Origin of the sequence: Enterobacter cloacae complex sp. 342H5, from assembly GCF_050030905.1 — a bacterium.
Classification (GTDB): Bacteria; Pseudomonadota; Gammaproteobacteria; order Enterobacterales; family Enterobacteriaceae; genus Enterobacter; species Enterobacter intestinihominis.
This window is the reverse complement of sequence record NZ_JBLGVB010000002.1, coordinates 1-57,281: the sequence shown is the minus strand read 5'-3', so window position 1 is coordinate 57,281 and position 57,281 is coordinate 1. Positions and strand designations below refer to the sequence as shown.

Sequence of the window (57,281 nt, the reverse complement as noted above, 5' to 3'; positions counted from 1 at the left end):
CGCGTGAAGTTCCGCCGCAAGGCTCGCTGGACCCAGATCCTTTACAGGAAGGCCAACGGTGGCGCCCAAGAAGGATTTCCGCGACACCGAGACCAATAGCGGAAGCCCCAACGCCGACTTCAGCTTTTGAAGGTTCGACAGCACGTGCAGCGATGTTTCCGGTGCGGGGCTCAAGAAAAATCCCATCCCCGGATCGAGGATGAGCCGGTCGGCAGCGACCCCGCTCCGTCGCAAGGCGGAAACCCGCGCCTCGAAGAACCGCACAATCTCGTCGAGCGCGTCTTCGGGTCGAAGGTGACCGGTGCGGGTGGCGATGCCATCCCGCTGCGCTGAGTGCATAACCACCAGCCTGCAGTCCGCCTCAGCAATATCGGGATAGAGCGCAGGGTCAGGAAATCCTTGGATATCGTTCAGGTAGCCCACGCCGCGCTTGAGCGCATAGCGCTGGGTTTCCGGTTGGAAGCTGTCGATTGAAACACGGTGCATCTGATCGGACAGGGCGTCTAAGAGCGGCGCAATACGTCTGATCTCATCGGCCGGCGATACAGGCCTCGCGTCCGGATGGCTGGCGGCCGGTCCGACATCCACGACGTCTGATCCGACTCGCAGCATTTCGATCGCCGCGGTGACAGCGCCGGCGGGGTCTAGCCGCCGGCTCTCATCGAAGAAGGAGTCCTCGGTGAGATTCAGAATGCCGAACACCGTCACCATGGCGTCGGCCTCCGCAGCGACTTCCACGATGGGGATCGGGCGAGCAAAAAGGCAGCAATTATGAGCCCCATACCTACAAAGCCCCACGCATCAAGCTTTTGCCCATGAAGCAACCAGGCAATGGCTGTAATTATGACGACGCCGAGTCCCGACCAGACTGCATAAGCAACACCGACAGGGATGGATTTCAGAACCAGAGAAAGAAAATAAAATGCGATGCCATAACCGATTATGACAACGGCGGAAGGGGCAAGCTTAGTAAAGCCCTCGCTAGATTTTAATGCGGATGTTGCGATTACTTCGCCAACTATTGCGATAACAAGAAAAAGCCAGCCTTTCATGATATATCTCCCAATTTGTGTAGGGCTTATTATGCACGCTTAAAAATAATAAAAGCAGACTTGACCTGATAGTTTGGCTGTGAGCAATTATGTGCTTAGTGCATCTAACGCCGGAGTTAAGCCGCCGCGCGTAGCGCGGTCGGCTTGAACGAATTGTTAGACATCATTTACCAACTGACTTGATGATCTCGCCTTTCACAAAGCGAATAAATTCTTCCAAGTGATCTGCGCGTGAGGCCAAGTGATCTTCTTTTTGTCCCAGATAAGCTTGCTTAGCTTCAAGTAAGACGGGCTGATACTGGGCAGGTAGGCGTTTTATTGCCCAGTCGGCAGCGACATCCTTCGGCGCGATTTTGCCGGTTATTGCGCTGTACCAAATGCGGGACAACGTAAGCACTACATTTCGCTCATCGCCGGCCCAGTCGGGCTGCGAGTTCCATAGCTTCAAGGTTTCCCTCAGCGCCTCGAATAGATCCTGTTCAGGAACCGGGTCAAAGAATTCCTCCGCTGCCGGACCTACCAAGGCAACGCTATGTTCTCTTGCTTTTGTAAGCAGGATAGCTAGATCAATGTCGATCATGGCTGGCTCGAAGATACCCGCAAGAATGTCATTGCGCTGCCATTCTCCAAATTGCAGCTCGCGCTTAGCCGGATAACGCCACGGGATGATGTCGTCATGCACGACAAGGGTGACTTCTATAGCGCGGAGCGTCTCGCTCTCGCCAGGGAAAGCCGAAGCCTCCATAAGGTCATTGAGCAATGCTCGCCGCGTCGTTTCATCAAGCTTTACGGCCACAGTAACCAACAAATCAATATCGCTGTATGGCTTCAGGCCGCCATCCACTGCGGAGCCGTACAAATGCACGGCCAGCAACGTTGATTCCAGATGGCGCTCAATGACGCTTAGCACCTCTGATAGTTGGTTCGAAATTTCGATGGTCACCGCTACCCTCATGATGTCTAACGCCCGCCTCAACTGCCGGAGGTTAATGGCGCCTTTTTTGCAGCTCCACCGCAAAAAAAGGTGACAGTAACCGGAGGTCAGATTGCAGGCGCTTGTTAACTCTTTTGCCAGATTTGATAACAATAGTTAATGTTAGACTCGAAATCTTGCTCAAATACCAACTTGAATGTATCTGGGATTTCAGGAAAAACTATGTCTCCATCTCGCTCGATGTCGACTGTTGAAATATGCAAAGTATCTACTTTGGAAATCAAGCTTTTGTATATTTCACCACCACCAGAAACGATAACATGATCCGTGATTTCCTCTAAATTTATTAAGGCATCCTGAATTGAGGAGAAAACCATTACACCCTCATCATTCGTAGAAAAATTAGAGCGAGTTACAACTGCATACTTTCGATTTGGGAGAGCGCCCATTGACTCAAAAGTTTTGCGTCCAACTAAAAGCCATTGATTATATGTAATTGCCTTAAATAGAAGTTGCTCGCCTTTGGCGCTCCATGGAATATCTGGTCCATTACCGATAATACCGTTCTTCGACTTGGCAGCCATTAGTGATAACTTCACGATTTCTCCCTCGAGTTAACTTTGTTTTAGGGCGACTGCCCTGCTGCGTAACATCGTTGCTGCTCCATAACATCAAACATCGACCCACGGCGTAACGCGCTTGCTGCTTGGATGCCCGAGGCATAGACTGTACAAAAAAACAGTCATAACAAGCCATGAAAACCGCCACTGCGCCGTTACCACCGCTGCGTTCGGTCAAGGTTCTGGACCAGTTGCGTGAGCGCATACGCTACTTGCATTACAGTTTACGAACCGAACAGGCTTATGTCCACTGGGTTCGTGCCTTCATCCGTTTCCACGGTGTGCGTCACCCGGCAACCTTGGGCAGCAGCGAAGTCGAGGCATTTCTGTCCTGGCTGGCGAACGAGCGCAAGGTTTCGGTCTCCACGCATCGTCAGGCATTGGCGGCCTTGCTGTTCTTCTACGGCAAGGTGCTGTGCACGGATCTGCCCTGGCTTCAGGAGATCGGAAGACCTCGGCCGTCGCGGCGCTTGCCGGTGGTGCTGACCCCGGATGAAGTGGTTCGCATCCTCGGTTTTCTGGAAGGCGAGCATCGTTTGTTCGCCCAGCTTCTGTATGGAACGGGCATGCGGATCAGTGAGGGTTTGCAACTGCGGGTCAAGGATCTGGATTTCGATCACGGCACGATCATCGTGCGGGAGGGCAAGGGCTCCAAGGATCGGGCCTTGATGTTACCCGAGAGCTTGGCACCCAGCCTGCGCGAGCAGCTGTCGCGTGCACGGGCATGGTGGCTGAAGGACCAGGCCGAGGGCCGCAGCGGCGTTGCGCTTCCCGACGCCCTTGAGCGGAAGTATCCGCGCGCCGGGCATTCCTGGCCGTGGTTCTGGGTTTTTGCGCAGCACACGCATTCGACCGATCCACGGAGCGGTGTCGTGCGTCGCCATCACATGTATGACCAGACCTTTCAGCGCGCCTTCAAACGTGCCGTAGAAGGCACTGTTGCAAAGTTAGCGATGAGGCAGCCTTTTGTCTTATTCAAAGGCCTTACATTTCAAAAACTCTGCTTACCAGGCGCATTTCGCCCAGGGGATCACCATAATAAAATGCTGAGGCCTGGCCTTTGCGTAGTGCACGCATCACCTCAATACCTTTGATGGTGGCGTAAGCCGTCTTCATGGATTTAAATCCCAGCGTGGCGCCGATTATCCGTTTCAGTTTGCCATGATCGCATTCAATCACGTTGTTCCGGTACTTAATCTGTCGGTGTTCAACGTCAGACGGGCACCGGCCTTCGCGTTTGAGCAGAGCAAGCGCGCGACCATAGGCGGGCGCTTTATCCGTGTTGATGAATCGCGGGATCTGCCACTTCTTCACGTTGTTGAGGATTTTACCCAGAAACCGGTATGCAGCTTTGCTGTTACGACGGGAGGAGAGATAAAAATCGACAGTGCGGCCCCGGCTGTCGACGGCCCGGTACAGATACGCCCAGCGGCCATTGACCTTCACGTAGGTTTCATCCATGTGCCACGGGCAAAGATCGGAAGGGTTACGCCAGTACCAGCGCAGCCGTTTTTCCATTTCAGGCGCATAACGCTGAACCCAGCGGTAAATCGTGGAGTGATCGACATTCACTCCGCGTTCAGCCAGCATCTCCTGCAGCTCACGGTAACTGATGCCGTATTTGCAGTACCAGCGTACGGCCCACAGAATGATGTCACGCTGAAAATGCCGGCCTTTGAATGGGTTCATGTGCAGCTCCATCAGCAAAAGGGGATGATAAGTTTATCACCACCGACTATTTGCAACAGTGCCACCGACGACCGGGTCGAATTTGCTTTCGAATTTCTGCCATTCATCCGCTTATCATCACTTATTCAGGCGTAGCAACCAGGCGTTTAAGGGCACCAATAACTGCCTTAAAAAAATTACGCCCCGCCCTGCCACTCATTGCAGTACTGTTGTAATTCATTAAGCATTCTGCCGACATGGAAGCCATCACAAACGGCATGATGAACCTGAATCGCCAGCGGCATCAGCACCTTGTCGCCTTGCGTATAATATTTGCCCATGGTGAAAACGGGGGCGAAGAAGTTGTCCATATTGGCCACGTTTAAATCAAAACTGGTGAAACTCACCCAGGGATTGGCTGAGACGAAAAACATATTCTCAATAAACCCTTTAGGGAAATAGGCCAGGTTTTCACCGTAACACGCCACATCTTGCGAATATATGTGTAGAAACTGCCGGAAATCGTCGTGGGTGATGCTGCCAACTTACTGATTTAGTGTATGATGGTGTTTTTGAGGTGCTCCAGTGGCTTCTGTTTCTATCAGCTGTCCCTCCTGTTCAGCTACTGACGGGGTGGTGCGTAACGGCAAAAGCACTGCCGGACATCAGCGCTATCTCTGCTCTCACTGCCGTAAAACATGGCAACTGCAGTTCACTTACACCGCTTCTCAACCCGGTACGCACCAGAAAATCATTGATATGGCCATGAATGGCGTTGGATGCCGGGCAACCGCCCGCATTATGGGCGTTGGCCTCAACACGATTTTCCGCCATTTAAAAAACTCAGGCCGCAGTCGGTAACCTCGCGCATACAGCCGGGCAGTGACGTCATCGTCTGCGCGGAAATGGACGAACAGTGGGGATACGTCGGGGCTAAATCGCGCCAGCGCTGGCTGTTTTACGCGTATGACAGGCTCCGGAAGACGGTTGTTGCGCACGTATTCGGTGAACGCACTATGGCGACGCTGGGGCGTCTTATGAGCCTGCTGTCACCCTTTGACGTGGTGATATGGATGACGGATGGCTGGCCGCTGTATGAATCCCGCCTGAAGGGAAAGCTGCACGTAATCAGCAAGCGATATACGCAGCGAATTGAGCGGCATAACCTGAATCTGAGGCAGCACCTGGCACGGCTGGGACGGAAGTCGCTGTCGTTCTCAAAATCGGTGGAGCTGCATGACAAAGTCATCGGGCATTATCTGAACATAAAACACTATCAATAAGTTGGAGTCATTACCATGAGGGCTTTATTGTAGGTGGGCCAGTTGGTGATTTTGAACTTTTGCTTTGCCACGGAACGGTCTGCGTTGTCGGGAAGATGCGTGATCTGATCCTTCAACTCAGCAAAAGTTCGATTTATTCAACAAAGCCGCGGTGATGCTTACGGTATGGTGGTTATCAAGTTTTATCCTGATTAGCACCCTTAATGGCTATTTCGATAATCAGGACCGCGATTTTCTGACAGGTAAACTTCAGCTCACCGAAGAGTTTCTTAAAACAGAGACGTTCCGGAACAAAACGGATATTAAGTCATTATCAGAAAAAATAAACGATGCGATGGTAGGGCACAATGGTTTATTCATTTCTATAAAAAACATGGAAAATGAAAAAATTGTTGAACTCTATGCCAAAAATTCTGTTGTTCCAGCGGTCCTGCTTAATAAGTCGGGTGATATTCTCGACTATATGATCCAGACGGAAGAAAATAACACCGTGTACCGCAGTATCTCGCGGCGGGTTGCCGTGACGCCGGAACAGGGTAAAAGCAAACATGTCATCATTACGGTTGCCACGGATACTGGGTATCACACCCTGTTTATGGATAAGCTCAGTACCTGGCTGTTCTGGTTCAATATCGGTCTGGTCTTTATTTCTGTTTTTCTGGGCTGGCTGACCACACGTATTGGTCTGAAACCGCTACGGGAAATGACCAGTCTGGCTTCCTCCATGACCGTACACAGCCTGGATCAGCGTCTTAATCCCGATTTGGCTCCGCCGGAAATTTCTGAGACCATGCAGGAGTTCAATAACATGTTCGATCGCCTGGAGGGGTCATTCCGGAAACTGTCAGATTTCTCGTCTGACATCGCGCATGAGCTGCGCACAGCGGTCAGTAATCTGATGATGCAGACGCAGTTTGCACTGGCTAAGGAAAGGGATGTTTCGCATTACCGCGAAATCTTATTCGCTTACCTGGAAGAACTGAAAAGGTTGTCACGAATGACCAGTGATATGCTTTTTCTGGCACGTTCAGAGCATGGTCTGCTGCAGCTGGATAAACATGATGTGGATCTGGCCGCCGAACTGAATGAATTACGTGAGCTGTTCGAGCCTCTGGCAGACGAAACAGGAAAGACAATCACCGTTGAAGGAGAGGGCGTTGTTGCCGGAGACAGCGATATGCTGCGACGTGCTTTCAGTAACCTGCTTTCCAATGCAATCAAGTATTCTCCCGATAACACCTGTACAGCGATACACCTTGAGCGTGACAGTGACTGTGTGAACGTGATGATTACGAATACGATGTCCGGCCAGGTTCCCGCTAATCTGGAACGTTTGTTTGATCGGTTCTATCGAGCTGATTCATCAAGGGTCCACAACACGGAAGGCGCGGGGCTGGGATTATCAATTACAAGGTCGATCATTCATGCTCATGGCGGCGAGCTGTCAGCAGAACAGCAGGGGCGGGAAATTGTGTTCAGTGTGCGCCTGTTAATGGATTAATCCCGTTCTTCAGGAGAAACCTGGAAGGTGACAAAATTGTCATCATTCAGTCACGCGATAAACAGAGGCGGTTTTTTATAATCATACATAAATCAGGAGCAGAGTGATAACGCAATCGCCTGGTTCCTGGAGTGATGAATAACCCGCCCTGAGATCAAATGCTTTCTCTGTTATAAGCCGTTGATTGTTTGGGTATGAAAACACCGGAGACCCAACCATGAAAAAGATCCTTGTATCATTTGTTGCCATTATGGCTGTCGCTTCATCCGCCATGGCTGCAGAGACAATGAACATGCATGACCAGGTAAATAATGCCCAGGCACCCGCCCATCAGATGCAGTCAACCTCTGAAAAAAGCGCTGTTCAGGGAGACAGTATGACAATGATGGATATGAGCGGACACGATCAGGCTGCAATGTCCCATGAAATGATGCAAAACGGCAACGCTTCTGCCCACCAGGACATGGCGGAGATGCATAAAAAAATGATGAAAGGCAAACCAGGGGCCACCAACGAATCAGCAACGTCATTTTCAGAAATGAACGAGCATGAAAAAGCCGCTGTTGTGCACGAGAAGGCGAATAATGGTCAGTCTTCCGTTATTCATCAGCAGCAGGCTGAAAAGCATCGCAGCCAGATCACCCAGAATTAACCCGCAGCTCCACTTGTTAGACCCTCATTTGACGCCGAAGTCACTGGCTTACGCTCCCGTCCGGGAGCGTTTTTTTTATTCTTTCATTTATCATTGAGTCTTATGGGAATGGATTTAATCAGTTACTTAATCCCTGCCTCAGCAACAAGTCCCGGAAAGAGCAGCTTTATATTCCGGGTTTTTCTGCTCATAACCTCAACGGTGGCGCTTAGGATGTACTTTGTAAGTACCCAGAGTGTGTGTCATCAGTACCGGTGTTAATGCACCAGCCCATTCCAGCCATGTATACCCATGTAAATCCCAACAGCAGCAATCAGGGCGCTTGAAATATAGGGGGCTCTTCTGGCGATGGTATTGAAGCCACTCCAGCGTTTGGCGACCTGACGAACGCTGATCGCCGCACCCACTCCAACCGTTACGAGGGTCAATGCCAGGCCGATACTGAAACAAACAACCAGTGTGGCACCCAGCGTAAGCGCTTTAAGCTGAAGGCAGATCAACAATACAGTTATAGCTGCCGGGCAAGGGATAAGCCCTCCTGTCAGTCCAAATATCAGGATTTGCCCGTTGGTTACTTCTTTCCCGTCGAAGCGGCGTTTTATGTCATTGGCATGAGCCAGTTCGTGAGCGTCCTGATACTCTTTCGAATTCACATCCAGCCCATCAAGCTCAGAGTGGTCATGGTCATGGTCGTGTTCAGCGAACGCCACATCATAGTCATGGACATGACCACGATGTCCCAGAGACAGACGTACGTTGAAACTGTGAGGCTCAGGGATGGGAGATGTTGACTCCAGATAATCACCATGATCAACAAATTCAAAAGTCTGAGAGATCGTACTGTTTTCCCGAAGTGTGGTTAATGAGATATCTTCAGAAGCCCATCTTTGGCCACTAAGAGTGCGTAGCCGCCAGTGGGGAAGTTGTCCTTCTTCAAAAATGGACAGTTCAACTTTTCCATGGCCAGTATCGATCAACCTTGTTTCGTCATGGTGATGATGTTCATTCTCCTGCATTCCCTCCAGCCAGTTTTTCTCACCGCTCCAGGTTCGCCAGAACATCCAAAAAGCCGTACCAAGGATGATCACTGAAGAGACCATCTGTAGCCAGGGTTCGGCTGATTCTGCGGTAAATTTATTACTGATATACATCCCTCCAAAAGCAATCAGCCATACGACTGCAGTGTGCGACAATGTTGCCGCGACACCCAGCATCACGGCCTGACGTACGGTGCCTTTTATAGCAATGATGAATGCTGCCATCATTGTTTTGGAGTGCCCGGGCTCCAGTCCATGAAGCGCGCCAAGCAGAATGGCGCTGGGGATGAAAAACCATGCGTTGCCTTGCTGAAGAAGTGTCGTAAATTCGTTCATGAGAATCATTCTTGGTTATTAAGTGTAGGCCGGATTCTACTCCCCCCCAGTAAAATATACTACCCCCCAGTAGAATAACGCTGGTATAGTTACATAAAATATCCAGGAGAGTGAGAGCCCACATGTCACATACCATCCGCGATAAACAAAAACTGAAAGCACGTACAAGCAAGATCCAGGGGCAGGTTGCTGCGCTGAAAAAAATGCTTGATGAACCTCACGAATGTGCCGCTGTACTGCAACAAATAGCCGCCATACGTGGTGCCGTGAATGGTTTATTGCGTGAAGTGATTAAAGGACATTTGACTGAACATATTGTTCATGAAAGTGAAGAACAGAAACGAGAAGAAGACCTGGACGTTGTGCTGAAGGTTCTGGATTCTTACATCAAGTGACAGTTTGGCTAAAAGCCCTGAGCATTAATTTATCTAAATAACACGTTATCAAGTGACGGTTTTGGGCTGTTTGTAGCGGCATAGTGAGTTTGTTTAATCAATGAGCTTTAAGATGCCCCCCTTCATGCAAGGCAACGCGTACATTTCTGGTACATCTACTTCCCTTACTTTGCTCAGGGCAACCCACATTGTTAAAGCCTCTACTCGCTGACCATCAAAATCACCCAACGTCAGATAATGGAAAAAAATTTTGGATGACATTTTGAAACGTGTCCTCTGCTGTGAACGTCGAGAGATGCTACGCGAGAAAGGAGATGACCTACTTAGTATCCTGTTAAGTAGGTCTATCTGAAGAAGTAGACAACTTTAAAGTCTTTTTCATGTTAAAGGAGACAACTTTAATGTCTGTGTACACCTACCTTTGCTCAAATCAAAATGTTCTGACATACCAAAATGGAGTGTAAAATGACTCAAAACCAGGGTTCTGAGCCAGTACCGGCGAGCCGGACAGGGCAGCTCATCAGCGCCCGGGATATGGCCATGCAGAAATTCGAAGAAGGGATGCGGTTAATCTCGGAAGCGTCGGAACTGTGCGGTCTCTCTCTCTTCACCAGCAGAATTATGCAGCCCAACGCATTTGGTCTTCCGTCGTCACTGGATCGCACCATCGAGGAGGGGCGTAAGGAAATTGACCGTAAAACGTGGAAAAGGCTCTTTGAAGAAACAGGTATGGACCGGTACTGGAACCATAAGCAAAAAGAAGCCTTTAACGAATCCCTTCGTACGGATCCGCCCGTCGCTTCCCTGGAGATTGTTAAGGGAACATTACAGCATGCACTGGCTAACAGACGAGACACCCTTGCAGAAGGTTTCGTTGATGTTCTCAACAAGCTTGACCGAAGTTTCAAAAGCAATGCCAGGCAATATACAATGCCAAAAAAGCTTGTTCTTCGGGGGATTTTTCCTGGTGTGAACGTGCTGAGGTACAACGGTTTCTCGCAGGACAATCACTTTTGTTTACGCGACTTTGAGAATATTGTATGCATCTGTTCTGATACTCCAACACCTGCAACCGGCGGTGGGCTGAGTATGGTCGACAGGCTGACGGCCATGAGAAATACAGAATTCACAGGCGAGTTCAGTGATGAGAATGGCTGGCGGTGTCGCCTGTTTGAGAATGGAAACGTTCATATTTGCATCGACAGTATCTCGCTTCTGAATGCTCTGAACGATCTTATCAGCATATATTTTGCAAACCAGCTTCCGGCCGCAGGAAAAAAATGATGATTGAAAATGATAAAGAAAAAAGCCTGAACGATGCTACCCCGCCAGAGGTGCAGAATGACATCCGCAGCGAATCCACTGAAAAATCAAAGGAAATGGGTCGTTCAAGGTACTCATCTATCGCGATGATCGATTACTTCAATGCAATCGAACGTCTGTGCAAAGAGAAAGAAATTAACCCGGAAAATATCGATCTGAGCTTCAAAGTTCACTGGCTCAGAAACGCTGTTGGCGGCTCGTTTGCAAGGTCACAGGAGATGTTCGCGGAGTACCAGAAGTATGTTAAAGAGGTTCCTGAAGAGGCCCGTTACCTGGATATACCCGATGAGGTAAAGGTTGCACTCGGCGATATTATCTCGTACATCACCTGGCACTACCGTAGAAGCTATACCGCAATACAGAATGATAGTGTTAAAAAAGCTGAAGCACGTAGCATGCAGCTGGAGGAGGAGGTAACGCAGCTGTTACAGCGGCTTGAGCAAAGCGCTACCGATATGGATGAGCTGAAACTTGAGAATCAGGCACTACAGGGTCGATTAGAGATCCGGGACAGTACCGTCAAGGAGTTAGAAACAAGGCTGAATGTTGCCGAAGCAGAACTCGAAACCTGCCATCACCAGTTAGATAGCACACGGCATGAATTGAGCCTCGCACAGCAGTCAAATGACTCACTCTCCCAGCAACTGGCTGAACGTAAAACAGAGATCGCTGGTCACCTTGAATATCAAAAAAAGCTGAACGAAGAGATCAACACGCAGCGTTCTGATAACGCCGGTCTTTCCAGACAATGCGACCAGTTAAGTCAGACTGTGTCAGATACAAAGGCAGAGAGGGACAGGTTTGAACAGGAATTGATTGCTGCACAGAACCTTTGTACTGAGCTGAAAAGTGCACTGTCCGGGAAAGAGGGTGACCTGGTGGCGGTGAATGCCGAGCTTACTGAACTCCATAAACTAAACGAGTCGCTGAGCGCCGACCTGAATAAAGTAACTTTGGTCAGCCAGGGCTATGAAGCGGAAGTGGCTGAACAAAGCAATGAACTCAAAACGCTCCAGGCCAAAGTAATGAAGCTGGAAGCTACCCTGGAGGCGGAGAAAACAATCTCAGAATCCCTGAAAGGCACCATTGATACATTAACTGGTGCAATGGCAGGGGGAGGTACTGGAAAGTCAAAACAGCCGCGTAGCAGAAAAACATCATGATAAATGAAGCCAGGTTGATACACTTCTCTGCATCCCCTGGCACATAAGAACTTCTGCGGACATTCAGCCCGTCCGCAGGAGTTTTCGTCCTTCAGTCAACAAATGCACTACCTTTTTTGAGTCTCCACTTTCCAGAGCAGAAAACACGTTACCGATTCTACCAACAGCTTGTATCTGAGTGATAACCCCAGTCTTGTAATCATCTAGGATCCCTGACAGGAAAGCGTTCAGTTTTGTCTGTTCGCTTAGCGAAAGCATGTAGGACATTTTTTCTCCATTTTAAGCAGGTGTGTCAGTTGAAAGAGGTTTGCGTGATTCTGGAAAATGAGGCAGCACCATAGTTTCAGATGCTGTGGTCGCATCCCAGTGCCACCATCCATAAGGCCCATATTCACGGTTGTAATAATCTTTTTTGAGTTGCTTTCGGGCCAGATAAGCAGGAGTGGCCATACCAAATACTTCCATCGGGAACGGCTTATCGCTTTTTGTGTCGAGCAGGTAGAAGTCAGGGAACACCTCACTAATACTCGCATCATAACGCATGGGCTTAACGTACTGCCGGTGCTCTGCATCCAGCTTTTCTGCAACAACCGCCTCATAGGAGGAGTCCAGAGGTATCCAGTTCTCGCTAACGTGCATCAGCACAATTTGATGAGCTCTTACAGAAGGGCCTCTGCCGGTTACCGCAGCTGGTGACGTCAACGCAAAGACAACTATTTTCGCCCCGGATTTCCATGCTGCGTACTCCGATGAAAATCGTTTCTTTACGCTATCCCAATGGACTTCTGAATTGAAAAAAATCAGCGGTAGCCCCCCAAAATTCCGCAGGGGTAAAAATTTAAGTGGCTTCTCATGCTTTTCAGCATCGTAGCGAGGTAAAACTGACAGGAGCATGAGACGTTTATCACTCATCGCCTGTGATGAAAGACGCTGAATTTGCGACTGAGCGACAGGTTGTTTCGGGTCAGGTACACCAATGAATAAATGGTCACCTATGCAGGCTCTGCCGGTACGAATTTGTTTAGCGGTTTCAAGCAGACGATACCGTACCAGTGAATCGTTACGTTTCCCTGCCATTTTCGGGTACCAGACATTCAGACCAGACTCTGTCCACAAAAGACTAAGCAAGCCCAGGAGGGTCATTGAGGCCTGACCTCCTTCTGGTCGCTGAACATGGGGCAGGGGAGGCACTTCTGATTTTTCAGGAGGATCTTTCTCTGTCATACCGATACCGAGCCTTACAGCCATATCACCTTCGGTTGTAATCCGGACCACACCACTCGCATATCCTTTCAGGCCGGTATGCCGGGCATCAAGGGAGAAGAATACACAGGAAGGATCATGCTCAATGCCCGTGTTAGCGGCTTTGACGAGAATAAAGGCATCACCGTTCGGTAAAGCACGAACATAAAGTCGCTTTTCTCCTTTTCCACGACATCCGCAGGTGATGACTGATTTTTGACCTGAGGTGTGGTGTGCCTTTTTAAGAGCCGACTGCCACCCTTTAGCAAACTCATCCTGCGTTTGAAAGTCAGGTGAATACCTTTTGACGTTTGGATCGTCGTCGTAAGCAATCATCACTGCGAATTTTTGGCTCATAGTAGTCTCCTAAACAGGAAGTTTAATATCCCAACCAGAGCAACACTTCCTGAGCGTCATACTGTTCCTTTACGCCCATGTCGCTAAAGAATTCTTCGAAATCTGTTTCGGGAACGCAATGCCTGGACAGTTCTTGTAATGCTCGTTCTTTAGATACCGTCTCACCTTCAGCTGATTCGAAATACGTCATGGTTGACCTCTGACATTATTACAACAATCTTAAGCATTTAAATTGATGAAGGAGCTCAGGTCAGCTGACTTCGTCGTAAAACTGCCGCAAGCGCTGGGAGGCTGCAAATTCAATTCGTGACTTCAGCAGTTTGGCGACGGCCGCAAAGACATCAACGACCACGGAGTTCCCAAACTGTCTGTAAGCCTGTGTATTGGACACAGGGATACGGAAAACACTTTCCCCGGGTTTATCGAAGCCCATTAGCCTGCTGCATTCACGTGGCGTTAGCATGCGTGGCCGACGGTCCATGTTGTATGTGTTATGGAAATCAGTTTCTCCCAGTTCATGAGACCAGCCCCGATCAATAAGAATTTCAGATCCGTCTTTCATATAGCGGCTTGAGAGGGTTCTGGTGACACTATTAACATTGGAAGGATCTACTAGTCCAAAACCAAAACCATTGCCTTTTGCCGCATGTTTCTTTGCATAGTTGTATAAGTACTCCCAGAGTTTAGGGGAGAGGATGTATTTACTATCTACGCTCGGATCCAGTAAATCTGAGAGAGAAGGGCGCTTGTCCGGATAAAAGTCTTTAATGTCTCTCAGAGTAAAACCGTCTTTCAGACGTAGGTCGCGGCGAAAACCAATAAGGACGATACGTTCACGGTGCTGGGGTCGGAAATGACGGCCATCGATGACTTTAGGATCATCCGCGCCCGTGCTTTCGCTGTTTGCGACGTCGTAGCCAAGCTCATCGAGCGTTTTCATGATGATGTTAAAGGTATTACCCTTATCGTGACTCTTCAGATTTTTTACGTTTTCCAGAACAAAAATTGCAGGTTGTTTTGCCCGGATGATCCTGGCCACATCAAAGAAGAGCGTACCCTGAGTGTCGCACTCGAAACCGTGTTTGCGACCCATAGAGTTCTTTTTACTGACACCGGCGATGCTGAATGGCTGGCATGGAAATCCCGCAAGAAGAACATCATGATCCGGGATAGAGGCATCGATAAATTTGTATGCCTCGTCATCAGTAACCTCGGGCCGGTTGCTAAGAGTGATGTCACGGATGTCTGAATTGAAGCGGTGCTCGTTCTCATCGCAATACCAGTTCGCCCGGTAAGTACGGCTGGAATAAGTATTCCATTCGCTCGTGAAAAGACATTTACCACCGATGGCATCAAATCCGCTTCGCAGTCCACCTATCCCTGCAAACAGATCGATAAAGCTAAAGTGCCTGTCCTCATAATCAGCAGGTCGTGAAGGTATTAAAGTCTGTAGATAGCGTCCATCTGCGATACTCAGCTCACAATGCTCAGGTATGCATGTAACCTGACGTTTAAGGGATGCACGGGACCAATTACTGCCATTTTCATCATTTAATACCTGAGCCAGATATTTCAGGTCATAAATGGTCGAAGCTGTTAACAAAGTTTTGTGGATCAGAGATGGTGTTTTATCCACATCATTCAGGTCTGTCTCAAGATCATGAGTGTAACGTTTCATCCAAACTCTCTCAGGAATAATATCTTTGAGATAGATTAACACGCTTAATTTGGATTATTTTTTGGTTCAGGTTCTAAATTTATTGTGATTATTCTGCCTTTAAGTTGCAAAAAGATTGGTTTTAAGCCCGCCCATGAAATAATGACTTGTTAAAATACTGCCTGTAAATAGGCTTGTGGATACATGTCTGTACTCAACAAATCAAGGTGAAATGATGTTTTTTTTAACAAAGTTACTTTTGCCCATCATGATTGTTGTATTCCCAGTGGCGTCCTGGGGGAACTCAACAACTTTTGAGGCAAAGGTGGTTAAGATTGTTGACGGTGACACCATAACTGCGTTGGATGCTCAAAACACAACCATCAAAATACGGATGTATGGTATAGACGCTCCTGAATCTAAACAGGCTTTTGGCCAAAAAGCAAAACAGGCCTTAACCACAGCTATAGCAACTAAAATCGTTACCGTGATAGACCATGGTACGGATATCTATGGCCGTATGTTAGGTACCATCTGGTTAGATGGATATGATATCAATGCCTCTATGGTGGACAGTGGATATGCGTGGGTTTATCGGTTCGAAGATAACGCCATTGTCCCTGGCTATATCAAATATGAATCCGCAGCACAAAAGGAGGCAAAAGGGTTATGGGCAGACACCAACCCTGTCCCACCATGGCAGTGGAGACAGGCAAACGAAAAGCCCAGAAAGGTGAAAGGGAAGAAATAACCATGATGAAAGAGCCTCATCCGTTACTTCAGTTGGTACTAAACGATTCCGGTCGTCTAACCATGCCTGTTTATTATAGAGATCAACAGTATTGCCCGACTTGCCTTACAAAGGTGTTGAAGAGTGAGGATGGAAGTTTGGCGCACCTCGGGGAAATAAATCAAAATACATGTAGACCTTCTATTTCAGTAGTTGTGACAAAAGCAATTATTGAAATGTTATGTGACGGGGAAAAAATATTTGTAAATCCAATACGATACCGAGGCCGGGTGCTGGCACCCTCAGTAATTTTTTCTCCCGACACTCACACTTTCAAACCGTTTATAAATACAGACTATCAGCCTGTGGGAGCAAACTGGAAAAGTGAAAAGGGATATAAACTCGGTCTGTTTTATCTCAAAGATCGAGCCAACTCTATCAATAAAGAGGAATTTGATTTCATTGCCGTTATAGACCCTAAGGCAATGCAGAAAGAATTTATTTCGGCCTGGTCTGAGGTTGATGAAAAAAATCCATTGGAAACGCTGAAGCAGATCTTACGATCTAAAAACAACTCTTCTTTATGGGTAAAATGGCCTGGCAAAATTGAGCATGCGCAAAAAGGAAATTGCAACGAAAATTACTGGTTCGATTATCAATCTGATAATCAGGAAGTGAACTGTACGGTCTCTGTTGTAGGTATCGAAGGTAACAGTTCCGGTGAGACAATTTATAGATTGCAAACTTTGCTAAAGCGTAAGCTCAATGAATATCAACTGGTTCGGTCTTTAGGGACTATTATGCTTCTTGATAATACCGGGAATATGATTCCATCAAACCATCCTTATTTTGAAGTCATCTCAAAAGCATGTATAAATGGAGTGCGTGACTTTGTTCGTCAAAACCCGTGGGTAGTCTGACGGTCAACTATAAAGCATAATATAATTAGTAATAACAAGGAACAGACATGAATGAAAACTCAGTAATCTTAATAAGTTTATTTTGGTTTTTTTTTGGATCGAGTGTTGTAGCTGGTTTTATGGATGCATCATTATATTGCTGGATTTTTGCAGCCATAAGCGCATTGTTTCTTCTTTCGGTGATACAAACACCAAAGGAGTTAACGGTATCTATTCTTCTTGCGGTACTTATGGCAAGCTCCGCAGGTGTTTTCATTCTGGCTTATAAAGTCAAAACGAATGTCGTTTCACCAATCTATCTCTTAAAAAAGCCTACTGCATACATGGCTGAAATAGATAACCGAAGGATTCATGGTTACTAAATATTTTGCAATTGCATCATTTGACGGTCCGGGTTTATTTACCCACAGCATCGACTAATTCAAGAGGTTACATATGATAGTTTCAGAAGCAATTTTTTATTCTTCTATTATTTCCTGGGTTCTTTATTGGTGGTTTATTGGAAATATTACTAAAAAGGTAGGGATGCTTGTTGTTCCACTCACGCTTACCTTCGGATGTTACATTTATGCAATTCATTTGGATGATTCCGAACAGCAAACCAATTTACGTTGGGAGCAGATCGGTTTTATTACCTTTATAATTGTGATAATGTGGGCAGGAAAGTTTGTGATGAAAAGACTATCTGAATGATGATCTAATCCACACTTTTCGATATCTTAGAAAAGTAACTTTGTGAGCAAACAGTCATATGACATGCAAAACGCTGATCTCAAAGACAGATGATGGATACACATTTAGCATTTCACCTTACGAAGACGGGTACCGCTTATCAGTCTCGCCTGAAAATCGTCACAATGGTACCCAAAGCTTTGACGGCTGGCTCCCACGTTTTTTTTCCGAACCACAGTATGCCAAATCATCTTTAACTAAGTTTCTCGGTGAGTCCTTAGTATGGGAAGAAGATTCAAGTAATGCTCTATGAGATTACTTATTATAAATTTTTCTATTAATCTCCATGGAGTGATATATGAATTTGGCCTATTTTTTATTTTTGTCTATAACTGTTATGCTTACGAGCTTTATTATTAAATCACTTGTCGTATTGGTAAAGTTCAAATTACTTCGTGATGAACGTCTCGAATATACCAGCAATAAAAATATTGATGAGATGTACGATTTAATGAATGCGAAGGAAGAAATCCTCATAAGGCATCATAAGCAGATGTTGGCATTGCATCTTTCACTATTAATATTCGTTCTATTTATTGCTTACATTTACTAAAAATAATTTTATTCAACATTTCAACAAAGGGTTTTCAATGGAAAGCTTCGAAACTGAACAAATGATTCAATATGCTTTCTACATAAATATCGTAATAACGACTGGTTTGGCATGGTTTTGCTTGCGGTCAGGATTGCATTACAATTTTTTCAGAAAAGCAGAGAGTGCCAGAACAAAAGGGCTGAGTAGTACCTCTACTGAACACGGTCCAGCAATTGTGAGAATAAAGAAGCTACAAGCATTAGTAGATTTTATTAGTAACTGTGCTTTTCTAATCCTTTCAATTGGCACAGCTTATATTTTGTATTTTTGGATCCACAGTTAACTCATACAAGGTAACTTCGGCAAATAACAACTTCTAATGCAGGACTTTAATAACTATAACGGATGCTACATGAAAAACGACAGTTTAATTACGCGGTATAAAATACTTAAAGGCGAACGCGATGAGTCTATCTTCACCATAATAATCGCGCTAGTAGTAAAGCTGGGGCTGGTAGCCCTGGCATTCTATCTGTTGCTTGGTTCCACGATTGATTGGTCAAGCTGGAAAACCTATGCCGCCATGTTGATCTTTGGAGCATTTCTCTAAAAGGATGACCACGGCAATACCAGGTCAGACAACAAGGTCGTTAGCATGATCGTTGGAAGCAACGGAAGCACCTTGAAAAAGGTCGGCAGCACTATAAAATCCATCAGCAATGCACACAAATAAACTACTGGTATCTTAAAATGAAAGTGAAAGAGTTGATCGCCATGCTGAACGAAAGAGACCCTGAGGCAATTGTTCTGATTTCCGGCTATGAAACGATCGGCGGCACGGAAGTCGCAGAAGCTGATTTGCTCATTGATATGCAGTCAATATGCTTAGAACAGGCTGATAATCTCACAGGAAACCGTAAAGTTGTTTCTTCCGGTGGTGAAGATTCAGTTTGGTTAGGCTGGAAAGATGATTACCGTACAAAGGTGTTTTTAGAAGATGCCCAAATTCCTGATCAAGATGAATGACGGTCAGCGTTGGCTTCAAAGGCAATCTATCAGTACGTGAAACGTAAATGTTAAAAAATAACCACATATGAATCAATAACTTATGTCAAAGCTAAGTAGAGATGTCCGGGGTGGGGCAAAGTTCAAATGTCCTTTGATAATATTGAATTCCTGGATAAAAATCGCATCTTAACCTCTTCGTTTGAGTACCTTGTTGGGTTGACCCCGTATTCGCTTTATTTGTAGTATTGGGCTGCTTTGAAGTGTTTCATGTTCAAACGCGACGTGTTCTGTAAGTTCTTCCTGACAACAGAGCCGACAATATATACACATCCGCTATGGAGAATCTGACAACCGCTATGCGTATTACGCCACCCTGAGTTTTTCCTTCCTCTGTCGTACTGAGCAAGCCTCAGCACGCACTCAATAACATCCCGTCTGCGGATGTGCTTTACCGTACGTAAAAATGTAGCCCTCCAGGGCTGACTGTATCTAAAAACTGAGAAATTACTATGTTGCTGTCCTCGACGCGTAAGGACTGGCTGGGTAACGTCCGTGGTGACGTTCTGGCCGGTATTGTTGTCGCGCTCGCACTCATTCCAGAAGCGATCGCCTTTTCCATTATCGCCGGTGTTGATCCCCAGGTGGGCCTCTACTCGGCGTTCTGTATTCCTCTCGTTATGGCCTTCTTTGGCGGACGTCCGGCGATGATTTCGTCCTCCACCGGTGCAATGGCTCTCCTGATGGTGACGCTGGTGAAAGATCATGGCTTACAGTATTTACTGGCTGCCTCCATACTGACCGGGGTATTCCAGCTGATAGCCGGATATCTGAAGCTTGGCGGGCTGATGCGTTTTGTTTCACGCTCAGTGGTCACGGGGTTTGTTAATGCACTGGCAATACTGATTTTTATGGCCCAGTTGCCTGAGCTGACCAATGTGACATGGCATGTTTATGCCATGACTGCGGCAGGGCTGGGGATCATCTATCTCTTCCCTTATATCAACAAAACCATTCCTTCACCGCTTGTGTGCATCGTGGTGCTGACTGGGATTGCCATGTGGCTGCATCTGGATGTGCGAACCGTCGGGGATATGGGGAAACTTCCCGACAGTCTGCCGGTCTTCCTGCTCCCGGACGTGCCTTTAAATCTTCAGACGCTGCTCATCATCCTGCCATATTCTGCGGGGCTTGCGGTGGTTGGCCTGCTTGAGTCGATGATGACCGCCACTATCGTGGATGACATGACCGACACGCCAAGCGACAAAAACAGGGAGTGCAAAGCTCAGGGCATCGCGAACATCTGCACATCCTTTATCGGAGGAATGGCAGGCTGCGCGATGATTGGGCAATCTGTTATCAACGTAAAATCCGGTGGACGCGGACGACTTTCAACCCTCACGGCGGGCGTGGTGCTGCTTTGCCTGATTGTGTTCCTGCGCAACTGGGTCTCCCAAATTCCGATGGCAGCGCTGGTCGCGGTGATGATTATGGTTTCCATCGGGACATTCTCCTGGCGCTCCATTGCCAACCTGCGGACACACCCCCTTTCAACCAGCGTGGTCATGCTTGCCACCGTCGCGGTTGTGGTGGCAACACATAATCTGGCCTTCGGTGTGCTGACCGGTGTACTGATTGCTTCGCTCAATTTTGCCACTAAAGTATCCCGGTTCATGCGTGTAACCTCAGTTCTGGAGGGGACGAGCCGGACGTATACCGTCACCGGCCAGGTATTCTTTGCATCAGCAGACCGCTTTACGAGCCACTTTGATTTCCGTGAAGCGATTGAGAATGTGGTGATAGACGTTTCACATGCCCATTTCTGGGACATCACGTCCGTCAGCGCCCTGGATAAGGTGGTCATTAAGTTCCGTAGAGAGGGCGCCGGGGTTGAAATACGTGGGATGAATGAAGCCACCCGCACCATCGTTGACCGGTTTGGTGTTCACGATAAACCTGAAGAAGTCGAAAAACTGATGGGCGGTCATTAACAGACTGGAGGGAAAACTATGAATAATACTGTTACAGCCTGTGTGGACGGTTCACTTTCAACGCGGTCAGTGTGTGAATATGCGGCGTGGGCAGCCCGCACTTTGCAATCACAGCTAGCACTGTTGCACGTTATCGAAAAAGACAGCACCCCGGTAGTGTCAGACCTGACCGGCACTCTCGGCATAGACAGTCAGCAATTGCTGACCGATGAGCTGGTAGAAATTGAAGGGCAACGTAATCGCCTGCTGATGGCCCAGGGGAAAGCAATACTGGAAAGTTGTGCTGAACTGCTTCAAAAACAGGGAAGCCCGGATGTGCTTTTGATGCAAAAACACGGTACACCGGATGAAGTTCTGGCAGAGCTGAGCGACCTTCGTCTCATGGTGCTGGGGCGTCGGGGTAGCCAGCATCCGGTAGGCTCTCATCTGGAAAGCGTTATTCGTCTGCAAAAGAAACCCCTACTGGTTGTTCCGGAGAACTACTCAGTGCCTTCCAGAGTCATGCTGGCTTATGATGGCAGTGAAGAAAGCAGGAGTAACCTGGAACGTCTGACGATGAGTCCCTTACTCAGGGGGCTGGAGTGCCACCTTGTCATGGTAAACGGTAAGAAGGAAGAGCTGCTGACCGCACAGCAAATTTTACGTGACGCGGATATAGAAAACAGCACAACACATCTTACCGGGCAATCAGTCGGGGACGCGCTTATTCGTTACGCCGAGGAAAATGCTGTCGATCTGATAGTGATGGGGGCCTACGGTCATTCCAGGTTGCGGCAGTTCTTTATCGGTAGTCATACCTCCGAAATGCTGCAAAAGACGCAACAACCGCTTCTTATCCTCCGTTAGCACTGATTATCTTAAATAAAAAAGGGCGAGTTCTCTCGCCCTTCGTCACAAGAACACGTTTAGTTCAGCCGGTTACCTTTTTCATCAACTACCTTCTCACCGTCCTCTTTCGTGAACGCGCTTTTCTGCGCATCGGGAAGAATATCCAGCACGACTTCAGAAGGGCGGCATAGCCGGGTACCCAGCGGCGTTACCACGATAGGGCGATTGATCAGAACAGGGTGCTGCAACATAAAATCGATTAACTGCTCGTCAGTAAAGCGGTCTTCCGCCAGCCCTAACGCTTCAAAAGGTTCGACATTCTTACGCAGCAGCGCTCGTACCGTGATCCCCATATCCGCAATGAGTTTTACCAGCTCAGCTCGTGATGGTGGGGTTTCAAGATAATGAATAACGGTCGGCTCTGTACCGCTGTTGCGGATCATTTCAAGGGTATTGCGTGACGTGCCGCAGGCCGGGTTGTGATAAATGGTAATGTTGCTCATATCAGTATCTCATTACAAAGTGAAAGACAGACGAAGCGCCAGTGCTGCAAGCGTGACAAACAGCACGGGGATTGTCATGACAATGCCCACCCGGAAGTAATATCCCCAGGTAATTTTGATATTTTTCTGCGACAGAACGTGCAGCCACAGTAACGTTGCCAGACTGCCGATAGGGGTAATTTTTGGCCCCAGGTCGCTGCCGATGACGTTGGCGTAAATCATCGCTTCTTTGATAACACCGGTCGCTGTGCTGCCATCAATCGACAGCGCCCCGACCAGCACGGTCGGCATATTGTTCATCACTGATGACAGGAAGGCCGTCAGGAAGCCCGTACCCAGCGTTGCCGCCCACAATCCCTGCTCTGCCAGCTGATTCAGCAAGGAAGAGAGATAGTGGGTCAGACCGGCATTTCGTAAGCCGTAGACCACCAGGTACATCCCCAGCGAGAAGATAACGATTTGCCAGGGCGCACCACGCAGCACCTTACCGGTGTTAATGGCATGCCCTTTTTTCGCAACAGCAAACAGAAGCAATGCACCAGCGGCTGCGACCAAACTGACCGGTACGCCCAGCGGCTCCAGTCCGAAGAATCCCACCAGAAGCAACACCAGAACCAGCCAGCCGGTTTTAAAGGTATTCACATCACGTATAGCGTCTTTCGGTTCTTTCAACAGAGAAACGTCGTAAACGGCGGGAATGTCCTTACGGAAAAACAGATGCAGCATCACCAGCGTAGCCGCAATCGCGGCCAGGTTAACCGGGACCATCACGGCGGCATATTCTGAGAAACCAAGCTTAAAGAAATCCGCCGAGACGATATTCACCAGGTTTGAGACAATCAGTGGCAGGCTTGCCGTGTCAGCGATAAACCCTGCGGCCATGATAAACGCTAAGGTTGCTCCCCGGCTGAATCCCAGCGCCAGCAGCATCGCGATAACGATAGGTGTCAGGATCAGTGCCGCACCGTCGTTGGCAAACAGTGCCGCAACCATCGCACCAAGCAGGACGATCCAGGTGAAGAGCAGCCGCCCCCGGCCATTCCCCCAACGGGCAACGTGCAGCGCGGCCCATTCAAAGAAGCCGGATTCGTCGAGCAGAAGACTGATGATGATCACGGCGATAAAGGTGGCGGTCGCATTCCACACTATCTGCCAGACCACCGGAATATCCCCCAGATGAACGACGCCAGTCAGCAATGCCAGAATTGCGCCCAGTGAGGCACTCCAGCCAATCCCCAGCCCTCTGGGTTGCCAGATAACCAGGACGAGCGTGAATAAAAAGATAGCACCAGCCAGTAACATCAGAAACTCCATTCACATTTGTTTATTCGGATATATATATCGCCATCAGCAGGAGACAGATGCCACGCTACTGAGCTTGTTGCGTATGTTTTCTCGTTCACAGTTCCAGGCTGTATCAATAATACCCGCAGCCCATGCTGGCATGTGTGGCGACAGTCGGTAATGCACCCATTTTCCTTCGCGACGGTCGATGACCAGCTCGGCTTCACGTAAAAGGGCCATATGGCGAGAAATTTTTGGCTGAGACTCTGCGGTTGCCGCACAGATGTCACAGACGCACATTTCACCGGACTCCCTGAGAAGCATCACGATAGTTGAACGGGTCTCGTCGGCGAGCAGTTTAAAAAGCTGAACAGGCTGTAGCATGCTTAACCTCGTAAAAAAATAACAATACATATGGTATTTCATATGTGATAACTTTTAAAGCATAGCTTATGAAATGGAGATTTTTTATGACCGACTTACCAGCAATCGAACCGGCTTATTTTGATGATGCGCTTGCCAGCAAACTTACGGGCAACAACGAAACCATGCCGCGAATTCTCATCCTGTACGGTTCAGTACGAGAGCGGTCCTACAGTCGTTTTGCAGCGGAAGAGGCCGGGCGGTTGCTGGCAAAGATGGGGGCTGAGGTGAAAATATTTAACCCATCCGGTCTGCCGTTACCCGATGATGCGCCCGAAAGTCACCCCAAAGTGCTTGAACTCCGCGAGCTGGTCAGGTGGTGTGACGGAATGGTCTGGAGTTCTCCGGAAAGACATGGCGCCATGAGCTCGGTGATGAAGGCCCAGATTGACTGGATACCCCTGAGTGAAGGTGCTGTTCGTCCTTCCCAGGGTAAAACGCTGGCCGTCATGCAGGTTTGTGGTGGTTCACAGTCGTTTAACACGGTCAATCAGATGCGGATACTTGGCCGCTGGATGCGGATGTTCACCATCCCCAATCAGTCGTCAGTGCCAAAGGCATGGCAGGAATTTGATGATGAAGGGCGCATGAAACCCTCACCCTGGTATGACAGGATTGTCGACGTTACCGAAGAGTTGTTCAAAATGACGTTACTCCTGAAAGGGCACACAGCCTACCTGTCCGACCGCTACAGCGAAAGGAAAGAGAGTCATCAGGAGCTCGCGGCACGGGTCAATCAGGCCAAAATCTGACAGCCAGGCATGCCCGGATGGATTACCGGGCTTTAAATCGGTTTCTTCCCAAATATCTCTTCAGAGCGTGACTGAAGTTTCACCAGGGCATTGAACATATCGTCCTGATCCAGGGAACGCTGGGATTTCTTCGTCGTGGGAGCTTTACGCCTGCGAGAAGGGCCGTCTCCGGATGGTACGGATTGCGACCGGTTATTATCCCGCTCGGCCTGGACCAGCTGCGCCATTTCCAGGGCCCGCCCCAGACGTTTGTTATCCACAATGGCCCCCTGATCGATTTCAGAAAGCTTGTCATAGGTGGAGTAGGGAAGTGATACGCCATTAAGCCGGAGCTCTTTATGTCCATCCGGGTAATGCCAGACATCGATGTATTTACCAATCGCCCGACGACTGAATTCGCTGTCTTCAATCAGATAAAGGACTTTGTCGTATTGCACTGTGAGTGATTTCGACACTTTACGAGCTTCATGCCAGTTAAATACCATATCAAGATCGTCATCGACATCCAGTTCCCGATGAACATCAAACGCCTGGCGAGGCGCTTTTGCGAAACGACGGTTGTAATCGTTCATGAACTCTTCGGCAAATGCGTTCGCAGCTTCCATGGAACTGATGCCCTGGAGCCTGAGCTCCTTGACCAGTCGGTCCTGAAGCGTCAGGTGCGCCCGTTCAACGCGGCCTTTGGCAGCACTGGTTTCTGCACAAATGGTCTGAATGTTCAGTTCATGCATCGCACGGCCAAACTGGGTATCGCCGTCGCCGCCGGTTGCATTTTTATTGTTGATCCTGAATACGCTGGCTTTGTCGCTGTACAGCGCAAGCGGTTTGCCATGTTTTTCAATATAGCCCCGGGTCGCTTCAAAATAGGTGAAAGTAGACTCAGATTTCACGAAAAGAAGCTGCATTAAACGACTGGTTGCGTCATCAACGTAAACCAGTGCCGTACACTTAGGTCCCCGATTTTCAAACCAGTGGTGGTCGCAGCCGTCGATTTGTATGAGTTCACCGGCACAGGCACGGCGGTAACGAGGTTGCTGAATTTTTGGCGCACGTTGCTTACGTGGGACCCACAGACTGGCCTGAGTCATCAGCTTACGGACGGTTTCTTTGGAAAGATGAACACCGTGCACCTCAGACAGTTTTTCACAGGCCAGCGTCGGACCGAAATCGTTATAGCGTTCGCGAATAATGTTCAGCGCGTATGCGGCCAGTCCCTGAGGCAACTGGTTGTTACTGGATTTACCACGACGGCGGCTGGTCATGCCAATCGGACCATCTTCACGATAACGCGCAAGCAGACGACGGCACTGACGGTCGGAGATACCAAGCCGCTGAGCTGCCATTTGTGTTGTCAGACGCCGGTCGATGACATCCTGAATGATTTTGAGTCGGTTAACTTCATCCAATGTGAAAAACTCCGCTGCGAGAGCCGTCATGGTAATCCTTACTTGATTATACACGCCGGACATCTTAACTTAGCCATTATCGGACATTACAACTTTGCTACTACAACTTATGTCAAAGCAAGTTTAAAATGTCACCTCTTTGTGCAAGATAGAAAGGGCACTTTCAGCCTATGTAATCATATTAATGTGACTGCTGCGTTATCCCACTCAACCAATTAATAAAGCAAAAGTTAAATATGAAAGACTGGAATAAAAATATAACGAAAACATCTTAATATGGAAATATCTGTGTCAACGGGATCTTTAGTTATTGAATATCTGGTTCTAAATAGGTTCTACATTCAACGGGAAGGGAAACCAAATATCTATATGTTTTTTATAAATACCATTACGTGGCAAACAACAATCTGCATATTTTTTTAAAGAATCTCCACATGGACAAATATTTTCTGGCGATAATACTCCATCATGTTCTTTCGCCTTAAATCTCCAGGTCGTAATATTGAAAATTTGATGTGGGGATTGTATGTATTTGACAACACTAATTAAAGTTGAATAGTTATAATGATCACCATCATTGGAGAAAAAAACACTACATTTGTTAACGGGATTACTAACTATGTCATAAGTAATTAATTCAAAATCGATCACTTCATCAAAGCAAAGAACTCCATTATAAAGTTTATTTTTAACATGACCACAATCATTAATAAAACTACGGGTTGTATTACATACTGAACATTTCACTTCTTTTATTATTTCACGAGAACTACCGAAGATTTTATATGGGAATAACGCCTGCCAATTACATACCATTCTCGCTAAGAAGTTAACACCATAGAAATTAACCTCAGGCAGAAACTCATTATTTTCTTTAATATGTATTAAATCTATTTCTATCCTTTCAAGTTCTACCCATGCTTCATAAAAATCACCTCTTGTAAGTAAATTAATGACTTGAATATATTTTAAATGGGCTAGTAAAATTGTTTTGTATAAAAACAATCTGTTTGATTCATTATTCAAGCTCAAGGATTGAGCTTTTTTTAACTCAGCATTAAGATAATCAAGAATAGCACTATCTTCTTGAGTAATACACATCCAACGCTTTAACTTTTCGTGAATATTCATAATATCTATATAGATTTTTATTTGATTTTGTTAATTACTTTTAAAACATCGTCTACTTTTCCAGAAACAGTGTATTTCACATGTTTTCCTGATTTATTTTTTTTAATTATAGAGACTTTAACGTCTATATCTCTAGTTCCAAAGTTATCAATTTTTTTCTGAATATAATTTGAAACAAGATTTACTAAAAAAGGTATCATTACTGATGTGGCAAAGAAAGTGCCTAACGCTAACGTTATACTGTTTAATTGCAGGTACGAAACACCATTAGAATCTCCGTACACTTTAACATTAGAATGTGATTGCTTGGTGAACTGGAAAAAATCCAGTGCATTACCTCCAGTAATTTTTGAACTATCAAAAACGATCGCAATCTCATCATCTTGAGGTTCATATGAAGAAATGATTTTTACCTCTTCATCTTCATCACTCATTTCACTCAAAGTAATGGGGTTCATTCTCAACTCCTTGTTTTATATTTTTACATTCAAATTTTACTATACGACTGGTTAATTGCTCCTGTCCAACACACACCAGAGTTCATATGCTTAGCATACAAGGGACCAATGCCAGTAGCGACAGGCTAGTGTGTCAAAAAACCACATGAAGATCAATCTCCTGCGGAAAATTTGGCCGCAATTAGTTTCATTGTCCTTTCCATGCCTTGATAAACTGTCGCATCTGTAATGTTTAACCTTGCGAGTTCCTTAAGTATTCTAGCTTTGTTTCTGATCACTATTTTTTCTACTTTAAACTCTTGCATAGCATCATCAGGGTTTGAAACTAAATCGGGATAAACAGCATTATTCCCAAATAATAAGAATGCACCTGACTGTGATGACATCCTTTCATTATTATTTCTTCCTTTAACGAAAATTAACCTTTCCAAATCTGATGGTATAATTACATCTTTAAAATAAGGTTTTTCATCTTTAATGTAATGTATGAGTTTTTGACAAGCTTCAGTTTTATTGAAAGCCTCCTTGTCCATTTTACAATCCAGCTGATCTTTCAGTGTTTGACTTAGCATTGATATATTTGATATGCAACTTACTGTATCAGAGTCAAAGAATTTTATACGATCCCTTTTTGTTTTGAAAATAATAACATGTCCATCAACCTCATTTGTATTTTCATTATTACTAATGTCGCAACAAGCGAAATACAGAGCGATTAGTGGATTTGATGTTATATCCAACAAACGAGTTGGTAGTCCGTAGTGTTGCATCCTTACTAACTTGTCTAGCATTGTTTTATCATCAACAAACTCAGTTGGCCTTGCTGTTAGGGCTTCACGGACTAAATTTGATTCACTGTGCAAATGCTTGAAGTTACCTTTTTTGTTTTTCCTGAAAACTGATGGAGCCAACTCGTAAGATACATCAGAATGTCCACGATAAAATATTTCTGCATCTTCTTCATGATCTTGTTCTAAAACACGCGCCATGAAACTTTGAACATTATCTATTATTGGGTAGTTATCAACTTCATCAGGAAGTGCTTCAGTAGGAGGAAGTGGTGTACTTCTTGTCGTTATATTTAGAAGTGCTAATGTTTGATTTAAATCACGTGCTTTTATTCCCCAGTGAGTCCGTTTCAGCCCATATGCACCTAATTCTAAAGCTGTTTGATATAACTCTTTGTTTATCACTACGACATCATCTTGTGAGTGAGTGATTCTGAAATCAAACTCAACATTTTTGTTAACTGTTCGTAGATTTGAAATTACACCAAGTCGCAAAGTAATGTATTCAACATTGTCTCGGGAATAAAGTTCTGACATAAAAAGCGTAGGTAATTTCTCAATATAAGATAATGCTTTATCATTCAAAGGCGTTAACTTCAACCGGATGTCATCAGAGGTGCCTTCTAACATACGTGATATAGGAAAATCACAACTCCCACTAACCCGTTCATACATGGGCCAATGTTCAAAATAGTCAGGTTCTCCGCCCATAATTAGATTAAACATTAAAACTAAATCCTTATATTTTACTTAATGAATTATTTACAATCCAATCAATTGCGCCAGAGGTGCGAATCCAAGGCTTTATATTATGATTCACATAATAAATGGCTTCATCCATTCCACCTAACGTGATATATCCACTGTTAGACTTGATCTGTAATCTGCACTTCGATAACAAGCCGGGGATGTGTCTATTAGAATCAATCGCAGCTTTAGCGATATCATCGGCATCCGGGGATGACTGTCGGTAGGCGAGTAGGGCGCGTGTATACTGAAAAAACGAACGCATATCCCCAGGATAATCGTCCAGTAGCAAGGCCAGATCATCCACCATTTCAAGCTCAAGGTAATAGTTCGCTAATAAATGACGAATCCCCTGGTTATCGTTCGGGTTGAGCTTCAGCATTTCGCGGCTATGAGCCATAGCCGGATAAAAATTACCAGACTCCCATAAGGCCTCAGCCAAAGCTGCTTTTGCTCTCATATATGGACGTGTTTCGACAAATCCCCAGAAACGTCCTGCGAACTCCTGAAAATCCTCGCCAAGTGCAATGCTGGCTGCGTACAAAGCAGTCTCCAGCTTCCCGATTTTTGACTCAGGAGGTTCTTGAGATATCTCGCAGTAGAATGAGTATGCGTCAGCACAGAGCGGGGATTTCTTGATAGCTTTTCTGATGAGTTTCAGCACAACTTCCAGGTCATCATTTTCCCAGGCATCGAACATGAACTCCTGAGCCGCAACCAGATCTAGATGTAATTGCTCAGAGCTGACAGCAGTTTTATACAAATCAACGCGCTTTGTAGTCGGGAATTTAATCATCTCAAGTATCCTTTTGGGGACTCACTGTTCCGGTACTTTGCAGCACTGATGGTCGATTCTATCGCTTTGAACTTGCCACAAACAAGCTCGGGTCTGCCAGAACGGGATTGATAGCCCGGAGCTGTTCCTGGATGCGCACCTGAGCCTTACGGCTGGGCGATTTTTTGCTTCGTTCCCGTTTGCCTTCGCTTTCCCGCTCATCCTGTTTTACCTGAGCCAGTCGGAGTACAGTCCCGAGACGTTTGTTATCAACAATCTGCCCCTGGTCGACACAGGCCAGCTTATCAAATGCCTGGCACTTAAGGCTCCGGTGCCCATAGAGGAAGGCGAGGGTGCCATCGGGATAATCCAGTACTTTAATTTTTTCACCGGCAAGACGGCTATTTTCTTCTGTGGTGTCCATGAGATAAAGGATCTTATCGTACTGGAAGGTCAGTGATTTCGACACGGTACGAACATCATGCCAGGCAAAGATGTCTCTTAATTCATCGGGGCTTTCCTGCACCGGACGATGCAAATCTTTGGGGAACTTAGCCGGTCGTGAAAACCGGCTGTTAAAGTCAGCGATGAAAGTGGCAAGCCAGGCATTTGCGGCCTCAATGCCGGTTATACCTTCCAGACGCATTTCTTTGATCAGCCGATCCTGAAGTGTCTGATTCGCACGTTCCACGCGGCCTTTAGCTTCAGAGCTGTTGGCACAAATAAGCTCGATTGCCAGGTCATAAAGCACACGTCCGAACTGGGTAACGGTGGTATTGCGTTTCTCCGGACCACTGACGCGAAATATTGCGTGTTTGTCACTGTACAGCGATACCGGCTTCCCATGCTGCTCGATGTATTCCCGGGTTGCCAGCATGTAGTCAAAGGCTGTTTCTGACTCGCTGAACCGCAAATGCATCAGACGCCCGGTGGCATCATCGATAAAGACCAGCAGGCAGCATTTTGGCGCACGGCCTTCAAACCAGTCATGGTGGGAGCCGTCGATCTGGATAAGTTCACCCAGACAATCACGCCGATGTCGGGGTTGATAAACCCGTGACTTACGGCGAGCATGCGGGACCCAGAGTCCGTCAGACGTCATCCAGTTGCGGACGGTCTCGATTGAAAGCCGGATATTATGGCGCTCTCTGAGTTTTTCTGCGGCCAGTGTGGGCCCAAAGTCACTGTAGTTTTCACGTATCAGCGTGAGTACTCGTAGTTTGAGAGATTCGGTCAACCGGCGGTTGCTGGGCTGGCCGCGTTTGCGGCTGACAAGTCCTTCAGCACCAGAAACTCGGTAACGATTGATAAGTCGTTGCGCCTGACGTTCTGAAATGCCAAGCTGTGATGCTGCATCACGACGGCGTAGACGCTTTTCACAAACTGCCTGTATCACCGGTAGGCGGTGGATCTCTTTATCTGACATGGTCACCAACATGCGTTGAGCCCCTTAGAATTGCATTCAGTTTAGCTTACTCTAAGGTGACGTTTCTATCTGGATAAAAAGTGACATTACTAAATGGTTCTAACAACTTAAGTGCGCATAATCAGGATTATGTAAGATCAGCGTTAAGTAGTCGATTTATTTGAAAGTGACGTCGTCTTTAAGTTAAAATCACCTATAATCAATACCTACTGGAGCAGCTCATGGCTGACACCTACCTCCCCCCGGGCTTTAAAAAATGCAAATCATGTCAGCAAGTTAAACCCTTTGAACAGTTTGGAAAAGAGCTCAAGGGCAAGTTTGGCCTCAAGAGTAAATGCCGAGCGTGTATTAGCGAGAAAAACAAAACGTACGCAGCAGGCCCAGGGGCCGAAGTAAAGACGCAAAATAATAGGACCTACCAGGCAGAAAACAAGACTGAGCTCGCGGAGAAAATGCGCGTTAAGCGTGCGAAAGAAAAATTTGGTGATCGCTATAATTCCTACCTCGCTTCTTTAGAGTCCATGAAAAAACTCAAATAATGTAATCGCCAACGGAGGAATAATGAATGTACATCTGAAATATGATACGATAAAGCACTATCACTTTGATTGGCTAACGCCTGCTGGCGACTATCCTAATTCAGCGGTTATGCTCGTAGGTTTCCGTGATGGGCGCTGGATTATTGTTCAAGAGTTCGGAAATGATTATAGCTGCTTCGAGGGCGTTCTGAAGAATGGTGATGATCTTAATACGGAGCCTAAATTCTATTCCGACTTAGAAAGCGTAGCGGTTGCTGCTTTTGGCATGATGAAGCAGATATATCCCCAGTACCAAGATAGCACGTTAGAAGAATTCCTCGCTGGATAAAATATTCTAGAAACCAAACTCGCCTTATTCGAAGGAAACTGACTATGTATAGAAAGGTTTTAGCTCTTTCAGCCTTACTGATTTCTGCTTGTTCCACCGATAATCCTCATAAACAAAGTATGCACCACAATGATTTTGAGCTTTCGGACTCAGCTGTAAAAATTCAAATCAAGTCTGGAAATAAGACAATCTCCGGCTCAGGTACTTGGATCGATGAACAACATATTCTTACAGCTTCACATTTATGGCTTGATGCAAGCAAGGATTATAGTCTAAGTATAATAACAAGGAATGGGAGCCAACCAGCAACAGTTATCAATATTGATGATCCTAAGAACCGGGACCTCGCTCTTTTAAAAGTAGAAAAAAATACTATTGTCAAAGCCCCACCTAATTGGAAGCTTCCAGTATGTGATAATGTTCTAGCTCCAGGTGAGTCTGTTTGGGTTCTATCGGGAATGTATAATACGCTTTCAAATACGTATGCTTCCCCCGACTCAACCTACTATTATAAAGGAATAGTTGGTTCTGATGGTTTGACTGCTTTTTATCAAAATGGAGTTAGTGGAAGCGCTGTGTTAAACCAATCTAAGAGTTGCTTATATGGTGTTGTGAGTCAACAAGACATTAAAAAGATCAATGTCTATCAGATATATATTACGAAGATTACTACAAATGAAATTATACGCGGATTCATAGGTTATAAAAATAATTAAATGAGCGTAATCTTACAACAGGCAATTCCGACGTTATCTGCGTTGGTCTACCTATCTGAACCTTTAAAAGGAACGTCTATCATGTATAAACTTTTACCCGCAATACTAGTCTTTCTTTCGGTGTTCCTTGGACTAATCGCTCTACTCAGTGCTATCAAAAATGGTTCTGATGAATTGGCGGTATTCCTCATTACACTTTCGGCGTGGTTCGCTGCTTTAAGTAAGTTTTATTCACTTAAACTGTATAAAAATAGTTAGCCTGTGAATCCAAATACAGTTGACAAGTATCCAGCACTGCCCCCGTGATTTATTCAGGTTAGAAGCATTCCCGGAGTGCAGGCTGGGATTAGAAAAGTTACTTTTCTTACGATGTACCAACCAATAGGGCACGACTTATCGTAATGCCTAATTACATATTACCTGTTTAAGTCGATCTAATAATTTCATTGGAGCAGACATGTCCCCGGAATTGGTATCAGGCATTGCACGAGTGGCGCATGAAAAGCTACTTTCAGTTTTGACGGAGTGCGGCACAAAGAAGACGAAAGGCACATGCCTTTTTGCAAGCTATCTTGTATGTTATTTAGCAAAAACTAAAGGTCTAGATGCTGTTGTTCGTGGGGGTAACGGTGCAGATGATGGCGGTATATTTACAGAGAGTGGTGGCTTTGGCCATTATTGGTGTGAATTGAACTTCGAAGAAGTGCAATATTATATTGACATCACTTCCGAGCAGTTTGGGTTTCATCCATACATAGTGAAACGCGTCAACGATATAACAGGATGGCCACGATATATTCCTGGTGATCAGGAAACGGTCGATAGTCATTTAGAACAATTATTACGCGACGGCTATACAGAATAGGCTGCGTATACACTATCGCAGCCTTTCAGGCTCTTAACCCTTGTGACCAGTTAACGGAACCACTCAGGATGACGCTGCCGATCAACGTTGATAACCTGCGAATTAAATTCAACGACATCCGCTGGAGTAAGCATTAATTCATCAGGATTTACAATAAATGGTCTTAAAACCACTTCGCCACCGTCTTCTTTTGCACCGTAGATATTAATAAGAAAGTGCAGTCGTTGATTTCCGTCAGCATTGCGTTGCCATTCTCTAAAAGTCAAAGTCTGTTTAATATAGTTTGTTAAAAGAAATGCGAATTCAGATTCTTCCGTTTGTGAGATACCGTTTTTGTTAGACATTTTTTTTAGTATCTTTCCGAGCATGGATACACAGGCATCTAGGGAAGGTGCGAATAAGCAGGTCATTTCTTCCCAAGCTGACTCGCTGATTAAAATTTCGCGGATCTGGGCCGATTTTTTTCCCGCAAACACATCGAATCAGCCTATTTAGGCTATTTTTTCCACCATTTCTGGCGTTATTTCCGGTTTTTACTGAGATCTCTCCCACTGACGTATCATTTGGTCCACCCGAAACAGGTTGGCCAGGGTGAATAACATCGCCAGTTGGTTATCGTTTTTCAGCAGCCCCTTGTATCTGGCTTTCACGAAGCCGAACTGCCGCTTGATGATGCGAAACGGGTGCTCCACCTTGGCACGGATGCTGGCTTTCATGTATTCGATGTTGATGGCCGTTTTGTTCTTGCGCGGATGCTGCTTCAAGGTTTTTACCTTGCCGGGACGCTCGGCGATCAGCCAGTCCACATCCACCTCGGCCAGCTCCTCGCGCTGTGGCGCTCCTTGGTAGCCGGCATCGGCTGAGACAAATTGCTCCTCTCCATGAAGCAGATTACCCAGCTGATTGAGGTCATGCTCGTTGGCCGCGGTGGTGACTAGGCTGTGGGTCAGGCCACTCTTGGCATCGACACCAATGTGGGCCTTCATGCCAAAGTGCCACTGATTGCCTTTCTTGGTCTGATGCATCTCCGGATCGCGTTGCTGCTCTTTGTTCTTGCTAGAGCTGGGTGCCTCAATGATGGTGGCATCCACCAAAGTGCCTTGGGTCATCATGACGCCTGCTTCGGCCAGCCAGCGATTGATGGTCTTGAACAATTGACGGGCCAGTTGATGCTGCTCGAGCAGGTGGCGGAAATTCATGATGGTGGTGCGATCCGGCAGGGCGCTATCCAGGGATAATCGGGCAAACAGGCGCATGGAGGCGATTTCGTACAGGGCATCTTCCATGGCACCGTCGCTCAGGTTGTACCAATGCTGCATGCAGTGAATACGCAGCATGGTCTCCAGCGGATAGGGCCGTCGGCCATTGCCCGCCACGGCTCGATGACAGCGGTCATATTCTGCCATGGCAGAATCTGCTCCATGCGGGAGAGGAAAATCTCTTTTCGGGTCTGACGGCGCTTAGTGCTGAATTCACTATCGGCGAAGGTGAGTTAATGGCTCATGATGTCCCTCTGGGATGCGCTCCGGATGAATATGATGATCTCATATCAGGAACTTGTTCGCACCTTCCCTAGACTTAACGATGTTAAAATTTTGGTTGTATTAAAATCCTCCTGCGAAAGTGAAATCATCCATGTATTATCTTTATGATAGTCGGTGATATAAATAAAATGAGATGTAAAAGGCGTTGAGTGATTGAACTCTCCTAAGTTCCATCCATACTGTCTCACTGTATTTGAGCTAAGTTCTTTGTCGGTAATGTTCATAATTCATACCTTTCGATAAAGTCTGTAATGATAATTAGCTATCTCAAAGGCCCAGAACAACTCTTGAAATAACCTCACTCGAAGAATTTATCATATTGAACACCCCTACCTAATAACCTTGCCGACTTAATAAATCACAATAGCCCTCCCCTGTCATTTTAAAACGCTACTTGAATTTTTGATAGCTTATAGTTGTTTTACGTTCTTTGTGATACTCATATGTCATCTTCTCTTTCCAGTACCAATCTTGTAAATCCTGCAAGTCTAGCCCATTTTTCTCACGTATGCTTTCGTGTAATTCGCTAAGCGCGAGTTTATCATTAGGTTTATAAATGGCTAATTTTTCTTCAAATAAATCCAGCCAACGTTTCCCCATCTTTCGACGCAAAACAAACACCATCGTGATAATTGTACTGAAATGCACAGCAATTAGTTCCAACTTATGCGATTGCTGACCAGATAAAATTACTATTGTAACAACAGGGATGGCCGTATATAAAGCAATCAAAGCGACCATAAGTTGATATGGTTTTTCCCGTATTACCATGTCCATGGGTAAACCAGAGGACGCTACTGCTTGCCAAAATCTTAAATACCTTCCGATGGACTTAAACCTTTTCCCGTTTTTATGCATAAACCTGTTTTTATTTACTATCATGTTAGACCTCTATTTTTCTGTAATTCTAGAAGAATGTTACCTTAACCCTTAACAGGGATAACACCGCATGTATTATCTCCATAATCAAAGCGCAGGGCCGGTAATAAAAAGTACCATACCATCGATGTGTAGTTCGTTCAGTGCATCCCTGTCCGTGGATAGCTTTCTAATGTTGTCAGGAGTTGCATCAATCGGGTATAAATCTTGCGTCAGTTTGACGAGATTCTTCTCAGTGCAGGTAAGACCGCCTTCAGCGAGAGTGCGCAGGTAATCACTAAACACGACTTCTTTTTCATCAGAGGTAAGTCGCTCGAAGTACCCCATATGTTCGGACGTGAAATTCTCATCTGCAATACTTCTCACTACTGAGATGATATCCGACCTTATGACCAACTCCCGCACCGCAGCATAAAAAATCCTGCCGTAATGTCCTGACACGTTTTCCTTTGCGAGCCACCAGCGCTCATCCGTGGTAACGGGTACTGTGGTCGGGGATGCCAGTAGCAGAACGGGGCTTAAACCGGATCGCGATAACCCTTCAGCAAAAGCTTCTTCAGGAAGACTGCTAACAGGCTTGCCTTGATAACGTGCTTCTACCATCTATGCTTCTCCTTTCTGATGTAGGCATGACTGCCTTCTATTTAAGCAATCAGTAAACCGGATTGAGCTGAGCAACGTTATCCTTCTCCCATCATTGCTTGCCACTTTTACCATAAGCGCCAAACAATTAGCCCCATTATTCCGGTTGTAAACTGAACCTTAACACTAACCAGTATGAATCGGTCATCTGGGGCAAAGTGTCCACCGGGTTGAAGTAGCCAGGTTGTTAGCGGCGGATGGAAAGCCAGTACGAATCCGTAAACTATAAAAGCCAAGCTCAGTAAAAGAAGGAGCATGCGCCCAATACGTTTGAGTTGATAAGATAAACTCGCGCTAGTTTTTCGTGGGGGTACGATATGGTCTTTCAACACTGTCTCCTTGCCAGCAAATGCCGAAGCGCTGGCATAAAGATTAAACAATTTTTATGCCAGTTACTCCGGCGAGATGGGTGATAATCCTCGTTGCCATCATAAAGCCTTATCTCTTTCAAATTTGAGCGATAAGGGGTCTTTGAGCCTGTAATGGCTTTTTGTTTGATGTTTTGATGGCACCTGCCCCCGCGTTTTACCATGACCGAAGTACATAGCGGCTCACACCTTCTGCTGGCTGTTGCCACTCGCTATTCTCCGTTGACGGTCTGAGGCGCGTCGAGCCCCGGGAGATGTTTTTCATCGCCTGCTCAAGAGTGTCCATCCTGTAGGTTTTGATGTTCACCCCTTCTTCAGAAATAGGCCCCAGCAGTTCCGTAACCTCACGCTCACCCTGATAAATATCGACCCACTGTGTAATATTCACCTTATCACCATTCGCATCAATGCCACGTCGGTTAAAGTGGTCAATTTCAAACTCACACACGGTTACCGGTACCAGCCCCTCCGGGCGCGGATACCCGAGTATTTCATCAAAACCAGGTTCCCCTTCATCAGTGACCAGATCAGGCGTCAAATAGAGTTTTCCGTTACGGGAAAAATGCGCAACATGGCAGGACCACTGGTCATTTAACATCGTTGGCATGCTTGTGAACATTCCTGAATACCACCGTCTGGCATTATCAACTGATTTGGTGACGAGGATTTCATCTGGTACTTCCCCGTTGTCCATGGTGTAAAAACTGAGAGACAGAGCGGTATTTCTGCGTGAAAGTAGCTTTTCTTTATTGACCTCTTTATTTTCAAATTTGGACAGGTATTCCTCAAGGAACAGCGCCTGCAACTCGGGTGTCGGCGCTTTCTGATAAAACCAGTCGGCCAGGTCTTTAGTGCCAATATAGATGAGGCTGGCTTTACCTTTTTCGCTCTTGACCGCAACAGGAGCCATTAGGCTTACTTGCTGTACGTACTCACTGGTTTCATTGATACTTTCATAGGCCTCAATCCACTGGCCAAGCAGATTGGTGTAAATCACCGGATCGTTCAGCTTTAAAAACTGCTTAAGAGCCTGAGCGCCACGGGAGCATGTATCAAAATAACGCTGCTTCTCTTCGAAGCTTTTGAAAGCAGTCTTTTTGCCCGACCATGTGGCCACCAGCTGTTCATCTTCGAACAGGGTGTTTTCAGCTGGTAAGAAGTGTTTCATTTTCGCAAAACGTTGATGAGTGACGTTTAAGACATTTCGGGATGTAGCAAGTACCATTCGATGAACCCAGGCATGCCCTTCCATCCGGTTGTCGCATTCAAAATTTGCTGGTGCGGCATATGCAACAAGTTTCCCTGAAGCATTTACCGATAACCTGACCAGCTCATAGCCTTTGCTGCTAATAAAATTACGAACCCCGGGAAGATGTTTGAGCCCCACATCAGCGAGCATATAGAGCTGGTTCAGGAGCTCTTTGGAGCCCTTCTCTGTACTCATGGCAGCTTCCAGCGTCGCCCCCCTGTTATCAGCTCGCCAGGCTACAATGCATCGATCTATCAACTCTGATCTCAGATTAGGCTGGCCAATATTTCCATCGGCCAGAGCCTGGCTCAGCATCTGCCGGTAAGGTTCTTCTGCCTCACGCTCGGCACGAATATAATTTAAAGCCATCTTGAAGAAGCGAATGTAAAACAGGTGATTAGACCTGAATTTACGTCTGTGAATGTACCATTCGAGCTCCTCCGCTTTAATGGTATCCATGCACAGGAAACCCAGTTCAGCATCATTCCTGCTGGACTCCTTAAATAAAGACAAATTCACCTTACAATTGAAATCTCGATCCGTTGAGTATCTGTTTACTGTTGCGTTGACACAGATATCGTCTCCCTGACGGAATGCAATAACCGGCTCATAGTTTTTATGGGTTCTCCCAAGCCATTTATAGCCAGAGTAGCTGTTGTCTTCCTGAACTGCTCCTGGTGCTGTCACTGGGTTCATCAACGAATCCCAGTTGCACATTACCCGGGATCCGGACTGAAGGCATGAGTTTGCCTGTTCAAGATAACTTTGCAGAGACGGCCGTGTCTCAGCCATACCCAAAAGGCCAGAACCGTCTTTGTCGTGCAGAAATTGGAAGTACCGTTCCTGGAACTCAAGGCTCAGAAAACTGTAAGGGGTATTGGTATCATAGAAATCACCAAATAGTTTGAGCCGGTGATCGAGGCCGCAGATAAGGATCAGGAAACGACGGTAGTGAAGTGCCATAAGATCATGCTGCTTCAGTCGGTCGGTATAACTGACGTCCTCAAACTTTATGGTGCTGCCATCAATCCCCTGGAAATGTGCTTCCTGTTCGCTGGCGGAAGGGAATAGCTGCGAAGCCCCAAGATGGCTTTCTACCGAAGAGTAAACCTGATGAATATTTTGACCGTCCCGGACCAGAAGGAATACAACCCGGTTCCTGTCATTGCGGACATGATTTTCCCAGGGATCGCGGTAATCGATATAACGTCGTGTTGTGGCCATACATACGATGGAACGTTCGGACGGAAAAATCTGCTCCACCAGCCCGGGGCTGGTTCGTAAAGTTTCATGAAATTTTTCCATATCAGAGAAGTCGAACCAGCTATCGAGATCGCACCATACGGCCAGCTCTTCATCCACCATCAGCTTTGCCTGAACGACCTGGAGCGGGAGGTGTGATGGAGCGGATTCACCCTTCACGATATTCACTACCTCAACGTCTTTGCCGGTATACAGTTCCAGACTGCCAACGCCATCGTGGATTTTCTTCACATATTCCATGGCTTCTTCTGTAGTGGCCAGACTTGCCGCTGCAACTTCCTCGAAATAGGGCAGCATTCTTTTGCTGGCATTAGCGATTGCCTGCGTTCGTTGTGTGATGATTTTGCTGATGGCTGTGCTGATCTGCCCTTCTTTTAAGGCCGCTTCTCTGATTTGTTCAATGCGGGTATCTGAAATACCAGAGGACAGAGCATTTTGAACTGATCCAATCGCCAGTGAGGTTACCGCCTGCTGCTCTTGTGGGGGCACTAACGCAACGCTAAGGCCCGTCACAGGGTTTTCACGGTCATCTGTACCTAATTGCTCAATCGCAAGGTCACGGAGCCCCTGAGCATCGCTCACGAGGGCTGTAAGCGATGCCTGTAGGCTATTCACTTCTTCCTGAGCTTGTCTGAGTTCAGCATCCCGGATTACCTTATGGTCGGGTTCAAATACAAAACTGGACAGAAAATCCTTAACCAGGAAGCGATGCTCTCGCATTTCTTTGCCACGTTCCCTACGGTTGCCGCTGCTGTCTTCAGTGACAATAGCTACAGTCTGACCGTAAACGCGGGGATGGGCGCGTAGAATCACTGTGTGCAGCTTATCTTCAACGTAACGCAAAGACGTAATGAGCAGCGTATCCCCTGCCACAATACCCTCTTCAGGGATGCTGTCAGTGGACGTCCAGTACTGACCCGCCAGCAAAGAATGAAATCGCTCTAAACGGTCAATGTTATTTTTGCTGACCAGGTCACCCATATACCTTTCCTTCCAGATTCGTATGTTAGGTGAATCATACCAGATTGCACTTACCGTCTAATAACTCAAAAAACACCAACTTCGGCATTCACTAGAAATGAATCCGTCCACTATTATTCATTAATTAAATAGATTCTTAGATATGAATAGCGCATTGCTTTTAAAGCAGGTTTCGCAAAGGGTTAAAAAAGGCTTCTTAAGTGAAGCCTTTAATAATAAATGCTACTTATCTTCAGAGGGATACATTTCCCAGTATTTATTACGTACATTAACAAGGCAATGGTCTGCTGTTTCTGAAGCGCCTTTGTCGCGGTTTACAAAGGCTTCTGCAACTTCATCCAACTTATCCGGTACCGTATTTAATGGTAATGCCTGCTTCAGGTTGGTGGTTACCAGTTCCTTTGCTTTATCATGATTAAGTTCAGTTCGGATGCTTGCATCTTTACAAATATCATCAACCTTACCATCAAGAATAATGTTTGGGATAGGTTCGTTTTCAACTTTATGTGTAGTATTAGCAGAGGAGCCAAAAGCGACTGACATCATCGCACACAGCAGAATATTTTTTAATTTCATAGTTCACTCCATTATGACTATTGATATCTACTTATGAAGTATTAGTTATATCATGTTTGCCGTCAAAACATAGAACCCACTGTTTTGACTTTAAACATATCATGCTACAACGTTTTTTTGCACGTGACTTTAGTAGGCATGATTTATGAGGTTTCAGCAGGACGTCAGATTGTTGTCGATCCAGTATTGATGCAAGCCTACCGTCCATTTCTTCGATAAGGCCGAAAGTAAAAGCGCTAAACCACAGCAGTTACCAGGAGTAAAAATTCGTATGGGATCTGGAGAACCGACTTTAACACTCATAATGAACTCCAGAATGTTGCCATGGCATAGACTATTTCTAAGCCTGACGATATCTGCTTCAGGTTTTTTACCAGCGTCTATCTTTGCCAACATATTCTTCTCGGCTGGAAATGACAGTAATTCTATCGGCATCCCTTCCTGCTTAGCCTTTCGCATTAAAGCGTTACTCATTACTGACGTACCATCTAAGTCCACCAGTACAGGAACTGACTGCTGAACGTTAACAGTTGATTTCAACTTCAGCGTAACCCTGAGTGATGTTTCGATCCCATTCAGAAAGCTCGTACAGGCCGGTAACCATAGACCATGATGCAGCGCCTCGGTTGCTTGTTTAAAAAACCAGTCAATCACGGGGACAGTGCAATGCTCATAATAGTGATTTACCTCGCTGAACCTTGCCATATAAGCATCGTACTCAGCCTGGTCTTCAGGAGATAAAAAATTTGGTGGGAGGAGCATCAGAATCCTTTCATCCTAGCTTGTATACCTTCTTCGTAGGCCAGCTCGCCATTATCGGTAAAAGATGGTTTTTGATGTTTATGATAAAGCTTAATTTTTCGTCAGGCTTGATAGCGTTACCGGAGAGATTTGATCTTTTCTCTTCAACTCGCAATACTGTTTATACATACAGTACAAGAATTCGAGTGTAGCTATGTCTGTTATCCTTGAGCACATTAGCAACAAGCCTTACGAAATGGCACCTTTTTTCAGTGATTTACTAAGCTGTGGAGTGATGAGTCCGTGCGCCGGGCATGAAGATAATGAATTAAATTTGCATGAATATGTAGTCCGCAACCGCCCCTCAACCTTCTTTGTCAGGGCGGCGGGCCTCAGTATGATCAATGCCGGTATCAATGATGGAGCAATACTGGTTGTGGATCGGTCTTTAACAGCACGACACGGCTCTATCGTCGTTGCGCTGGTGGATGGAGAGTTTACGGTAAAGATCTTACACACGTATCCTGAGCTGCTTTTGATGCCTTCTAATCCAGCCTATAAGCCGATACGTGTAAATCCTGAATCCCTTGAGATATGGGGCGTCGTCACCTTTGCACTGAATCAGTTCAGCCATGTACATGCACGTTGATATTAACGGAGCCTATGCGGCATTTGAGTGTGCGATGGATCCCAAGCTGTCAAAAAAGCCGCTCATCATAGCCAGCAATAACGATTCGTCCGTCATTGCAATGAATAAACTGGCTAAAAGCGTTGGTATTAAGCGTGGGACCCCGATTTTTAAGTGCAGGGATTTGATTCAGCAACACCGGATCGAAGTCCGGAGCTCTAACTTTACTTTGTATGAAGACTACTCAAATCGCTTCCATGAAACGCTGGAAAGCTTCGCGCCTCAATCGAGTCGATATAGCATAGATGAAAATTTCATGTTATTGAAAAACATGAACAAGATAATAGATTATGAAGATTACGGCCGGTTGATCAGAAGTACACTTCTTCATAATCTGTCCCTTACCTGTGGTGTGGGTTGTTCAAGCACCAAAACCCTCGCTAAATTATGCACCTATGCGAGCAAACGATGGGCAGCTACAGGCGGGGTTGTAGTTTTGACTGATCAGGCCAGGATCAGGAAGCTCCTGAGCCTGATCAGTACCAGAGAAATATGGGGTATTGGTCGAAAGATTAGTGAACGCCTGTCGGCTTTCGGGATCATCACTGCCGGTGATTTTTATAATAGCGACGTTCGCTTTTTACGTAAAAGCTTTGGCGTTGAAATCGAGCGTACCTGGCGGGAACTGCATGGCGAACCATGTTTCCGGCTGCACGAGTCTCCTCCTGTCAGGCAACAGATTATCGTTTCCAGAAGTTTTGGTCAGCGCCTTAATGAGATAGGCAAGCTACATGAGGCAGTTTCATTTTTTACCGCCCGGGCGGCAGAGCAGCTGCGCAAGGATGGCTCGTGGACCCGTCAAATCACAGTCTTCATTCAGAGTAGCAATTATGCGCAAGGTGAAAACCGCTACAGCAATTGTGGTATCGAGCCGCTTACCGCTACACAGGACACCCGCGATCTGGTTGATGCAGCCATGACCATCCTGAACCGCATTTACAGACCCGGGATAGCGTATGCGAAAGCAGGGGTAATGCTCTCCGCTATGACTGACGGCACAGAGCAACTCAGCCTGTTTGATACTCGCCCGGCCAGGCCTGGCAGTCAGGCACTGATGAAAGTTATGGACCGGTTCAATAAAGAAAAGCGCGGAGCTCTGTTTTTACTGGGGGAAGGCATTCAACAGGATTTTCGTATGAAGCAGGCCATGCTATCACCGAGATATACGACCCGCTGGGATGAATTACTCGTTGTAAAAGCGTAGCGGCCATGACCGGCATGGCCGTACTCATCAAATGTGAAAGTAACTTTAGGCCCCGCGAGCTTTTTCGATTGCGCCCTGCAAAGTTGCTGCGTCCATAGCCCCGGGGATAAATGTGGTAGTCGCCGCATTCGGCTTTTTCATATTCATAATGATGAAACCGGGTGTGCCGGTGATCCCGAGCGCTTCGCCCAGCTGCATATTGCCGGAGATCACGTTTTCATACCGGTTTTTTTCCCTGTCAGAAAACGTGCTGTTAAACCCTGACTTTTCCACCACAGTATTAAAGTCAGTGAGTTCGAATTTGCGTTGAGAGGTCATGAAGGTATGAGCCACAGCCATCAGGTTGTTGTGGTACTTACGATAGGCTTCAGCACCGAAATTCTGATAGACGTGCAGACCCGTAGCGGCCCCCATGGCAGATACAGGTTTTGAACCGGCAAAAATCGGGAATTCTTTAAAGAAGAATTTTACATCTTTGCTCTGATTCATTACCGATTCAACAACAGGTGTAACCCGCATGCAGTAAATACACTGATAGTCGAAGAACTCGATTACCGCGACGTCGGCGTCATCAGGGCCGATGTTTGGCGTCTCCTTGGTATCCAGCAGAGCTGGCGCATATGGAATTATTCGTTCCACTGAGGCACTCACGTTCTGATTTTCCAGCGCCTTACCTGCTTCCACTAAATAATGGGGATTTTTTACCAGGTAAGTAGCGGCAATTTTGCCAATTTCTTCCTCACTGAGCACCTTCGGTTTAAAATAAGTTGCCGTGATTAACGCCGAGGCAGCGGTAGCAATAACCGCAGAAATTAAAATCGTGGCCATCGGTTTTAAATAAAATTCTTTAGACATAGCTACCTTTATGCTTTTCAGCCTGTTAGTTATTAACCTGCGATGGATTATACTGGCCCGGTAAATCGGAATTATTCGTGAAACAATGCTTTTTGGAGATTAAAGGATGATTAGGCAGGGCTTTATACTCACAACCGCAATGCTTTTGAGTGGATGCGGATATCATTTCGCAAACCAGGTAGATGCGTACGATCTAATGCCTCGTCCTGTTACAAATAAAAGGTTTCAGATAGTCCCTCCGGACGAAAGTATTCAGTCCAGAATGTTTTCAGGCCGTTTTGCTGATGGATTAGCAAAAAAAGGAGTCATTATTTCCACTCACCAGCCAGATTATGTGCTCAGGTTCCGAATCAGCAGCTCACAGGAGAACATGCAGTATAGCGAGCAGCTTCTTACTGGGGTGACAGGCTACGTTGTAGATAAAAAGACAACGAGAACTGACAAGCATGGCGAATTGCATACTGACTATGACTACAAGCCAGTCGATGGGGTAATAGGCACTGAGACGATGTCGCAGATGCACTATATGCGACAGCTGGATGTCGAGGTATACCCGTCAGCGAAAGGAGCAAAGCAGGTTCTGAAAGTGAGTATGCAAAGCAATGCACCTGTGCCGTCAGACAGCATTGCTTATTCAGCAATGATCGACGCCTTTACTGATAAATTTGATGCGCCGCTGCGTTCCGGAAATTATGTTGCAGTGATCCCCTGGAACTGAAAGCAGACGGCGGGAAGAGAATGTTCAAAAGTGACTTTTGGACACGCACATTAACGTGGCTATCGCCCTCCCCCATTAAAATCATAAAGTCGGTAAAGATCGCCCATCGTGATGGAATTGGGCTTATTAATGAACAGATACTGTAACTGTTCTTTATGTTGAGTACTGGCAGCTGCATTCATAAGCACTTCCAGGTAGAACTTGTAGCCTATGCTTCGCTCTGAATACATATACTGGAACTGCATCAGTAAAATGCCTGACATAACATACAACAGCAGCAGACTGAGTAATACAGTGCTATCAGGCTGTTCCAGTGCCATACTGACATACCCTGAACCCAGAATGCACAGAAGCCACCCCGTCATTAGAGCAGGCACCCTACGACTCAGACGTTTATAACAACGTTTTATTACGGGATCCCGGAGATACTTTTTGTCAGGTATCCCCGTTGCTCTGATGACGAAGCTACTGAGTATCGACATCTTTTTTCCTTCTGGACGCTCTCAGTCAATAAATCAGGCCAGGCGCTCATTGAAAGCTACCACGAGCTGCGAATCGGGATTTTTTACCAGTTCGGGCCGGATAACTTTTAGTTGCCTCGTTGGGGCGAGCTCATCTGTAGGCCTGATGGTGGTATTACCCGGCCCCTTGCGGGTACTGTCGGTGTTTACCTTGAGCTTTTTATTTCCCAGGTAGCTTTCCATCTTTTTAGAGATGGTGTCACCTGTGGTCGCAACACCAGAGAGTTCCTTTAGATGTTCACCTTTATCCATTTGTACCGATGACATCAGAAATCCGATTCCGGGATCGTTTTCCGTTCCACAGGCTCCGTACTGACATTGTGCAGCGAAAACGGGCTGTACACCTACAGCAACCAGCATTAACGTACTCAGTAAAGTAGATTTCATACACACCTCTTACAGTCGGAAAAGTTACTTTTGCGCAGCGCCCATTTGGGTCACCAGGTTTTCCGGGCTCAGCCACCCCGTAAATAACTGCGGTTTGCCGCTTAGTGTCACCATGGTAGGAGTACCTTGCAGCGGGATTGTTGAGGCCACCTGGAAATGCGATTTGATAATGTTTAAGCAAGCCTCATCAGGACGTCCTTCCGGGATAGTTGAAACCGGATTCATCGCTGCATCCAGAGCTTCGTTTGGCTTTGCTGAACACCAGATTTTGGCCATGTTCCCGGCTACTACCGAGTTCAGTCCTGCACGTGGGAATGCAAGAAACTTAATCGAAATACCGGCATCAAGATAAGACTTCAGATCATGATGCAGTTTTTGGCAGTATCCACAGGTTATATCGGTAAAGATAGCAAGCCGGTATTTTTCGTTTGGTGATTTGTAGTCGATGGATTTTGTTTTGGATGCGAATTCCCGGACGCCCATTAAAATGGCCTGCTCAGTGGTGTTTACCACATCTTTACCTTTCACGTGGAATAAGCTTCCGGTAAAAATGTAATCTCCGTCTTTGCTCACGTAACTTACCCCCTCCCTGGAAATCACCGTAAAAATATCTTTTACTGGCGAGGGTTCGACGTGCTCGATTGAAAGCCCAATGGCTTTGAGCTTATCCCGGGCTGCATCTGGCAGTACCATTGTATTAACCGGCTCGGCATTCATCGTGAAGGCGGTACTTAATGAAAGAAGTAATACCGATGCCTTAATAATTTTTTTCATTTCCGCTCCTTAAATCGAGCACTAATATTATCACGCCCCAAAATTCCAGAATTTTGCTTAAACGCTTAAATCAACGGGTAAAGCCGAAAGAAAGTCGATAGATATATGGGAGAATAGATAAAACGTAGATTCAGTGGAGAAATCGTTGTGTTTACACCACCAGCAGATGATGTGAAACCTATTCCCGTTCCTGATGAGATTTACACTCAGTGCATTACGGATGCCGCCCGCTACTTCGGAATTGATGCTGAACTGGTTTTTACGTTGTTTGACAATGAAGGCGGTAAGGTTGGTACTTTCAGCAGGAATACTAACGGCACTTATGATATTGGCCCAATGCAGATCAACTCATCCAATCTACCTGAAATAAAAAAGCATTTCCCGACGGTAACGTGGCGGGTTCTGGCTTACGATGCTTGCGCAAGTTTCTGGGTTGGAACATGGTGGCTCTATAGAAAAATTGTTGATCGCAAGGGCAATGTGTTTGAAGGGATTGCAGATTACAACAGCAAAACCCCAAAGGTACGTGCAAAGTACATATTTAACTTCATGGTAAAGTACAATCGCCGGATCCAGCAGCGTAACGGGATGGGTGAGCTTTATCAATGGACCCAGCAACCTCCTCGATACAATGGCCATATAGCTAAAAATGTCCCGGAGCAAAACCCGACTCCTGTTGTTAAATAAATACAACCCGATATTACAGAAGATCATCGAGTGGCTTGGGTAAACCACCACAAATATTTCACACTGACTCAGGAGTAATATATTGTCTTCTTCTGCAAGAAATTTATTTAAGATTCTCTCTTCTTTCTTGATCCAGAAAAACCCTCATCATGAAGAAGTATGTGTTCATGAAGAAACAACAGCTGGTTTATGGGCCCCTCTCCCTGATTCGCATGTCGTGCTTTTCTTAGATTTCGATGGGGTTTGCCACAGGTGTAAAAATGAAACCTTTGAGCGAATGCCACTGTTAGAGAAATTGCTGGATAACTGCCCTGCCATGGTGATTGTTATCTCCAGCTCATGGCGTGAGTGCGCTAATACAAGTTATCTGAAATCTCTGTTCCGGGTGCCTTATAGAGACAAAATCATAGGTGCAACCGGTTCGGTATATTTAAAACACGGACAGACTGGTGTGCGGGCTGCCGAGTGTGAGGACTTTGTCTTTTCACATCGAGTTAAAGCATTTATCTGCCTTGATGACGACGAATCATTATTTCCGGCCGGTTATCCGCATTTGCACAAAACCGATTATTACACGGGCCTCACCGAATCTGACCTTGCAGCTCTTAACGCAAGGTACCATCAGCTCATGGGACGCTGATGAACAAAGTAACTTTCCTTTTACCCTGTCACTGCTGATCTCGTACGCCCATCCACTTTAGGATTGATTGTTTTATACCATACGCAATAATGTCTCATATGAATTCGACAAGAAAGGGACATTATGCTGCATCACTGTCAGGCTAAGTCACTGGATGACATATACCTTGAGGATATTCCCCACATCATACATCCGGCCACGGCGGTACATGACCTCGAAGATACCGCCCTGCCAAACCGGATTATTCAGGAATGGAATTTACCGCAGGGATATACACAGTTTGTCAGCCGGTATCACCAGTTCCACCATCAACGCCCCTGGCTCGCTTACCGCGATACGCTTGACGACATCAGATACGGTAAGATCGTTCTGCTTAGAAAAGACATAACCGGCAATGCCGGGCCGGGGGTTATATCAAATGGCAACCTACGCAATGACCTGCCCCTGTCCCTCTTTACCCGTCTGCGCGATATCATCTCTCGTCAGTTGAAACGCCCGGGGTATTACGTTCGATCAACGACACCAGCACAGCACGCCCAATCAACAAAAACCATTAATTCCAAAGCGGCTGGTCGTCTTCTCGCAGCTGGCGGGCTTTATAATGGAAATGTGGAGGGATTTCGACATACGGCTGAACAACTTGGCGGCGAAGCTGTTGAAGGCTATGACCAGGTATTGAACGAAACAACTTCAGGTATGCTGGTTGCAGCGGCTTCACTTCTGGTTATCCGAAATCCAAGGTCTGCGGATGAATTGACAAGTTATCTCGGCAAGTACAAAAAAGCACACGTTTTGCTCGATGATATGAATGTTAGCGAATTGAACTACATGCGCCGAGACAGAGCTGAATATTTAGCTCTCCGTGGACAATTCAACAATACTGTACGCCCTAACTTCCTTAAATCACTTTCAGACCACCCAGATGCCCTGGCTACGTTTGAACCTAACGATTTGATGAAACTTGCAACAGGCAAGGTCCCCTCTGGGTGGCAGGTTCACCACAAGATCCCTCTTGATGATGGTGGCACAAACGCTATAGACAACCTGGTACTTATTCAGAATTCACCATACCATTCAGCACTGTCGAAAGCACAATCCATCATTACGAAGGATCTACCGTATAATTCAAGCACCAAAGTTCTATGGCCATCGCCGAACGGTGTTATCTACCCGGTAGGAAAGTAAGAGGCGCTCATGAAAGATTTAACTCAACTACTCAGCAGCTTAAAGAGGTTGATGGTTGCAGATCACTACCCTTTAGCCAGCCCGGTAGCCCCGGAAGTCTTGAAAGACTTAATCTGCAATCCGCCTCCAGTGGAGTGGGCAGATCACAAAAAGAGCGCCTATATAGATATACAGAAACTCATTAAAACCAGGCTTGATTATGCCCAAGTGTTTAATGCTATGGATGGTTTTGAGTACAACGGACTTACGTTTTATAACCTTGTTCAGGCAGAGAACGAAAATCTATTGTGGTCAAATATTTACATACGCAACTTTGAAGCACGAGACAATGAAATCTACGTTGACCCAAATCTCACTGATAAGGTGTTAATCGGAGAAGATGGCATGTCACTTTTCGCTTATAGTTTTGCAGACGACTGCTTTCAGATAAGAGACAAAGCATCTACTGATTATGTTATTGAATCTCATACAGAGTTTGATAGATTTTTGTCTTCACTGATTCAAACCGTCAGTTGAATGTTCCGCAAGAGCGGTACTTCTGAAAAAAAGGCCGCAAACACATACTTTGCGGCCTTAATTGTTTAGCAGTAATTTACAATCTATTGATAGTCATTTCAGGAGGTTATATTCAACCTCCCTTATTTTTTATTTTCATTAAGCCACTGATCCGCTTTATCGACACGTGACTGGTAAGGCTCATTTGTGTTGCTCAGCTCTGACTTCATGTACTGAATGAATTCATCTGCTTTCTGAGGCCCAAAGCGTGGGTCATCCGTCAATTGCTGCCGGATAGCCCTTTCAGAGTTCTGCGCTGCATTCGCATAAGTCGAAACGCCGTCGCTGCTAATACTCTGATACCGGTCACTTACAGCTGCGACGCCATCAGACATCTGCATGTGATTAAGGACTTTACCCTGGAGAGAATCAGGCATATTTGCAGGGTTAGAGGCATCATTTGCTATCGATGTCTGGGTTTGAAGGATGCCCGCTCCCGTAAGCATCTCATTTACCGGTTTCGCCCCAACGCTGGTTAGCGTATCCGAAACAAATTGCTGGCCCCCGAGTAGCGCACCAGAAATCGCGCCCCGCTCAGTGTTGGCCTCTATCTTTTCCCCAACCAAGCGATCTGTGACGGTCTGAGTGCGGTTACCAACGAGACCACCGCCCGACCCACCTTCTCCCAGGTTTGCCCGTACGACTGACTCAAGTGAACCATCAGCTCTGTTATGAGTGTTGAAACTGCTATGGATGCTCTTAACGTCATTCATACTCCAGTTAACGTTATAGTTACCCAGTTCATTAAGGATCTTCTGGGTATCCGCTTTGAGCTGCTCTCTTTCGGCACCGGTAGCCATGGTGCTGGCACCATAGGTAAAGACAGCTTGCTGTGCCAATTCAGCTCGCTTATCGTCCCGGCTTAAGTTCGGGTTGTTGGCAACACGACTAAAGTAGTTATCAGTGTTATTAGATAAGCCACGAACTTGCCCGCTCTGATACATACTGTTCAAAGCAGTGGCTCGTTGATCCATTCCATCACCAACCACCCGACCTCCAACCTTTTCCAGATCGTTAAATGTGCCTTCTGCATTTCTGACATCCTGACCCGAATTGACGACTTTCTCTACACCCTGATTATTCAGTACAGGTCCATTCTTTTCGAGAGAATTAAGCACATTCCTTTCTTCATCAGAATAAGTGCGGCCCACGTTGTTGTTATGTATTCCCTGAATATCGCCTTTGCCCGCGTTATCAAGGTTATACGGAGTAAAGCCAGCTTCACTTTTTCCAGGGACATGCTGTGTCGCGTCCTGAGCGTTGGAGGAAAGACCGAGTTTAGCCTGCGAATCTACACTTCCACCCAGTTCCCCTACGCGTGACGCACTCATCACGCCAGACGTATTTACGCTGTCAGGAGTTCTATCCTGTGCCTGAGTGATAGTATTAATTCCTGACCCGTCACCTGAAATTCTGTCGAGCTGATTGGTGATAGGTAGCAGCTGCTGTGCATTACCACCGAAGTCGGAAACCAGACTTTTAAGCAGGCTGGAGGTTTCACGGAGATCCTGTTTATTACTTTCGGCCGTCTCTCCCCGGGCGGTATCAATCGCAATTTTTTGCTCACTGAAATCTCGGGTTGCAGCCACAAGCGCGTCAGTACGTTGAAGCTGCGATCCAAGCTGATTACTGGCCTTGAAGGTATCGTTATAGGAGTTGAATTTCTCCATAAACGCATTCTCATCCAGCCCATTCTTACGAGCAAAATTCCTTACATCATCATCACTGAAGTTTTTGTTGCGAATAGAATCGGAGAACCTGTCCAGGTTAATGCTTTGTTTAGAATCAAGGCTCATTCCACTATTGGAGCTTGCGTTAGTCGAAACCGATGTAGAAATATTTTGCGCCATCGTCTGTGTCGCCTGGTTCATTTTCGACGATGCTTCTTTAAACGCATTAGTATTGGATATCTGATCGCTGCTTACCTGAGACGCCGCTTTACTGAACTGGTCAGTTAACGCAGAATCCTGGCTAAGCTGATTCGTGATTGCTTTTGAAAGGTCATTTGAAAGCGAGTCACTGCCTGTATTGGTCTTAGATGCACCGCTACTCAATTGCCCTGCTACAGCCGCTTTCAGCCCGGCTCCATTGCCAGTTCCAACACCTCCATTAAGCCCAGCGTTGAGAATAACATTTGAAGCAATGCTGGCCATCTGAGACGCACTCACCCCATGTTTCGTTGCAATACCTTCTGCTACAGAGGCACCAATCTTATCCGAGATCTGCTTCATTGTTTGCAGGTTGGTTGAGAACTGCTGGCTCGACTGTCCTGACCTTCCAATTTCGCTCATCTGACTGTAACCAGCCTGGAATGAATTACTTGCCGCACTCATAACTGATGAGGTTACAGCTGATCCTTGTCCCTGGCTGTTAGCGATACTTGAACCAGCATTCCACATTCCAAGACGGAAATTACTTGAATCAACTGCGCCGCCATCGCTGTATCCCTGACCGGTACTGGTTAAGGCGGTTCGTGTCACGTCACCAAATGAAGATTTACCGCTGTTAGGGCCATCCCATACTTTGGGCGTTACATGACCAGTATCCACCGGCGCATCGGGGGTCACTCCCTTAACCGCATTCATCATCGGGTGAATCGACTGTGTCATCAGGAATAATGTGAGTACCGGAATCAGAGCATAGAGGGCGGAAGCAACAGACAGGTATGAACTGTATGTTTCCGCAAGCCCTGGGAGTCCCATCCACGTGACGGCATTATTCTGGCTGTTGAGGGTGCTCCAGGTATCCAAGTCGGCCGTCGCGACTTTCTTCACATACGCGTTGACCATTACTGCCGTAAGCGGCCACATATTCACGAAGAGGATAAGTTGCAAATATTTCGCCGCAGCGGCAACACCATTACCACCTAACGCCAGCAGCATAAGCAAAGCAAATGGAGCAACCATATAAGCAAACATTTCAAGGAATGCGATTGCTGCTCCCGACAGTTGTAACCACAACTGGCCCTGTGAAGCCATTGTGTTGGTTCGCTTCAGAGAAGCCTCAAACAACTGCATATCGGAAGCCAGACCGAGTGGGGTCTTATATTTGCTTGCGCCATTTCTGAGCTCATTCATAATGAACAGGTTCAGGGTGGCGTCATACGAACCAATAGCCTTACCGTACATACCATTTGCTGACGCCATAACATCAGTAAAGCTTGCGCCGGTAGGTGCACCATTTGCTTCGTCTGGAGTAAGGATGCCGTTTGTCTGTCCTATAAGGGAAATAGTCTGGCGAGCTTCAGCTGTACTGGTAACCTGTTTCACAGTTGACCAGACCTCATCACACGTACCAGATTTTGAACCGTTAGCGCCAACAATACTGGCAGAGGCATTCTTCAGTGCGCCTTTCATCGCCTGATTAATCCGGTCCATGCTATCTGCCAGATTAGCTGAGAAAATATCGTTAAAAATAGTTTCTTTACCGGCAATATTTGCGCTTGAGTTTTGGGTAGCCTTCAGGCAGTTGTATGCAAGAGACTGAACGGTAGCACATACGTTCATTGGCCCTAGCCCGCTGGCCGGTTCAGGAAATGCGGAACAGTAGCCCTGGCTATCGCCGCCCCATTGCAAAAACTTCACGAATCGGATCATCGGACCGAGGGTGATGTCATCGTCCAGAGTTGTTGCAGACAGGTCCACCGGAGAAAGCGGATCAAACGCTGTTTTATAATCCTTCAGCAAACCCTGGCTTAAGTTAGTGGTGACGGTTGCCATCGCAGCAATAAAAATTGGAATTCCGTCGACGTTTCTGACCTCTCCCGACTTTACAGATTCAATAGTTACATCCACTCGAACCATTGCCATCATGAAAAGGATCAACCCCAAAAACCAGGAGAAAAACGGTAATTCATTTTTGGTCGGAGCCTGAAGCCATAGCCACGTTTTATAGAATAGGCTCACACCTGCTACAACGGCGGCCGTGGTCAGGAACTCTTTTACACCAGTATATTGAGAAAAGATCAGGGCAATACCGGTAAAAGCCGACCAGACAAAATCAATATCACCCAGGGTATATATGTTGTAATCCATGTCAGACCTCAGTTACGTGTGCCACGAATACTTTCAGTGAAAGCCTTCCGTTGCAGGCGACGGTTATCCCAGGTTGAAATGACGTCCGAGCTGGTACCGACCTGGCTGTGCGATAGCTCATAGGCGGCTTTAACCTGTTTTGAGAGATTGTCTGTTAATCGGTTGAGATCATCCCTTTTACCCGACAGCGACTCACTCGGTATGCTCATGGTTGAAATTTTGGCCTCAACCTGGCGCAACATGTTGATTACGAGGCTCGTCGCAGCAATAGTGCTGATGTCCTGAATGTATGCGTACCCTTCCGGTGCTTCGAATGTTTGCAAAGAGTCGATAATGGTCGGGATGCCGATATAGGAGATAATGCGTAATTCATCATCTGAAACACGAACGTCGTTGATGATTTTTTTCTGTACGTTTAAAAGAAGATCAGAAATGGTATCCTTCAATCCCTTAAAACCACCGTCATTAACTTCTGACATGACAAGGCACTGAGCCTTTCGTGGGGATGATGGATCTGGTGCCGGAGAACACTTGAGCATTTTAATTGATCCGCCAGCTGGTGGCCCCATGATGTAATCCGTGACAGTCATGGTAGACGGGCGGACTTCCATTCCCGCTTTTTCGCCTTTGCTATCCCAGTTGATAATGACAGTACCTACGAGAGACATAAGTTGTTCTGCCAGTTTATAACCGGATAACTCCGTTACCCCTCCGATGTTCATCGTTCCCTTATCAATATCCATGAACGACATATAGAAGAGGTTACCACTGAATTTTTCAGCGAACTCTTCGGGATCCTTTGCTTTAACCTGAGAAGTGACAGCTTCAGGTGACTTTGTCATCGATGAGCCAAAATCAGGAATAAGACCATTAATCGATCCCAGAATTGAGGCTGGTCCAGAGCTAACTGAGTTAGCGAACTGGCTTGGCGTACCCACGTTTTCAGAAAGGAAAGAGTAAGTTGCATTGCATGAATCTTTCGCAAATTTATTTAGCGCTTGCAGTTTGTTTTGGATGTCATTAATCGTTGCAGCACAGTCAGCACAAATAGCTGAAACAGCAACGTTAAAAGCATAGATAGCCGCACCCTGGGCAATACCACGGGCCACCTGCACAAGCTGGTCCCCGTTGATCATGCTGAAGGACCCAAGAAAAACGTCAATACCGTTACAACCGACAGAAGCTTTTGGAAACGACATGGAAACAAGGTTGGTATTAACGTTTGTTGTTCGGTAAGACATTGACCCGCCAACTATGCCTGTACGGGTTGCTGTGGAAAAGGTGGCCGGGCTGGTAGACGTCATCATGCCATTGAAAATGTTACGCATTGCGTTGTCTGCATTTGCAGTCGGGGCTAAAATTGCAGCACAAACAGAAAGAGACAAAAGTAACTTTTTGAAGTTGAAAACGGCATTACTGCGCATAAGTGCCTCCAAAACTGCCGCCAGCATTGAGATAATTGACCGGATCGGCCGTAGGCATGTCATAGCCTTCGAGTTTTTGGTCCATTATTTTTTGAAGTAGGAATGGGTCTGATTCCATTTCGGATTTATTAACGGTAATAACGCCATCATCGCCGATGGTATATTGCCTTTTAATATCTAGAGTTGACTGGAACGAAGCGTCATCGATCAGATTCATGCCCTTCGCGGCAAGTATAATAGTGTTCTTTAATTCATCAGCGGAGATCATGCCTTCACTAATGCGCTGAGCTGATGTCCCATCCTTTGAAACCAGGAAAATTGTAGGTACCTCTCGAATTTTAAATTGATCAATAATTTGTGCGTTGGGGATGTTAAAATCCTGAAAAAGGCCATTATGCAATGGCCTTCCATCCATACTGATTGGAAGAATATCTACCGAATAATAGTTCTGCATAAATTGAAGTATTTGGCTTTCTTCGTGGCAAAACTGGCAAGTACTCTGGAAAAAGAAAAATAAACCTGACTTAGTAAAGATATCTTTCATTACCGTTTGCTGATTTTTTTCAACAACAGTGCGGTGAGCATCCAGTGCCACCTTTTCCACTGGTTGCCTGCGTTTTTCAGACATCATCGGGTTTTTAAGAAAATAATCTTTTGATTTGTCAGAAAAACGCGTACTGATATCCAGCATTAACCTTTGCGCCGTGTAATAACGTGATAGATTTTCTGCGGTAGGGTTATCCATTGCCTGCGTTAACAGTCGAGGCATATTCTCTTTTAGCCATTTTGAATTTAAATCTACCATTTCCTCTTTTGAAGGCGAGCTAGCAGCACCGGTTGGTGGCAAAACCTCTTCTTCTTCAGCTTCGCTTTTTTTAGCAGGATCGTCATACCAGAAGAAACCCTTCTTATAAGCCTGGCCAGATACAAAGGGCGTATCTTTTATTAGGGGTTGCTCAGGGCTGGCGTGGGCACCAGTAATTACCAAAGACATAAGCAAAACCATCTTTGAAGGCGCTAATGCAATACGAGTCATAGACCGTTCTCCTTTTCTGATGCGGTTATGATGGCATACAAAAAAAAGGTTAGAGCTCGTATAGCATGGTCGTTTTTATGTTGAAAAGGACGGAAAAGGAGTGCTGACTAAGAAGATAGTCTCGGTGATGGAAAGATCATCCATCTTGCACGTTGTCAAAAATCCGGTGTAACAAAAACATGGTTTTATCGAATATCTAAAAGCAAATATTGCTTTGAAAACAGGTGT

The 57,281-nt window shown here is 46.3% G+C and carries 57 protein-coding genes and 5 pseudogenes (1 of these 62 running past the window's edge); 27 read left to right on the top strand and 35 right to left on the bottom strand.

Annotation, left to right across the window (positions count from 1 at the left end; translation table 11 throughout):
• From sul1 to dfrA16, 4 genes and pseudogenes are all read right to left on the bottom strand, one after another.
• Nucleotides 1-711, bottom strand: partial view of a sulfonamide-resistant dihydropteroate synthase Sul1 gene (sul1, locus tag ACQG03_RS22095; RefSeq protein ID WP_000259031.1) — the 5' portion only. 129 nt of this gene lie to the left of the window's left edge; only the first 711 of its 840 coding nucleotides appear in the window; the start codon lies at nt 709-711; the stop codon falls past the left edge of the window.
• Nucleotides 705-1,052, bottom strand: coding sequence for a quaternary ammonium compound efflux SMR transporter QacE delta 1 (locus tag ACQG03_RS22090; RefSeq protein ID WP_000679427.1), 348 nt, complete (start codon nt 1,050-1,052; stop codon nt 705-707). The genes sul1 and ACQG03_RS22090 overlap by 7 nt, the downstream gene beginning before the upstream one ends.
• Before the next feature lie 116 nt (nt 1,053-1,168).
• Nucleotides 1,169-2,007 (bottom strand): annotated as a pseudogene (locus ACQG03_RS22085) (AadA family aminoglycoside 3''-O-nucleotidyltransferase).
• Between the two features lie 104 nt (nt 2,008-2,111).
• On the bottom strand, nt 2,112-2,585 hold the full coding sequence (dfrA16, locus tag ACQG03_RS22080) for a trimethoprim-resistant dihydrofolate reductase DfrA16 (RefSeq protein ID WP_032490158.1): 474 nt from the start codon (nt 2,583-2,585) through the stop codon (nt 2,112-2,114).
• A gap of 155 nt (nt 2,586-2,740) precedes the next feature.
• Between dfrA16 and intI1 the strand changes: the two are divergent.
• Nucleotides 2,741-3,538: pseudogene (gene intI1, locus ACQG03_RS22075) on the top strand (class 1 integron integrase IntI1); the annotation flags it as partial.
• A gap of 52 nt (nt 3,539-3,590) precedes the next feature.
• On the opposite strand, the gene ACQG03_RS22070 reads toward intI1, so the two are convergent.
• Together ACQG03_RS22070 and ACQG03_RS22065 are read right to left on the bottom strand one after the other, a co-directional pair.
• Complete coding sequence (locus tag ACQG03_RS22070; protein WP_001067855.1) at nt 3,591-4,295, bottom strand: IS6-like element IS26 family transposase; 705 nt, start codon at nt 4,293-4,295, stop codon at nt 3,591-3,593.
• Nucleotides 4,296-4,471: 176 nt separating this feature from the next.
• Nucleotides 4,472-4,804 (bottom strand): annotated as a pseudogene (locus ACQG03_RS22065) (CatA-like O-acetyltransferase); the annotation flags it as partial.
• A gap of 55 nt (nt 4,805-4,859) precedes the next feature.
• On the opposite strand from ACQG03_RS22065, the gene ACQG03_RS22060 reads away from it, so the two are divergent.
• A protein-coding gene (locus ACQG03_RS22060) for an IS1-like element IS1B family transposase (protein WP_095033700.1) occupies nt 4,860-5,557 on the top strand; the annotation gives its coding sequence in 2 pieces (ribosomal slippage) (nt 4,860-5,109 and nt 5,109-5,557; 699 coding nt in all).
• A 14-nt stretch (nt 5,558-5,571) separates the two neighbouring features.
• On the opposite strand, the pseudogene ACQG03_RS22055 reads toward ACQG03_RS22060, so the two are convergent.
• A pseudogene (locus tag ACQG03_RS22055) lies at nt 5,572-5,673 on the bottom strand (IS5/IS1182 family transposase); the annotation flags it as partial.
• A 38-nt stretch (nt 5,674-5,711) separates the two neighbouring features.
• Here ACQG03_RS22055 and pcoS point away from each other — a divergent pair.
• Entirely contained in the window at nt 5,712-7,058 is a 1,347-nt protein-coding gene (pcoS, locus tag ACQG03_RS22050) for a copper resistance membrane spanning protein PcoS (RefSeq protein ID WP_004248839.1), read from the top strand.
• 217 nt (nt 7,059-7,275) lie between these two features.
• The gene (locus ACQG03_RS22045; RefSeq protein ID WP_000723070.1) at nt 7,276-7,710 is read left to right on the top strand and encodes a hypothetical protein; all 435 of its coding nucleotides are present in this window, start codon (nt 7,276-7,278) and stop codon (nt 7,708-7,710) included.
• Between the two features lie 257 nt (nt 7,711-7,967).
• Here ACQG03_RS22045 and ACQG03_RS22040 read toward each other — a convergent pair whose 3' ends face one another.
• The gene (locus ACQG03_RS22040; protein ID WP_001572377.1) at nt 7,968-9,083 is read right to left on the bottom strand and encodes a nickel/cobalt efflux protein RcnA; all 1,116 of its coding nucleotides are present in this window, start codon (nt 9,081-9,083) and stop codon (nt 7,968-7,970) included.
• Between the two features lie 122 nt (nt 9,084-9,205).
• Here ACQG03_RS22040 and rcnR point away from each other — a divergent pair, with 122 nt between their 5' ends.
• From rcnR to ACQG03_RS22025, 3 genes are all read left to right on the top strand, one after another.
• Nucleotides 9,206-9,478 (top strand): Ni(II)/Co(II)-binding transcriptional repressor RcnR, encoded by a 273-nt coding sequence (gene rcnR, locus ACQG03_RS22035; RefSeq protein WP_000019951.1) that lies wholly within the window; start codon nt 9,206-9,208, stop codon nt 9,476-9,478.
• Nucleotides 9,479-9,943: 465 nt separating this feature from the next.
• Entirely contained in the window at nt 9,944-10,762 is an 819-nt protein-coding gene (locus ACQG03_RS22030) for a DUF4942 domain-containing protein (protein ID WP_044704764.1), read from the top strand.
• Entirely contained in the window at nt 10,759-11,964 is a 1,206-nt protein-coding gene (locus tag ACQG03_RS22025) for a hypothetical protein (protein ID WP_001572381.1), read from the top strand. The genes ACQG03_RS22030 and ACQG03_RS22025 overlap by 4 nt, the downstream gene beginning before the upstream one ends.
• A gap of 279 nt (nt 11,965-12,243) precedes the next feature.
• Here the strand turns inward: ACQG03_RS22025 and ACQG03_RS22020 are convergent, their stop codons facing one another.
• Genes ACQG03_RS22020 through ACQG03_RS22010 form a run of 3 tightly spaced genes read right to left on the bottom strand, consistent with a single transcriptional unit; the run spans nt 12,244 to nt 15,241 of the window.
• Nucleotides 12,244-13,563: a DUF1173 family protein gene (locus ACQG03_RS22020; protein ID WP_000078514.1), complete on the bottom strand. Its 1,320-nt coding sequence runs from the start codon at nt 13,561-13,563 to the stop codon at nt 12,244-12,246.
• 22 nt (nt 13,564-13,585) lie between these two features.
• On the bottom strand, nt 13,586-13,753 hold the full coding sequence (locus tag ACQG03_RS22015; protein ID WP_000220758.1) for a hypothetical protein: 168 nt from the start codon (nt 13,751-13,753) through the stop codon (nt 13,586-13,588).
• Nucleotides 13,754-13,813: 60 nt separating this feature from the next.
• Complete coding sequence (locus ACQG03_RS22010) at nt 13,814-15,241, bottom strand: DNA cytosine methyltransferase (protein ID WP_000833382.1); 1,428 nt, start codon at nt 15,239-15,241, stop codon at nt 13,814-13,816.
• A 214-nt stretch (nt 15,242-15,455) separates the two neighbouring features.
• On the opposite strand from ACQG03_RS22010, the gene ACQG03_RS22005 reads away from it, so the two are divergent.
• The 8 genes from ACQG03_RS22005 to ACQG03_RS21970 all read left to right on the top strand — a co-directional run bounded on the left by ACQG03_RS22005 (nt 15,456) and on the right by ACQG03_RS21970 (nt 21,979).
• Entirely contained in the window at nt 15,456-15,971 is a 516-nt protein-coding gene (locus ACQG03_RS22005; RefSeq protein ID WP_031942328.1) for a thermonuclease family protein, read from the top strand.
• 2 nt (nt 15,972-15,973) lie between these two features.
• Nucleotides 15,974-16,870: a hypothetical protein gene (locus ACQG03_RS22000; RefSeq protein ID WP_000975181.1), complete on the top strand. Its 897-nt coding sequence runs from the start codon at nt 15,974-15,976 to the stop codon at nt 16,868-16,870.
• A 47-nt stretch (nt 16,871-16,917) separates the two neighbouring features.
• Nucleotides 16,918-17,232, top strand: coding sequence for a hypothetical protein (locus ACQG03_RS21995; protein ID WP_001005009.1), 315 nt, complete (start codon nt 16,918-16,920; stop codon nt 17,230-17,232).
• Between the two features lie 73 nt (nt 17,233-17,305).
• Complete coding sequence (locus tag ACQG03_RS21990) at nt 17,306-17,563, top strand: hypothetical protein (RefSeq protein WP_000637193.1); 258 nt, start codon at nt 17,306-17,308, stop codon at nt 17,561-17,563.
• 986 nt (nt 17,564-18,549) lie between these two features.
• Nucleotides 18,550-18,747 carry a hypothetical protein gene (locus ACQG03_RS21985; RefSeq protein WP_001371914.1) on the top strand — a complete coding sequence of 66 codons (198 nt, stop codon included), beginning with the start codon at nt 18,550-18,552 and terminating at the stop codon, nt 18,745-18,747.
• A 140-nt stretch (nt 18,748-18,887) separates the two neighbouring features.
• The gene (locus ACQG03_RS21980) at nt 18,888-19,163 is read left to right on the top strand and encodes a hypothetical protein (protein WP_000864986.1); all 276 of its coding nucleotides are present in this window, start codon (nt 18,888-18,890) and stop codon (nt 19,161-19,163) included.
• A gap of 491 nt (nt 19,164-19,654) precedes the next feature.
• A complete protein-coding gene (locus ACQG03_RS21975; RefSeq protein ID WP_000927306.1) occupies nt 19,655-21,133 on the top strand; it encodes a SulP family inorganic anion transporter in 1,479 nt (492 codons plus the stop codon).
• Between the two features lie 18 nt (nt 21,134-21,151).
• Nucleotides 21,152-21,979 carry a universal stress protein gene (locus tag ACQG03_RS21970; RefSeq protein ID WP_001066652.1) on the top strand — a complete coding sequence of 276 codons (828 nt, stop codon included), beginning with the start codon at nt 21,152-21,154 and terminating at the stop codon, nt 21,977-21,979.
• Between the two features lie 59 nt (nt 21,980-22,038).
• On the opposite strand, the gene arsC is transcribed toward ACQG03_RS21970, so the two are convergent.
• From arsC to ACQG03_RS21955, 3 genes are read right to left on the bottom strand one after another with little or no spacing between them, the layout of a single operon-like run.
• Entirely contained in the window at nt 22,039-22,464 is a 426-nt protein-coding gene (arsC, locus tag ACQG03_RS21965; RefSeq protein ID WP_000065802.1) for a glutaredoxin-dependent arsenate reductase, read from the bottom strand.
• A 12-nt stretch (nt 22,465-22,476) separates the two neighbouring features.
• Nucleotides 22,477-23,766, bottom strand: a complete 1,290-nt coding sequence (locus ACQG03_RS21960; RefSeq protein WP_000922628.1) for an arsenic transporter — start codon at nt 23,764-23,766, stop codon at nt 22,477-22,479.
• Nucleotides 23,767-23,811: 45 nt separating this feature from the next.
• On the bottom strand, nt 23,812-24,132 hold the full coding sequence (locus ACQG03_RS21955) for a transcriptional regulator (protein WP_000941305.1): 321 nt from the start codon (nt 24,130-24,132) through the stop codon (nt 23,812-23,814).
• An 86-nt stretch (nt 24,133-24,218) separates the two neighbouring features.
• On the opposite strand from ACQG03_RS21955, the gene arsH reads away from it, so the two are divergent.
• On the top strand, nt 24,219-24,923 hold the full coding sequence (arsH, locus tag ACQG03_RS21950) for an arsenical resistance protein ArsH (protein ID WP_000130816.1): 705 nt from the start codon (nt 24,219-24,221) through the stop codon (nt 24,921-24,923).
• 32 nt (nt 24,924-24,955) lie between these two features.
• On the opposite strand, the gene ACQG03_RS21945 is transcribed toward arsH, so the two are convergent.
• The 6 genes from ACQG03_RS21945 to ACQG03_RS21920 all read right to left on the bottom strand — a co-directional run bounded on the left by ACQG03_RS21945 (nt 24,956) and on the right by ACQG03_RS21920 (nt 31,654).
• On the bottom strand, nt 24,956-26,359 hold the full coding sequence (locus tag ACQG03_RS21945; protein ID WP_044704760.1) for an ISNCY family transposase: 1,404 nt from the start codon (nt 26,357-26,359) through the stop codon (nt 24,956-24,958).
• 294 nt (nt 26,360-26,653) lie between these two features.
• Nucleotides 26,654-27,460 carry a hypothetical protein gene (locus ACQG03_RS21940; RefSeq protein ID WP_016239971.1) on the bottom strand — a complete coding sequence of 269 codons (807 nt, stop codon included), beginning with the start codon at nt 27,458-27,460 and terminating at the stop codon, nt 26,654-26,656.
• A gap of 17 nt (nt 27,461-27,477) precedes the next feature.
• A complete protein-coding gene (locus ACQG03_RS21935; protein WP_016239970.1) occupies nt 27,478-27,918 on the bottom strand; it encodes a hypothetical protein in 441 nt (146 codons plus the stop codon).
• 152 nt (nt 27,919-28,070) lie between these two features.
• Complete coding sequence (locus ACQG03_RS21930) at nt 28,071-29,432, bottom strand: FRG domain-containing protein (protein WP_000482601.1); 1,362 nt, start codon at nt 29,430-29,432, stop codon at nt 28,071-28,073.
• A gap of 13 nt (nt 29,433-29,445) precedes the next feature.
• Complete coding sequence (locus ACQG03_RS21925; RefSeq protein ID WP_000589340.1) at nt 29,446-30,249, bottom strand: hypothetical protein; 804 nt, start codon at nt 30,247-30,249, stop codon at nt 29,446-29,448.
• Nucleotides 30,250-30,307: 58 nt separating this feature from the next.
• Nucleotides 30,308-31,654 (bottom strand): ISNCY-like element ISLad2 family transposase, encoded by a 1,347-nt coding sequence (locus tag ACQG03_RS21920; protein ID WP_076611902.1) that lies wholly within the window; start codon nt 31,652-31,654, stop codon nt 30,308-30,310.
• Nucleotides 31,655-31,875: 221 nt separating this feature from the next.
• On the opposite strand from ACQG03_RS21920, the gene ACQG03_RS21915 reads away from it, so the two are divergent.
• The 4 genes from ACQG03_RS21915 (at nt 31,876) to ACQG03_RS21900 (ending at nt 34,102) form a co-directional block, all read left to right on the top strand.
• Nucleotides 31,876-32,193, top strand: a complete 318-nt coding sequence (locus tag ACQG03_RS21915; RefSeq protein WP_000785965.1) for a hypothetical protein — start codon at nt 31,876-31,878, stop codon at nt 32,191-32,193.
• A gap of 22 nt (nt 32,194-32,215) precedes the next feature.
• The gene (locus ACQG03_RS21910) at nt 32,216-32,521 is read left to right on the top strand and encodes a hypothetical protein (protein ID WP_001100610.1); all 306 of its coding nucleotides are present in this window, start codon (nt 32,216-32,218) and stop codon (nt 32,519-32,521) included.
• A gap of 44 nt (nt 32,522-32,565) precedes the next feature.
• Nucleotides 32,566-33,237, top strand: coding sequence for a S1 family peptidase (locus tag ACQG03_RS21905; protein WP_000285959.1), 672 nt, complete (start codon nt 32,566-32,568; stop codon nt 33,235-33,237).
• Nucleotides 33,238-33,694: 457 nt separating this feature from the next.
• Nucleotides 33,695-34,102 (top strand): hypothetical protein, encoded by a 408-nt coding sequence (locus ACQG03_RS21900; protein WP_001371904.1) that lies wholly within the window; start codon nt 33,695-33,697, stop codon nt 34,100-34,102.
• Between the two features lie 50 nt (nt 34,103-34,152).
• Here ACQG03_RS21900 and ACQG03_RS21895 read toward each other — a convergent pair whose 3' ends face one another.
• The 8 genes and pseudogenes from ACQG03_RS21895 to ACQG03_RS21860 form a co-directional block, all read right to left on the bottom strand.
• A complete protein-coding gene (locus tag ACQG03_RS21895; protein WP_233144839.1) occupies nt 34,153-34,536 on the bottom strand; it encodes a hypothetical protein in 384 nt (127 codons plus the stop codon).
• Nucleotides 34,439-34,654, bottom strand: coding sequence for a hypothetical protein (locus ACQG03_RS21890; RefSeq protein WP_122966916.1), 216 nt, complete (start codon nt 34,652-34,654; stop codon nt 34,439-34,441). The genes ACQG03_RS21895 and ACQG03_RS21890 overlap by 98 nt, the downstream gene beginning before the upstream one ends.
• Nucleotides 34,636-35,525: pseudogene (locus ACQG03_RS21885) on the bottom strand (IS5 family transposase). Before ACQG03_RS21885 ends, ACQG03_RS21890 begins: the two are co-directional and overlap by 19 nt.
• Nucleotides 35,526-36,036: 511 nt before the next feature.
• Nucleotides 36,037-36,528, bottom strand: coding sequence for a hypothetical protein (locus tag ACQG03_RS21880; RefSeq protein WP_000636790.1), 492 nt, complete (start codon nt 36,526-36,528; stop codon nt 36,037-36,039).
• A gap of 84 nt (nt 36,529-36,612) precedes the next feature.
• Nucleotides 36,613-37,128: a hypothetical protein gene (locus ACQG03_RS21875; RefSeq protein ID WP_000228894.1), complete on the bottom strand. Its 516-nt coding sequence runs from the start codon at nt 37,126-37,128 to the stop codon at nt 36,613-36,615.
• Between the two features lie 564 nt (nt 37,129-37,692).
• Complete coding sequence (locus ACQG03_RS21870) at nt 37,693-41,028, bottom strand: hypothetical protein (RefSeq protein ID WP_000502666.1); 3,336 nt, start codon at nt 41,026-41,028, stop codon at nt 37,693-37,695.
• 222 nt (nt 41,029-41,250) lie between these two features.
• Complete coding sequence (locus tag ACQG03_RS21865; RefSeq protein ID WP_000769182.1) at nt 41,251-41,604, bottom strand: hypothetical protein; 354 nt, start codon at nt 41,602-41,604, stop codon at nt 41,251-41,253.
• 153 nt (nt 41,605-41,757) lie between these two features.
• Complete coding sequence (locus ACQG03_RS21860; RefSeq protein ID WP_000926374.1) at nt 41,758-42,366, bottom strand: hypothetical protein; 609 nt, start codon at nt 42,364-42,366, stop codon at nt 41,758-41,760.
• Between the two features lie 193 nt (nt 42,367-42,559).
• Between ACQG03_RS21860 and umuD the strand changes: the two genes are divergently transcribed.
• Nucleotides 42,560-42,994 carry a translesion error-prone DNA polymerase V autoproteolytic subunit gene (umuD, locus tag ACQG03_RS21855; RefSeq protein WP_000111290.1) on the top strand — a complete coding sequence of 145 codons (435 nt, stop codon included), beginning with the start codon at nt 42,560-42,562 and terminating at the stop codon, nt 42,992-42,994.
• Nucleotides 42,978-44,237, top strand: coding sequence for a translesion error-prone DNA polymerase V subunit UmuC (gene umuC / locus ACQG03_RS21850; protein WP_000281824.1), 1,260 nt, complete (start codon nt 42,978-42,980; stop codon nt 44,235-44,237). The genes umuD and umuC overlap by 17 nt, the downstream gene beginning before the upstream one ends.
• Nucleotides 44,238-44,282: 45 nt before the next feature.
• On the opposite strand, the gene ACQG03_RS21845 is transcribed toward umuC, so the two are convergent.
• Entirely contained in the window at nt 44,283-45,092 is an 810-nt protein-coding gene (locus ACQG03_RS21845; RefSeq protein WP_000031378.1) for a DsbA family protein, read from the bottom strand.
• A gap of 262 nt (nt 45,093-45,354) precedes the next feature.
• Here ACQG03_RS21845 and ACQG03_RS21840 point away from each other — a divergent pair, with 262 nt between their 5' ends.
• A complete protein-coding gene (locus ACQG03_RS21840) occupies nt 45,355-45,810 on the top strand; it encodes a hypothetical protein (protein ID WP_223230168.1) in 456 nt (151 codons plus the stop codon).
• Nucleotides 45,811-45,869: 59 nt separating this feature from the next.
• Here ACQG03_RS21840 and ACQG03_RS21835 read toward each other — a convergent pair whose 3' ends face one another.
• The 3 genes from ACQG03_RS21835 to ACQG03_RS21825 form a co-directional block, all read right to left on the bottom strand.
• A complete protein-coding gene (locus ACQG03_RS21835) occupies nt 45,870-46,130 on the bottom strand; it encodes a hypothetical protein (protein WP_001439466.1) in 261 nt (86 codons plus the stop codon).
• Between the two features lie 195 nt (nt 46,131-46,325).
• Nucleotides 46,326-46,718, bottom strand: a complete 393-nt coding sequence (locus ACQG03_RS21830; RefSeq protein WP_000843243.1) for a hypothetical protein — start codon at nt 46,716-46,718, stop codon at nt 46,326-46,328.
• A 24-nt stretch (nt 46,719-46,742) separates the two neighbouring features.
• A complete protein-coding gene (locus ACQG03_RS21825; RefSeq protein WP_000720274.1) occupies nt 46,743-47,492 on the bottom strand; it encodes a thioredoxin fold domain-containing protein in 750 nt (249 codons plus the stop codon).
• Between the two features lie 147 nt (nt 47,493-47,639).
• Between ACQG03_RS21825 and ACQG03_RS21820 the strand changes: the two genes are divergently transcribed.
• The 4 genes from ACQG03_RS21820 (at nt 47,640) to ACQG03_RS21805 (ending at nt 50,520) form a co-directional block, all read left to right on the top strand.
• Nucleotides 47,640-48,179, top strand: a complete 540-nt coding sequence (locus ACQG03_RS21820; RefSeq protein ID WP_000494968.1) for a lytic transglycosylase domain-containing protein — start codon at nt 47,640-47,642, stop codon at nt 48,177-48,179.
• An 82-nt stretch (nt 48,180-48,261) separates the two neighbouring features.
• A complete protein-coding gene (locus ACQG03_RS21815; RefSeq protein WP_001371950.1) occupies nt 48,262-48,819 on the top strand; it encodes an HAD domain-containing protein in 558 nt (185 codons plus the stop codon).
• 123 nt (nt 48,820-48,942) lie between these two features.
• Nucleotides 48,943-50,004 carry an HNH endonuclease signature motif containing protein gene (locus ACQG03_RS21810; RefSeq protein ID WP_000902297.1) on the top strand — a complete coding sequence of 354 codons (1,062 nt, stop codon included), beginning with the start codon at nt 48,943-48,945 and terminating at the stop codon, nt 50,002-50,004.
• Nucleotides 50,005-50,013: 9 nt separating this feature from the next.
• A complete protein-coding gene (locus tag ACQG03_RS21805) occupies nt 50,014-50,520 on the top strand; it encodes a YrhA family protein (RefSeq protein ID WP_000654195.1) in 507 nt (168 codons plus the stop codon).
• Between the two features lie 122 nt (nt 50,521-50,642).
• Here the strand turns inward: ACQG03_RS21805 and ACQG03_RS21800 are convergent, their stop codons facing one another.
• The 3 genes from ACQG03_RS21800 to ACQG03_RS21790 are packed head-to-tail and all read right to left on the bottom strand — an operon-like array spanning nt 50,643 to nt 57,053.
• Nucleotides 50,643-54,593, bottom strand: a complete 3,951-nt coding sequence (locus ACQG03_RS21800) for a conjugal transfer protein TraG N-terminal domain-containing protein (protein ID WP_000386160.1) — start codon at nt 54,591-54,593, stop codon at nt 50,643-50,645.
• 8 nt (nt 54,594-54,601) lie between these two features.
• Entirely contained in the window at nt 54,602-56,017 is a 1,416-nt protein-coding gene (trhH, locus tag ACQG03_RS21795) for an IncHI-type conjugal transfer protein TrhH (protein ID WP_001257292.1), read from the bottom strand.
• Entirely contained in the window at nt 56,007-57,053 is a 1,047-nt protein-coding gene (locus tag ACQG03_RS21790) for a thioredoxin family protein (protein ID WP_000196727.1), read from the bottom strand. The genes trhH and ACQG03_RS21790 overlap by 11 nt, the downstream gene beginning before the upstream one ends.
• Between the last annotated feature and the right edge of the window lie 228 nt (nt 57,054-57,281).

Coding starts and splice junctions, on each gene's coding strand:
- ACQG03_RS22090 (WP_000679427.1), bottom strand. CDS start 1,052: ATGAAAGGCTGGCTTTTTCTTGTTATCGCAATAGTTGGCGAAGTAATC.
- ACQG03_RS22070 (WP_001067855.1), bottom strand. CDS start 4,295: ATGAACCCATTCAAAGGCCGGCATTTTCAGCGTGACATCATTCTGTGG.
- pcoS (WP_004248839.1), top strand. CDS start 5,712: ATGCTTACGGTATGGTGGTTATCAAGTTTTATCCTGATTAGCACCCTT.
- ACQG03_RS22045 (WP_000723070.1), top strand. CDS start 7,276: ATGAAAAAGATCCTTGTATCATTTGTTGCCATTATGGCTGTCGCTTCA.
- ACQG03_RS22040 (WP_001572377.1), bottom strand. CDS start 9,083: ATGAACGAATTTACGACACTTCTTCAGCAAGGCAACGCATGGTTTTTC.
- rcnR (WP_000019951.1), top strand. CDS start 9,206: ATGTCACATACCATCCGCGATAAACAAAAACTGAAAGCACGTACAAGC.
- ACQG03_RS22030 (WP_044704764.1), top strand. CDS start 9,944: ATGACTCAAAACCAGGGTTCTGAGCCAGTACCGGCGAGCCGGACAGGG.
- ACQG03_RS22025 (WP_001572381.1), top strand. CDS start 10,759: ATGATGATTGAAAATGATAAAGAAAAAAGCCTGAACGATGCTACCCCG.
- ACQG03_RS22020 (WP_000078514.1), bottom strand. CDS start 13,563: ATGAGCCAAAAATTCGCAGTGATGATTGCTTACGACGACGATCCAAAC.
- ACQG03_RS22015 (WP_000220758.1), bottom strand. CDS start 13,753: ATGACGTATTTCGAATCAGCTGAAGGTGAGACGGTATCTAAAGAACGA.
- ACQG03_RS22010 (WP_000833382.1), bottom strand. CDS start 15,241: ATGAAACGTTACACTCATGATCTTGAGACAGACCTGAATGATGTGGAT.
- ACQG03_RS22005 (WP_031942328.1), top strand. CDS start 15,456: ATGTTTTTTTTAACAAAGTTACTTTTGCCCATCATGATTGTTGTATTC.
- ACQG03_RS22000 (WP_000975181.1), top strand. CDS start 15,974: ATGATGAAAGAGCCTCATCCGTTACTTCAGTTGGTACTAAACGATTCC.
- ACQG03_RS21995 (WP_001005009.1), top strand. CDS start 16,918: ATGAATGAAAACTCAGTAATCTTAATAAGTTTATTTTGGTTTTTTTTT.
- ACQG03_RS21990 (WP_000637193.1), top strand. CDS start 17,306: ATGATAGTTTCAGAAGCAATTTTTTATTCTTCTATTATTTCCTGGGTT.
- ACQG03_RS21985 (WP_001371914.1), top strand. CDS start 18,550: ATGAAAAACGACAGTTTAATTACGCGGTATAAAATACTTAAAGGCGAA.
- ACQG03_RS21980 (WP_000864986.1), top strand. CDS start 18,888: ATGAAAGTGAAAGAGTTGATCGCCATGCTGAACGAAAGAGACCCTGAG.
- ACQG03_RS21975 (WP_000927306.1), top strand. CDS start 19,655: ATGTTGCTGTCCTCGACGCGTAAGGACTGGCTGGGTAACGTCCGTGGT.
- ACQG03_RS21970 (WP_001066652.1), top strand. CDS start 21,152: ATGAATAATACTGTTACAGCCTGTGTGGACGGTTCACTTTCAACGCGG.
- arsC (WP_000065802.1), bottom strand. CDS start 22,464: ATGAGCAACATTACCATTTATCACAACCCGGCCTGCGGCACGTCACGC.
- ACQG03_RS21960 (WP_000922628.1), bottom strand. CDS start 23,766: ATGTTACTGGCTGGTGCTATCTTTTTATTCACGCTCGTCCTGGTTATC.
- ACQG03_RS21955 (WP_000941305.1), bottom strand. CDS start 24,132: ATGCTACAGCCTGTTCAGCTTTTTAAACTGCTCGCCGACGAGACCCGT.
- arsH (WP_000130816.1), top strand. CDS start 24,219: ATGACCGACTTACCAGCAATCGAACCGGCTTATTTTGATGATGCGCTT.
- ACQG03_RS21945 (WP_044704760.1), bottom strand. CDS start 26,359: ATGACGGCTCTCGCAGCGGAGTTTTTCACATTGGATGAAGTTAACCGA.
- ACQG03_RS21940 (WP_016239971.1), bottom strand. CDS start 27,460: ATGAATATTCACGAAAAGTTAAAGCGTTGGATGTGTATTACTCAAGAA.
- ACQG03_RS21935 (WP_016239970.1), bottom strand. CDS start 27,918: ATGAACCCCATTACTTTGAGTGAAATGAGTGATGAAGATGAAGAGGTA.
- ACQG03_RS21930 (WP_000482601.1), bottom strand. CDS start 29,432: ATGTTTAATCTAATTATGGGCGGAGAACCTGACTATTTTGAACATTGG.
- ACQG03_RS21925 (WP_000589340.1), bottom strand. CDS start 30,249: ATGATTAAATTCCCGACTACAAAGCGCGTTGATTTGTATAAAACTGCT.
- ACQG03_RS21920 (WP_076611902.1), bottom strand. CDS start 31,654: ATGTCAGATAAAGAGATCCACCGCCTACCGGTGATACAGGCAGTTTGT.
- ACQG03_RS21915 (WP_000785965.1), top strand. CDS start 31,876: ATGGCTGACACCTACCTCCCCCCGGGCTTTAAAAAATGCAAATCATGT.
- ACQG03_RS21910 (WP_001100610.1), top strand. CDS start 32,216: ATGAATGTACATCTGAAATATGATACGATAAAGCACTATCACTTTGAT.
- ACQG03_RS21905 (WP_000285959.1), top strand. CDS start 32,566: ATGTATAGAAAGGTTTTAGCTCTTTCAGCCTTACTGATTTCTGCTTGT.
- ACQG03_RS21900 (WP_001371904.1), top strand. CDS start 33,695: ATGTCCCCGGAATTGGTATCAGGCATTGCACGAGTGGCGCATGAAAAG.
- ACQG03_RS21880 (WP_000636790.1), bottom strand. CDS start 36,528: ATGATAGTAAATAAAAACAGGTTTATGCATAAAAACGGGAAAAGGTTT.
- ACQG03_RS21875 (WP_000228894.1), bottom strand. CDS start 37,128: ATGGTAGAAGCACGTTATCAAGGCAAGCCTGTTAGCAGTCTTCCTGAA.
- ACQG03_RS21870 (WP_000502666.1), bottom strand. CDS start 41,028: ATGGGTGACCTGGTCAGCAAAAATAACATTGACCGTTTAGAGCGATTT.
- ACQG03_RS21865 (WP_000769182.1), bottom strand. CDS start 41,604: ATGAAATTAAAAAATATTCTGCTGTGTGCGATGATGTCAGTCGCTTTT.
- ACQG03_RS21860 (WP_000926374.1), bottom strand. CDS start 42,366: ATGCTCCTCCCACCAAATTTTTTATCTCCTGAAGACCAGGCTGAGTAC.
- umuD (WP_000111290.1), top strand. CDS start 42,560: ATGTCTGTTATCCTTGAGCACATTAGCAACAAGCCTTACGAAATGGCA.
- umuC (WP_000281824.1), top strand. CDS start 42,978: ATGTACATGCACGTTGATATTAACGGAGCCTATGCGGCATTTGAGTGT.
- ACQG03_RS21845 (WP_000031378.1), bottom strand. CDS start 45,092: ATGTCTAAAGAATTTTATTTAAAACCGATGGCCACGATTTTAATTTCT.
- ACQG03_RS21840 (WP_223230168.1), top strand. CDS start 45,355: ATGTTTTCAGGCCGTTTTGCTGATGGATTAGCAAAAAAAGGAGTCATT.
- ACQG03_RS21835 (WP_001439466.1), bottom strand. CDS start 46,130: ATGGCACTGGAACAGCCTGATAGCACTGTATTACTCAGTCTGCTGCTG.
- ACQG03_RS21830 (WP_000843243.1), bottom strand. CDS start 46,718: ATGAAATCTACTTTACTGAGTACGTTAATGCTGGTTGCTGTAGGTGTA.
- ACQG03_RS21825 (WP_000720274.1), bottom strand. CDS start 47,492: ATGAAAAAAATTATTAAGGCATCGGTATTACTTCTTTCATTAAGTACC.
- ACQG03_RS21810 (WP_000902297.1), top strand. CDS start 48,943: ATGCTGCATCACTGTCAGGCTAAGTCACTGGATGACATATACCTTGAG.
- ACQG03_RS21805 (WP_000654195.1), top strand. CDS start 50,014: ATGAAAGATTTAACTCAACTACTCAGCAGCTTAAAGAGGTTGATGGTT.
- ACQG03_RS21800 (WP_000386160.1), bottom strand. CDS start 54,593: ATGGATTACAACATATATACCCTGGGTGATATTGATTTTGTCTGGTCG.
- trhH (WP_001257292.1), bottom strand. CDS start 56,017: ATGCGCAGTAATGCCGTTTTCAACTTCAAAAAGTTACTTTTGTCTCTT.
- ACQG03_RS21790 (WP_000196727.1), bottom strand. CDS start 57,053: ATGACTCGTATTGCATTAGCGCCTTCAAAGATGGTTTTGCTTATGTCT.